General features: G+C 46.5%; 58 protein-coding genes and 1 tRNA gene (2 of these 59 cut by a window edge). 31 read left to right on the top strand and 28 right to left on the bottom strand.

The genetic code is table 11. From position 1 onward, the window contains the following. The 4 genes from MF542_RS01920 to MF542_RS01905 all read right to left on the bottom strand — a co-directional run. Positions 1–200 carry the beginning of an aromatic ring-hydroxylating oxygenase subunit alpha gene (locus MF542_RS01920; RefSeq protein WP_247015371.1) on the bottom strand. Its footprint begins 958 nt before the window's first position, so the window shows 200 of its 1,158 coding nt (coding positions 1–200); it begins with the start codon at positions 198–200; the stop codon falls past the left edge of the window. Between the two features lie 95 nt (positions 201–295). Then, positions 296–856: a TadE/TadG family type IV pilus assembly protein gene (locus tag MF542_RS01915; RefSeq protein ID WP_247015369.1), complete on the bottom strand. Its 561-nt coding sequence runs from the start codon at positions 854–856 to the stop codon at positions 296–298. Then, a complete protein-coding gene (locus MF542_RS01910; RefSeq protein WP_247015367.1) occupies positions 843–1,415 on the bottom strand; it encodes a TadE/TadG family type IV pilus assembly protein in 573 nt (190 codons plus the stop codon). The genes MF542_RS01915 and MF542_RS01910 overlap by 14 nt, the downstream gene beginning before the upstream one ends. Positions 1,416–1,423: 8 nt before the next feature. Beyond that, positions 1,424–2,893: a TadE/TadG family type IV pilus assembly protein gene (locus MF542_RS01905; protein WP_247015365.1), complete on the bottom strand. Its 1,470-nt coding sequence runs from the start codon at positions 2,891–2,893 to the stop codon at positions 1,424–1,426. Positions 2,894–3,375: 482 nt separating this feature from the next. On the opposite strand from MF542_RS01905, the gene MF542_RS01900 reads away from it, so the two are divergent. After that, on the top strand, positions 3,376–4,368 hold the full coding sequence (locus MF542_RS01900) for an alpha/beta fold hydrolase (protein WP_247015363.1): 993 nt from the start codon (positions 3,376–3,378) through the stop codon (positions 4,366–4,368). Between the two features lie 86 nt (positions 4,369–4,454). Here MF542_RS01900 and MF542_RS01895 read toward each other — a convergent pair whose 3' ends face one another. Both MF542_RS01895 and hisN read right to left on the bottom strand, forming a co-directional pair. Continuing rightward, a complete protein-coding gene (locus tag MF542_RS01895; protein ID WP_247015361.1) occupies positions 4,455–5,075 on the bottom strand; it encodes a TetR/AcrR family transcriptional regulator in 621 nt (206 codons plus the stop codon). A gap of 120 nt (positions 5,076–5,195) precedes the next feature. Next, entirely contained in the window at positions 5,196–6,011 is an 816-nt protein-coding gene (hisN, locus tag MF542_RS01890; RefSeq protein WP_247015359.1) for a histidinol-phosphatase, read from the bottom strand. Between the two features lie 94 nt (positions 6,012–6,105). Between hisN and MF542_RS01885 the strand changes: the two genes are divergently transcribed. Then, positions 6,106–7,233, top strand: coding sequence for an NAD(P)/FAD-dependent oxidoreductase (locus tag MF542_RS01885; protein WP_247015358.1), 1,128 nt, complete (start codon positions 6,106–6,108; stop codon positions 7,231–7,233). Positions 7,234–7,244: 11 nt separating this feature from the next. On the opposite strand, the gene MF542_RS01880 is transcribed toward MF542_RS01885, so the two are convergent. Together MF542_RS01880 and MF542_RS01875 are read right to left on the bottom strand one after the other, a co-directional pair. Further along, complete coding sequence (locus MF542_RS01880; protein ID WP_247015357.1) at positions 7,245–7,496, bottom strand: GlsB/YeaQ/YmgE family stress response membrane protein; 252 nt, start codon at positions 7,494–7,496, stop codon at positions 7,245–7,247. Positions 7,497–7,508: 12 nt separating this feature from the next. Next, entirely contained in the window at positions 7,509–7,736 is a 228-nt protein-coding gene (locus MF542_RS01875; protein ID WP_247015356.1) for a YqaE/Pmp3 family membrane protein, read from the bottom strand. Positions 7,737–7,940: 204 nt separating this feature from the next. On the opposite strand from MF542_RS01875, the gene MF542_RS17755 reads away from it, so the two are divergent. Continuing rightward, complete coding sequence (locus tag MF542_RS17755; RefSeq protein WP_247015355.1) at positions 7,941–9,305, top strand: methyl-accepting chemotaxis protein; 1,365 nt, start codon at positions 7,941–7,943, stop codon at positions 9,303–9,305. A 38-nt stretch (positions 9,306–9,343) separates the two neighbouring features. Here MF542_RS17755 and MF542_RS01865 read toward each other — a convergent pair whose 3' ends face one another. Both MF542_RS01865 and MF542_RS01860 read right to left on the bottom strand, forming a co-directional pair. After that, entirely contained in the window at positions 9,344–10,120 is a 777-nt protein-coding gene (locus MF542_RS01865) for a transporter substrate-binding domain-containing protein (RefSeq protein WP_247015354.1), read from the bottom strand. A 154-nt stretch (positions 10,121–10,274) separates the two neighbouring features. Continuing rightward, positions 10,275–11,039 (bottom strand): hypothetical protein, encoded by a 765-nt coding sequence (locus MF542_RS01860; protein ID WP_247015353.1) that lies wholly within the window; start codon positions 11,037–11,039, stop codon positions 10,275–10,277. 204 nt (positions 11,040–11,243) lie between these two features. On the opposite strand from MF542_RS01860, the gene MF542_RS01855 reads away from it, so the two are divergent. The 10 genes from MF542_RS01855 (at position 11,244) to MF542_RS01810 (ending at position 22,443) form a co-directional block, all read left to right on the top strand. Beyond that, positions 11,244–13,352: a methyl-accepting chemotaxis protein gene (locus MF542_RS01855; protein WP_247015352.1), complete on the top strand. Its 2,109-nt coding sequence runs from the start codon at positions 11,244–11,246 to the stop codon at positions 13,350–13,352. 90 nt (positions 13,353–13,442) lie between these two features. Then, positions 13,443–14,270, top strand: a complete 828-nt coding sequence (locus MF542_RS01850; RefSeq protein ID WP_247015351.1) for a mechanosensitive ion channel family protein — start codon at positions 13,443–13,445, stop codon at positions 14,268–14,270. A gap of 304 nt (positions 14,271–14,574) precedes the next feature. Then, on the top strand, positions 14,575–15,231 hold the full coding sequence (locus tag MF542_RS01845) for a penicillin-binding protein activator LpoB (RefSeq protein ID WP_247015350.1): 657 nt from the start codon (positions 14,575–14,577) through the stop codon (positions 15,229–15,231). Positions 15,232–15,288: 57 nt separating this feature from the next. Further along, positions 15,289–16,914, top strand: a complete 1,626-nt coding sequence (locus MF542_RS01840) for a COG3014 family protein (RefSeq protein WP_247015349.1) — start codon at positions 15,289–15,291, stop codon at positions 16,912–16,914. Continuing rightward, positions 16,911–17,381 carry a putative periplasmic lipoprotein gene (locus MF542_RS01835; protein ID WP_247015348.1) on the top strand — a complete coding sequence of 157 codons (471 nt, stop codon included), beginning with the start codon at positions 16,911–16,913 and terminating at the stop codon, positions 17,379–17,381. The genes MF542_RS01840 and MF542_RS01835 overlap by 4 nt, the downstream gene beginning before the upstream one ends. A gap of 2 nt (positions 17,382–17,383) precedes the next feature. Next, entirely contained in the window at positions 17,384–18,232 is an 849-nt protein-coding gene (locus tag MF542_RS01830; RefSeq protein WP_247015346.1) for a hypothetical protein, read from the top strand. A gap of 196 nt (positions 18,233–18,428) precedes the next feature. Continuing rightward, positions 18,429–20,540, top strand: a complete 2,112-nt coding sequence (locus tag MF542_RS01825) for a methyl-accepting chemotaxis protein (RefSeq protein WP_247015344.1) — start codon at positions 18,429–18,431, stop codon at positions 20,538–20,540. Between the two features lie 97 nt (positions 20,541–20,637). After that, a complete protein-coding gene (locus MF542_RS01820; protein WP_247015342.1) occupies positions 20,638–21,216 on the top strand; it encodes a hypothetical protein in 579 nt (192 codons plus the stop codon). A 3-nt stretch (positions 21,217–21,219) separates the two neighbouring features. Further along, positions 21,220–21,912: a hypothetical protein gene (locus tag MF542_RS01815; RefSeq protein ID WP_247015340.1), complete on the top strand. Its 693-nt coding sequence runs from the start codon at positions 21,220–21,222 to the stop codon at positions 21,910–21,912. Positions 21,913–22,002: 90 nt separating this feature from the next. Then, positions 22,003–22,443, top strand: a complete 441-nt coding sequence (locus tag MF542_RS01810; RefSeq protein WP_247015338.1) for a MarR family winged helix-turn-helix transcriptional regulator — start codon at positions 22,003–22,005, stop codon at positions 22,441–22,443. Between the two features lie 55 nt (positions 22,444–22,498). Here the strand turns inward: MF542_RS01810 and MF542_RS01805 are convergent, their stop codons facing one another. Both MF542_RS01805 and MF542_RS01800 read right to left on the bottom strand, forming a co-directional pair. Then, positions 22,499–22,915 (bottom strand): hypothetical protein, encoded by a 417-nt coding sequence (locus tag MF542_RS01805; protein WP_247015336.1) that lies wholly within the window; start codon positions 22,913–22,915, stop codon positions 22,499–22,501. A gap of 25 nt (positions 22,916–22,940) precedes the next feature. Beyond that, the gene (locus MF542_RS01800; protein WP_247015335.1) at positions 22,941–23,429 is read right to left on the bottom strand and encodes an SRPBCC family protein; all 489 of its coding nucleotides are present in this window, start codon (positions 23,427–23,429) and stop codon (positions 22,941–22,943) included. Positions 23,430–23,660: 231 nt separating this feature from the next. Here MF542_RS01800 and MF542_RS01795 point away from each other — a divergent pair, with 231 nt between their 5' ends. Together MF542_RS01795 and MF542_RS01790 are read left to right on the top strand one after the other, a co-directional pair. Next, on the top strand, positions 23,661–24,011 hold the full coding sequence (locus MF542_RS01795; RefSeq protein ID WP_247015333.1) for a YciI family protein: 351 nt from the start codon (positions 23,661–23,663) through the stop codon (positions 24,009–24,011). Positions 24,012–24,023: 12 nt separating this feature from the next. Continuing rightward, on the top strand, positions 24,024–25,256 hold the full coding sequence (locus MF542_RS01790; protein ID WP_247015331.1) for an RNA polymerase sigma factor: 1,233 nt from the start codon (positions 24,024–24,026) through the stop codon (positions 25,254–25,256). A 61-nt stretch (positions 25,257–25,317) separates the two neighbouring features. Here the strand turns inward: MF542_RS01790 and MF542_RS01785 are convergent, their stop codons facing one another. Beyond that, the gene (locus tag MF542_RS01785; protein ID WP_247015329.1) at positions 25,318–26,358 is read right to left on the bottom strand and encodes a proline racemase family protein; all 1,041 of its coding nucleotides are present in this window, start codon (positions 26,356–26,358) and stop codon (positions 25,318–25,320) included. Between the two features lie 113 nt (positions 26,359–26,471). Between MF542_RS01785 and lhpI the strand changes: the two genes are divergently transcribed. Beyond that, positions 26,472–27,410: a bifunctional Delta(1)-pyrroline-2-carboxylate/Delta(1)-piperideine-2-carboxylate reductase gene (gene lhpI / locus MF542_RS01780; RefSeq protein WP_247015327.1), complete on the top strand. Its 939-nt coding sequence runs from the start codon at positions 26,472–26,474 to the stop codon at positions 27,408–27,410. Positions 27,411–27,467: 57 nt separating this feature from the next. Here the strand turns inward: lhpI and MF542_RS01775 are convergent, their stop codons facing one another. Then, positions 27,468–27,614 carry a hypothetical protein gene (locus MF542_RS01775; RefSeq protein WP_247015325.1) on the bottom strand — a complete coding sequence of 49 codons (147 nt, stop codon included), beginning with the start codon at positions 27,612–27,614 and terminating at the stop codon, positions 27,468–27,470. 172 nt (positions 27,615–27,786) lie between these two features. After that, on the bottom strand, positions 27,787–29,625 hold the full coding sequence (typA, locus tag MF542_RS01770; protein WP_247015323.1) for a translational GTPase TypA: 1,839 nt from the start codon (positions 29,623–29,625) through the stop codon (positions 27,787–27,789). 280 nt (positions 29,626–29,905) lie between these two features. On the opposite strand from typA, the gene MF542_RS01765 reads away from it, so the two are divergent. The 3 genes from MF542_RS01765 (at position 29,906) to MF542_RS01755 (ending at position 32,761) form a co-directional block, all read left to right on the top strand. Further along, positions 29,906–30,787 (top strand): hypothetical protein, encoded by an 882-nt coding sequence (locus tag MF542_RS01765; RefSeq protein WP_247015321.1) that lies wholly within the window; start codon positions 29,906–29,908, stop codon positions 30,785–30,787. 149 nt (positions 30,788–30,936) lie between these two features. After that, positions 30,937–31,752, top strand: coding sequence for a hypothetical protein (locus MF542_RS01760; protein ID WP_247015319.1), 816 nt, complete (start codon positions 30,937–30,939; stop codon positions 31,750–31,752). A gap of 103 nt (positions 31,753–31,855) precedes the next feature. After that, positions 31,856–32,761 carry a hypothetical protein gene (locus tag MF542_RS01755; RefSeq protein WP_247015316.1) on the top strand — a complete coding sequence of 302 codons (906 nt, stop codon included), beginning with the start codon at positions 31,856–31,858 and terminating at the stop codon, positions 32,759–32,761. On the opposite strand, the gene yjjX is transcribed toward MF542_RS01755, so the two are convergent. The 5 genes from yjjX to MF542_RS01730 all read right to left on the bottom strand — a co-directional run bounded on the left by yjjX (position 32,758) and on the right by MF542_RS01730 (position 37,699). Then, a complete protein-coding gene (gene yjjX, locus MF542_RS01750) occupies positions 32,758–33,282 on the bottom strand; it encodes an inosine/xanthosine triphosphatase (protein ID WP_247015314.1) in 525 nt (174 codons plus the stop codon). The two genes, MF542_RS01755 and yjjX, sit on opposite strands and share 4 nt — an antisense overlap. Before the next feature lie 24 nt (positions 33,283–33,306). Continuing rightward, complete coding sequence (locus MF542_RS01745; RefSeq protein WP_247015311.1) at positions 33,307–34,035, bottom strand: hypothetical protein; 729 nt, start codon at positions 34,033–34,035, stop codon at positions 33,307–33,309. Positions 34,036–34,196: 161 nt separating this feature from the next. Beyond that, positions 34,197–35,240, bottom strand: coding sequence for a glycosyltransferase family 4 protein (locus tag MF542_RS01740; RefSeq protein ID WP_247015309.1), 1,044 nt, complete (start codon positions 35,238–35,240; stop codon positions 34,197–34,199). Between the two features lie 22 nt (positions 35,241–35,262). Continuing rightward, positions 35,263–36,309, bottom strand: a complete 1,047-nt coding sequence (locus MF542_RS01735; RefSeq protein ID WP_247015308.1) for a UDP-2,3-diacylglucosamine diphosphatase — start codon at positions 36,307–36,309, stop codon at positions 35,263–35,265. Positions 36,310–36,799: 490 nt separating this feature from the next. After that, positions 36,800–37,699 carry an N-formylglutamate amidohydrolase gene (locus tag MF542_RS01730; protein ID WP_247015306.1) on the bottom strand — a complete coding sequence of 300 codons (900 nt, stop codon included), beginning with the start codon at positions 37,697–37,699 and terminating at the stop codon, positions 36,800–36,802. A 141-nt stretch (positions 37,700–37,840) separates the two neighbouring features. On the opposite strand from MF542_RS01730, the gene MF542_RS01725 reads away from it, so the two are divergent. Next, positions 37,841–37,916, top strand: a tRNA-Val gene (locus MF542_RS01725). Between the two features lie 455 nt (positions 37,917–38,371). Beyond that, a complete protein-coding gene (locus MF542_RS01720) occupies positions 38,372–39,553 on the top strand; it encodes a hypothetical protein (protein ID WP_247015303.1) in 1,182 nt (393 codons plus the stop codon). Positions 39,554–39,737: 184 nt separating this feature from the next. Here MF542_RS01720 and MF542_RS01715 read toward each other — a convergent pair whose 3' ends face one another. Beyond that, on the bottom strand, positions 39,738–40,619 hold the full coding sequence (locus MF542_RS01715; protein ID WP_247015301.1) for a dienelactone hydrolase family protein: 882 nt from the start codon (positions 40,617–40,619) through the stop codon (positions 39,738–39,740). 264 nt (positions 40,620–40,883) lie between these two features. Between MF542_RS01715 and MF542_RS01710 the strand changes: the two genes are divergently transcribed. Continuing rightward, complete coding sequence (locus MF542_RS01710) at positions 40,884–41,849, top strand: endonuclease/exonuclease/phosphatase family protein (RefSeq protein WP_247015299.1); 966 nt, start codon at positions 40,884–40,886, stop codon at positions 41,847–41,849. 92 nt (positions 41,850–41,941) lie between these two features. On the opposite strand, the gene MF542_RS01705 is transcribed toward MF542_RS01710, so the two are convergent. Continuing rightward, positions 41,942–42,322, bottom strand: coding sequence for a VOC family protein (locus tag MF542_RS01705; protein WP_247015297.1), 381 nt, complete (start codon positions 42,320–42,322; stop codon positions 41,942–41,944). A gap of 190 nt (positions 42,323–42,512) precedes the next feature. Between MF542_RS01705 and MF542_RS01700 the strand changes: the two genes are divergently transcribed. Continuing rightward, positions 42,513–43,457, top strand: coding sequence for a CPBP family intramembrane glutamic endopeptidase (locus tag MF542_RS01700; RefSeq protein WP_247015295.1), 945 nt, complete (start codon positions 42,513–42,515; stop codon positions 43,455–43,457). Here the strand turns inward: MF542_RS01700 and MF542_RS01695 are convergent. Beyond that, positions 43,454–44,317: a helix-turn-helix domain-containing protein gene (locus MF542_RS01695; protein ID WP_247015292.1), complete on the bottom strand. Its 864-nt coding sequence runs from the start codon at positions 44,315–44,317 to the stop codon at positions 43,454–43,456. The two genes, MF542_RS01700 and MF542_RS01695, sit on opposite strands and share 4 nt — an antisense overlap. A 152-nt stretch (positions 44,318–44,469) precedes the next feature. On the opposite strand from MF542_RS01695, the gene MF542_RS01690 reads away from it, so the two are divergent. Next, positions 44,470–46,824, top strand: coding sequence for a serine hydrolase domain-containing protein (locus MF542_RS01690; protein WP_247015290.1), 2,355 nt, complete (start codon positions 44,470–44,472; stop codon positions 46,822–46,824). A 55-nt stretch (positions 46,825–46,879) separates the two neighbouring features. On the opposite strand, the gene MF542_RS01685 is transcribed toward MF542_RS01690, so the two are convergent. Beyond that, complete coding sequence (locus MF542_RS01685; protein WP_247015288.1) at positions 46,880–47,470, bottom strand: NADPH-dependent F420 reductase; 591 nt, start codon at positions 47,468–47,470, stop codon at positions 46,880–46,882. An 82-nt stretch (positions 47,471–47,552) separates the two neighbouring features. On the opposite strand from MF542_RS01685, the gene MF542_RS01680 reads away from it, so the two are divergent. Next, entirely contained in the window at positions 47,553–47,912 is a 360-nt protein-coding gene (locus MF542_RS01680) for a winged helix-turn-helix transcriptional regulator (protein WP_247015286.1), read from the top strand. A 49-nt stretch (positions 47,913–47,961) separates the two neighbouring features. On the opposite strand, the gene yghU is transcribed toward MF542_RS01680, so the two are convergent. Next, positions 47,962–48,834, bottom strand: coding sequence for a glutathione-dependent disulfide-bond oxidoreductase (gene yghU / locus MF542_RS01675; protein WP_247015284.1), 873 nt, complete (start codon positions 48,832–48,834; stop codon positions 47,962–47,964). Positions 48,835–49,051: 217 nt separating this feature from the next. Here yghU and MF542_RS01670 point away from each other — a divergent pair, with 217 nt between their 5' ends. The 4 genes from MF542_RS01670 to MF542_RS01655 all read left to right on the top strand — a co-directional run bounded on the left by MF542_RS01670 (position 49,052) and on the right by MF542_RS01655 (position 51,139). Continuing rightward, positions 49,052–49,405 (top strand): hypothetical protein, encoded by a 354-nt coding sequence (locus MF542_RS01670; protein ID WP_247015282.1) that lies wholly within the window; start codon positions 49,052–49,054, stop codon positions 49,403–49,405. 182 nt (positions 49,406–49,587) lie between these two features. After that, the gene (locus MF542_RS01665) at positions 49,588–50,259 is read left to right on the top strand and encodes a HupE/UreJ family protein (protein WP_343264826.1); all 672 of its coding nucleotides are present in this window, start codon (positions 49,588–49,590) and stop codon (positions 50,257–50,259) included. Between the two features lie 10 nt (positions 50,260–50,269). Next, a complete protein-coding gene (locus MF542_RS01660) occupies positions 50,270–50,788 on the top strand; it encodes a hypothetical protein (protein WP_247015278.1) in 519 nt (172 codons plus the stop codon). A 21-nt stretch (positions 50,789–50,809) separates the two neighbouring features. Next, entirely contained in the window at positions 50,810–51,139 is a 330-nt protein-coding gene (locus MF542_RS01655; protein ID WP_247015276.1) for a DUF6488 family protein, read from the top strand. Between the two features lie 46 nt (positions 51,140–51,185). Here the strand turns inward: MF542_RS01655 and MF542_RS01650 are convergent, their stop codons facing one another. Together MF542_RS01650 and MF542_RS01645 are read right to left on the bottom strand one after the other, a co-directional pair. Further along, a complete protein-coding gene (locus MF542_RS01650) occupies positions 51,186–51,815 on the bottom strand; it encodes a LysE family translocator (protein WP_247015274.1) in 630 nt (209 codons plus the stop codon). Positions 51,816–52,007: 192 nt separating this feature from the next. Beyond that, positions 52,008–53,360 (bottom strand): hypothetical protein, encoded by a 1,353-nt coding sequence (locus MF542_RS01645; RefSeq protein WP_247015272.1) that lies wholly within the window; start codon positions 53,358–53,360, stop codon positions 52,008–52,010. A gap of 211 nt (positions 53,361–53,571) precedes the next feature. Between MF542_RS01645 and MF542_RS01640 the strand changes: the two genes are divergently transcribed. Both MF542_RS01640 and MF542_RS01635 read left to right on the top strand, forming a co-directional pair. Next, positions 53,572–54,426 (top strand): hypothetical protein, encoded by an 855-nt coding sequence (locus MF542_RS01640; RefSeq protein ID WP_247015270.1) that lies wholly within the window; start codon positions 53,572–53,574, stop codon positions 54,424–54,426. A gap of 82 nt (positions 54,427–54,508) precedes the next feature. Further along, a complete protein-coding gene (locus tag MF542_RS01635; protein WP_247015268.1) occupies positions 54,509–55,357 on the top strand; it encodes a hypothetical protein in 849 nt (282 codons plus the stop codon). Between the two features lie 69 nt (positions 55,358–55,426). Here MF542_RS01635 and MF542_RS01630 read toward each other — a convergent pair whose 3' ends face one another. Next, positions 55,427–56,123: the 3' portion of an alpha/beta hydrolase gene (locus tag MF542_RS01630; protein WP_247015266.1), read on the bottom strand. It continues 689 nt past the right edge of the window; the window shows 697 of its 1,386 coding nt (coding positions 690–1,386); the start codon falls outside the window, past its right edge — the gene reads right to left on this strand; the stop codon is at positions 55,427–55,429.

Here is a 56,123-nt window from a genome sequence, read left to right as displayed (position 1 = left end):
TCCGCAACAGTGAGTGCGAAATAATCACCAGGATTGGGGAGAAGCTGTTCAGCACATACGAAAACCCAGTCACCCCTGAATATATGATCCATCTCCAGATCGTAGATTTTCTTGTCGTGATAAACCTCAAAAGGCAGAGATGCAGCCTCGGAAAGGGAATGGGAAGCCGAGGCTGCATAGGCTTGAGGGAGGTTGGGCATGTTGTCATTCCTGGTGTTTGTCTGATTTGGGTATAGACAGAATATGGGAATGAATTATTTATTGTCAATATTGACAATTTACAGAGAAAGCTCCTTTAGCTGGTGATTTCCTGCAAAGCTCCAAGGCGCGGCCGGAAATAAGATACTTTCCGGATTGTGCGAGATGGCAAAAAATTAAACATGATAGGCTCGTAGGAATAGAAAATTTCTGTCGCGATAATAGTTTCATTATCTCGCATCGTGAATTCAGAAGGTAAACTTGCAGGATCTCCTTCTTCGCCAAAGCGGCTGGTTTTAACTAATCTGCCCCCACCAATACGTTGCCAGAAAACACTTGCAGGAATAGCACTTGTTTGGCTTACGGAGCTTACAATTGCCACCACATCAGCAGGGTCGTTGTAAGGGGCAATAATTTGGGGAACAGCAGAGAAAATATCCTGCATGGTTGCTTCAGAAATTTCTTCATCCCGCGTTACCAGATCAGCAATCGCAACAACTGTATGTTGGGCTTTCAGGTTCAACAGCAGGTAATGACCAGCTTCGACGATACCAATGAAAAGGGTAAGATAAAGTGGAATAGAAAGTGCGATTTCCGTTAGTACACTTCCTTCTTCATTGCTTTTTAAGCGTTTCAGGAATTTTCTAATATGGCTCATTGCGTACCGCCACTGTTGCTGAAACGGAAACGTTTCGGTAAGCCCAATCCGCGAAGCCTGTAAGACTGCTGATATCATAATTAACGCGGTAAAGAACAATATCCCCACCACCACCAAGGCCAGATATAGCCATATCGGCATCCCACTGACCATTGCCGTTTACATCTGTGTAATCTTCACCTTCGTCATAACTGCCGCTGGCATTGTCATCGATAAAAGGTTCAGGTTCGCCGATATCTGCAAAGTTTTCATAGACCAGTGTTTCGATATTCACTGTATCCATGTTTACCTGACCAAACGTTTGCTCGCGGATGATATCGCGCACTTGTTGTTCGCGGGTTGTGCCTTCTTCATTAGAGCCGGTAATACCAAAGCGAGATGCTTGCAGAACGGCATTTTCAATCGCTGCCGCTACGAAGAAGTAATGGGCGATTTCCAACACGCCAATTATGGTGGTTAACAATACAGGAAGGCCGATTGCAGTTTCCACAACAATGGCGCCTTCTTCATCATGCCGAAGACGTTTTTTAAAGGACCATATGTGAGACAAGAACGACATAGTCACCTTTATTTGGACAGTCGGAGGTTGGAAAGCTGACGGCCGATTTTATCAAACACATCCTGAAGTTCGTCATTGTTGGGGGCATGGAAATAAAAACCGGGGTTCGTTGCACACGCTTCAAAGGCGGAACGTGTGGAAGAATCCGGGGTGCTTCCAAAAGTGATCCCGTAAATCAAAATGTCATCATCTTTGATGTTTGTGCAAATTTCATCAAAACGATCATCCACATCATCACGGGCATCATAGATGGAGCTGTGGCCCATATCCTGAATAGTGCCGTAAGCAGTGTAATCAGAACCACCGAGCTGGCTGATACGAGAGATAAACTCATTTTTGCCATCGGTGAGGATGACGATCACTTTGTCCATGAAAGCTGCATCATGAGCAAGCGGCAGATTACTTGGCGTGTCACCGCCCCACAGGCCTTGCCAGCGAGGGCTGATAACACGCCAACCCCAAGCGAGACCTGTGGGTGTAGCGGTCCCGCCAAAGCTCCAGGGTTCCATTTCCTCAATTGCATCCAACACCTTGGTTTTGCTGGCAACGAGGGGTAATATTTCTTGGCCGCAGCCGCGGTTAGGACCCTTGGCCAATGAACGGCTATTTGCTTCGTAAATTGATACGACACCGTTATGAATCCAGTTGTTGGGCCTGTAGTATGAATTGTAAGCAGGTTCATCCGGCCAGAACCAGGGCTCAAATGGTTCTATGCTGGGTGGAGTATCTGTAAGGTCTTCACCATCGTCCCGCGCAAACAGGCAGCCCGACCATTCAGTTGTTCGGTATTCGCCATTATCAATTTTCTGCAGGCCAGCTTCTGAAAGCCAGCTTTCATGCCCGTCACCAACATTCACATGAGCTACATAGGGTACGACCCCAACCCAAAGGTTGTTGTTGGTATCATTTTCGCCGTACACGGCTTCCACCAGAAGTTCAGCTGCTTCCTTCGCTGCATCAATCTTGCCGTTATTGCGCATAGAGCCTGTATTATCCATTACAATAACAAGTTCCATGCCGCGGGTTTCGCGGGTGATCTCGGTATCGGCAGAAACGGTCACTTCATTCACACCGAAGATACGGCTGAAGTATGTATCTACTGATGCTGTAGCTGTTAGTGTAATAAGCTTGTTATCATTGCTGAAGTTGATAACCATTTCGCTGGATTTGACCACGTCACCGATGGCAGCAATATTTGCATCGAAAAATTCCTGCGCGTCGGATTCCATATCATTGATATCAAGAGCATGGCCTGCGGCCAGACCAGCGCTATCAAGCGATTTCTGTAAAACATCTTTCACATAGAACATGCGTGCGCCGTCTACGGTTAGCCCAGCTGCGCTTGTGAGCACTAGAATACTGGTGGCAACAGCGGGCATAAGACTGCCTCTGTCATCCTGCCATAGGTTCTTTGCGAAATTCATCAACTTGCGGCCTAAGCAAGTGGAGAGTTTATGCGTATGGTTCTTTTTCATCATGATATTTGCCTGATCACTTACGCCTAAAGTGAACTATGCAAATGGAAATTCTGTAAATCTTTGCAGACAATTTTAACTAAACTGCACCCACTTTTTGTCTTGGTTATTTTTTTAAAAAATGGCGCATGATATTGATATTTAAAGAGTTTATTGGGCGTTGTTGCAGGGCGCATGACAGCTTGGTGAGCGATAAATCCGTATTTTGTGATTAGGAAAAATACGAGGAAAATATATGAAACCACTCAGCGGGAGGTTGGGCTGTTTTCTCTGGATGGATGATTCGACGTCGGATTAATGGTGGAGCTAACGCGATTATTGAGACTGAAATTTTCTAAAACTATGGTTTTCCTACGGAAATTTTACTGGAAATTAACCATAAGACTGTGCATGCTGAGGTATATATAGGCCTAAGTGGCTGAAATATTTAGGCATACTGCATATTTAGTAAGGGGAATAATATGCAAATTATGGCGGAGGCGTGTGTGAGTAACGATAAGCTACCAACACAAGAGACGTTGGATTTTGCGAAGGCTAACCGGAGAGAGCCACCTAAAGATACGGTGTTCGACTATTTCAAGTCCGCCGATGGGGAACAAATCCGGTTCGCCAGATTTCCTGCCAGTAATGTGCTTGATATTAAAGGTACAGTTATCTTTATTCCAGGCCGCACTGAATTTATCGAAAAATTCATAGAGGATGTTCATATCTTCAATGCGCTGGGTTTTGCCTGTGCTGCAATGGATTTGCGGGGGCAAGGTATGTCTCACCGTCCGCACCCAGACCGTGAAAAGCATTTTGTCCGCAGCTTTGATCTTCATCTTGAAGATCTGAAAACCTTTTTTGATAAGGTGCTGACCAACAAGATGGAAAAGCCATATATCTTGATGGGCCATTCAGCTGGCTCACATGTAATTCTCCGGTTCCTGAAAGAACATCCGGGATACGCGGATGCTGCTATTACGGTAGCGCCAATGGTGAAGGTTAATGGCGGTGGTGTGCCAGAATTTATATTAAGCGGTTTACCGTGGGTAATGCGTCATCTGGGGCTTGGTGGTAGTTATATTCCTGGGCATACCGCCTTTAAAACAGGCCGCTGGGGTTGGCGGAAAAAGCTAACTCACGATGATGACCGGTTCGAAGATGAAGATTATTTCATTCATAATAAAGATCGTCGTCTGGCAGTAGGCGGTGCCACTCATAAATGGCTGTGGGAAGCGGTTAAATCTACCAAAAAACTAAATGCACCTGGTTATGCGGAAGCCATTGAAACACCAGTATTGATGCTTCAGGCGGGTGAAGATCAGATTGTGGATAATGACGCCCAAGATAAATTGGTCGCGCGTATGCCAAATGCTCGTTTGGTGAAGATTGAAGGCGCCATGCATGAAATCCTGAAAGAAACGGATGATCATCGAGCTGATGTCTGGAACGCTATCAGAGAGTTTATGAGCCTAAGAGAGCGACCCGAGTTTTAAAGCATGCTTCAAATTTTGGGCACTAGAATTAAAAAGACCGCCGATCATAGTTCGGCGGCCTTTTTATTTAGAATCTAGATTGAGTGTCAGGCAACGTTTTGCGCGTTGATGCTTGCTGGTACTTCGGCAAGACCCAAGCCTCTTAAAATCGTCTCTGCCATAGCATACAGTTGTTGGCGATCACGGATTACCTTACTCATCATATTGATGCCGACCATCTGGGATACAAAAGTTGCTGCAGTGGTGCGTGGGTTATCTAATCCGGCTAGTTCTCCGCTATCTATGGCGTGTTCAAGAAGTTCCGTATAGCGGTCAACACGGGTGCCCATAATATCCCGGAAAACATGTGCTACTTCACAACTTTTTTCATTGTTGGCCATGCCGTTTGTGACAAGACAGCCTTTGGCGTCCTCATCATCCATTCTTGCATCAATCAAGTTTTCTAAAACTTTTCTGAAGGCGGGCAAAATGGGATCGCCTTCCTTAAGGTCGTTCATGAAACGATCACAAGATTGTTTGCCGTACAAAGCAAGAACTTCACTGAACAGTGCTTCACGCGAAACGAAGCTATTATAGAAACTGGAGCGAGTGATGGACATACGCGAAGAGAGCTCGCTTACGGACGTAGGTTCATACCCCTGTTCCCAGAAAGCGTCGAGCGCAATTGCTATTGCATCATCTCTGTTAAATTTTGCAGGTCTTCCCATGGCTACCCCTCCTTAGGTTTACTGCGGTTTCAATATCTGTTGAATATATAGTCCTTGAGGTTTGTTTTGCCAAAACAATCTTATGAAATGTTTCACTTTGTCGCTTTTAGCTAGGAAATTTTACTCATTTATGGTGTGTAGTGCGTCTTTAAGGAGACCTTTGTCACCCACTACAAGTAATTTTCCGCAATCTCCGGGAGCTTGACCTTGCCAATTTGTTGCGCTGCCTCCGGCTCCGCGTACAATCGGAATCAGTGCCATCATGTCGTAAGGTTTCAAGCCACTTTCTATAACGAGATCCATAAACCCCGCCGCGACAATACCATAAGCGTAGCAATCCATGCCATACCTTATCAGTTTGCTCTGGTTCAAAATCGCGTTAAAGCATGTACGTTCGTTGTCTTTGAATAGATCAGGGTCGGTTGTAGAAATAGTTGCATCTGATAACGAGGCACATGACCGTGTTGAGATAGCCTCTCCATTTAGAGTTGCTCCTTCTGTCCACCCAAGATAGCGTTCTTTGATGTAAGGCTGATCCAAAACACCAATCACAGGTACGCCTTCGTGTTTCAGGGCAATAAGAGTTCCCCATGTTGGTAAGCCTGAAATAAAAGCACGTGTACCGTCTACGGGATCAAGCACCCATTCAAATGGGCTGTCTGTTTTCTTTATGCCGTATTCTTCCCCGTGAATACTGTGATCAGGAAAGCGTTCATCAATCAGGGCTCTGATAGCTCGTTCGGCTCCTTGATCCGCTTCGGTTACGGGGTCAAAACCGCTATCACCCAGTTTATTATCAATATCCACTTTCTGCCTGAAGTACTTAAGTGTCACTTCGGCTGCTGCATCAGCAAGCTCACAGGCAAAGCTTTTTAGTGTTTCCACTGAAACACCACTTAAACTTTCAGGAAGAGTAGATGGTTGGATATAGCTCATGATCAGCCCCTTTTTCATGAAACAATGTGATGGATGCTTGCCAAACTGCCGACTTTAGACCACATATGACCCAGTAAAAGCAACGGGTACTGTTATGTTGGATACTGAATTTTTAGTTATTGGTGGTGGGATTGCGGGAGCAGGTATCGCTTATTTCCTCGCACCACATGCAAAGGTTATGCTTCTGGATATGGAAGCACAAGCCGGCTATCACACAACAGGTAGATCCGCAGCATTTTATGCTGAAACATATGGTGGGCCACTGCTTCAACCACTAACAACGGCCTCTAAAGCATTTTTACTATCTCCTCCCGCTGAAGTATCTGAAATTCCGATCCTTAGCCAAATGGGGGCGATTCATGTAATGAAAGATCATCAGCGCAGTGCGGCAGAAAGTCTCTTAGACGAAATGAGCGAACTGCCTGGCGTGCGTGAATTAACGGTAGATGAGGTTCTGGAGCGAGCGCCTCACCTTGATAGAACCCAATTTGTCGCCGGAGTGAATGATCCGGATTGTGGTAACCTTGATGTTGCGGCCCTTCATCAGGGGTATTTACGAGCGGCGAAAAAAATGGGTTTAGCAGTCCGTCTGGAAGATGGCTTTGAAAGTGCTGAATTTAAAGCGGATCACTGGTTGGTAAAAACCCGAAAAGGGCAAATAACAACTAGAACACTTATTAACGCATCGGGTGCCTGGGCAGATGACGTTGCTATAAAAGCGCAGGTTCAGCCACTTAAGCTTAAACCACAGCGCCGTACTATTGTAACAATACCAAGCCCGGAAGGGTTACCGTTTGAGAAAAATAGCCCGGTTGTGATTGATGTGGAGGAAAGCTTCTATTTCAAACCTGAAGGTGCAGGTTATCTTGTGTCTCCGGCGGATGAAACACTAAGTCCTGCATGTGATGCACAGCCAGAACTTGAAGATATTGCGATGGCTGTAGAGCATTTTCAGAATGCAACGGGCAGTACGGTTGAGAAGATTGAAGCGAAATGGGCTGGCCTTAGAACTTTTGCAAAAGATAAAGCGCCCGTTATCGGATATGATGAAAACCAGCCAAATTTCTTCTGGAATGTTGGGCAGGGTGGATACGGTATTCAAACATCCCCAGCATGGTCAGAGCTTGCAGCTAATCTGGCAATGGGTAATGCTGTGCCGGAGCATCTTAGAAAACATGGTGTGAAGGCCGAACCTTACCGTCCGGCCCGCTTGCTTGATTAGAGTTGGTAGTTCTAGTCTCTGCTACGGCGTTTCTTTACGCCAATATCAAACATAAGCATGAGAAGAACGGCACCCGCTGTGCCTGCAATAATGTCAGCTATCAGACCGTTTACATGGAAACCGATAACTCCGAACAGGAATTTGCCGAGAATACCACCTGCAATACCAATTAGAATGTTCCAGAAGGCCCCCATGCCTTCGCCGCGCAGGATTTTACCCGCGATAAAACCAACAAGTGCACCAATAAGAATTGAATAGATCATTATTTGCTCCCCTTAGTAACGACTATATCTATCATAGCGTCCATAACGAGCTCTGTCATAATCCATTTCACGACGCAACTCATCATTTCTGTATTGGCTAAGGGAATATACTGCCCAAATAGCTGCTACCGGCCACCCGATAACGGTTAGCCATAAAAGTGCACAGAAAATTCCTTGAATGGGCCGCCAGATTGTAAAGAAAACTAACGGCGGGAAAATGATCGCCAACAAAAGGCGCATTCGTTCCTCCTATATCCTCGCAATGTGTGTCGTTCATGCCCTCTTACGGGGCCTATAAAAAAATATGTAAGAATTAATCATGATTTTACAAGGGGTAGGGATTCCTTAAGGATTTAGAGCCATTTTTTGTGATGCAATTGAGGCACCTTATGGTAACAATTGCGCGGGGGCAGAATGATTGTTTTGGGTCAAGGGGATTATTGAGTGACCAACTTCTTGCGTAACTTTAAAGTTAATGTACGTATCTGGACATTAACTGGCCTAGCCTTTCTGGGCATGCTGTTTATTGTTTTTGAGTTTAATACGCTTATCGAAGAATTGCGCAGCGGTACTGTGAGCGATGCCCAGTTCGAAGATGATGAGTTTATGGTCTATGTTTGGACCGCTGTTTTCATGGCACTTATCCTGTTTTTGTCATGGTCTATCACTAACAGTGTGATGAAACCTCTTCGGCGCTTGCAGCAAGAGCTCGAAATTCTTTCTAATGGTAGTTATGAAACGGCCGTTTCTGACCTGAATCATAGAGATGGTATCGCGGCAATGGCACGCGCTGCGGAACATCTCCGTGAAGGTGCGCTGGAAACTGAAAAATTACGTGAAGAGGCTGAAGAATCCCGACTTGCGCGAGAAAATGAAGAGCGCGAACAGGAACGTCGCCGTATAGAGGAAGAAAGCCGTCAGCGTGAGGAAGAAATCCAGCGTCAGCAACAGATGCAGGATGAGCGCGCCCGTATGCAATCGGAAATGGCTGATAGTTTCGAAAGTGAAGTATCTGGTGTTATTCAGTCTCTTTCAAGTTCAGTTGCTGAACTGCAGATGGCGGCTGATACTATGACAGATGCGATCGAGCAAACTGGCGTGGAAGTGAATTCTGCGGCAGGCGCAACCAATGCGACTGGACAGGATATGGTTTCCGTTGCAGAGGCAACTGAAGGCCTGACAGGTGCCATTGGTGAAATCCGGACGCAGGTAGAGCAGGCGAATACTATTACCACTAACGCAATGAATGTGGCGAAGGACGCCGAGGGTCGAGTTACGTCTCTTACAGCTGCTTCTGACCGTATTTCAGAGGTGGTGCACCTTATTAACGATATTGCCGAGCAAACCAACCTGCTGGCACTTAACGCGACGATTGAGGCAGCGCGTGCCGGTGAGGCAGGTAAAGGTTTTGCGGTTGTGGCATCCGAGGTGAAAAACCTTGCGAACCAAACGGCAAGTGCAACGCAGGAAATTGAAGAGCAAGTAAGTGCGATGCAGTCAGCTACGCACCAGACAGTGGATGCAGTGAAAACTATCCATAAAACCATTGATCAGGTGAGCGAGATTTCAGGCATGATTGCTGCAGCGGTTGTGGAACAGGAAGCCTCTACGGGTGAGATTAGCCGCAGTGTTCAAAACGCAAGTCAGGGCACTGCTAACCTGAGCCACAATGTAGGGCGTGTACAGGAAATGGCTGAGCGTAGTTCCGGCGCTGCAAAAGTGGTGAATGAAAGTTCCGGTGGCCTTACTGAGCAAACAAGTGTGCTTGAACAATCAGTAAACCGTTTCTTACAGCGGCTTCACGGTTAAAGGGTTACATTTCTAAACGATTAGAAAAGCACGCTAATTCAGCGTGCTTTTTTTTGTGCATGAACACCCTGGCTTTTGAAAAATTTATCAAACTCTGCATCCAGCCAACCGCTTTCAGTGATTTCTTTCAAGCGTGACTGTAGGTGAGCTAGAAAAGGTGCTGTTTTTTCATTTTTGAAACAAATGATACCGTCTACGAGTTTATCCAGCTTTATATCAGTTTTAGTGATTTTATCGCTCACACCAAGGCGCGGGGCAAGTGTATCCAGATCAAAATCAAACCCAACTAGCGCTTCGATACGGCCGATGGATAACAGGTTCAGCATTTGTACCTGGCTTTGCAGGGAAAAATCTTCCTTCAGGCCATATTTCCGGATAACGCGCAGCAGGTTAACATCAGAAGCTAGGCGTAAATTACGTAGTTCTTCGATACTCATTGGAACAGGGCTGCTGGCTGGTACATAAACGGTTACAAACAGCTCCCTGATAGGGCCAACGAAGGCAAGTTCATCAGCAGTAATGCCGTTATTTTCCCAAGCATCAAGCGCTCCGGTGGAAATATAGTTGCAGTCCAGATCACGGTTAATCATTAACCGTGTAAGCCGTGCTGAAGGGTAAAAGGTGATATTATAGTTACCGTCATACCCTTTAGTAAGTTCTTCCAGCACCTTATGATAAACGCCAACGCCGTTTTCCTCATAGGCGTATGGAATTTCAAGACTGGCTATGTTGATAGTAGCAGATGTATCGTCTGCGCTTGTTTCCCCTGATAAACTTAAGAATAGAAGTGCTAATAAGCTATTCCTAAAATTCATTCACTTCCCCTGTTTCCCTCGCCCCCCTTAGGCTTGGATGGATACTATCTGTGCCTTTTCATTTTTCAGACAGGTTTTTGATAGCATTACTGTGATGAAGGTGTATTTCGCCCGCATCAATTGGGTACTCTAAAACTCTTGTAATAAACGGTCGTTATTGTTGGCTTTGGCTTGCGAAAAATTTCTCAAACTCAGCATCCAACCAACCGTTTTCGGTGATTTCTTTCAATTTGTTACGCAGGTGTGCCCGAAACGGTGCCGTTTTTTCGTTTTTGAAGCACACAACGCCGTCTACAAGCTTATCCAGTTTGATATCTGTCTTTACGATTTTATCAGTTACACCGAGGCGTGGCGCTAGAGTATCGAGGTCAAAATCATATCCAACAAGGGCTTCAATACGTGCAATAGAAAGAAGGTTCAGCATTTGTACCTGGCTTTGAAGGGCAAATGATTCCTTTAATCCGTATCGGCGCACTGTATGGACAAGGTTCACATCCGATGCCAAGCGCATGGTTTTCAGATCTTCAATAGTATGGGGCACTTTACCGCCAGTGGGTACATATACTGTTACAAACAGCTCCCTGATAGGGCCAATAAACTCTAATTCGTCAGGACTGATGCCGTCTTTTTCCCAGCGTTCAATTTTTTCCGTGCCGATAAAATCACAGTCCACTTCCCGGTTTGTCACCAAGCGGTTGAAGCGGGCGGACGGCATGAAGGAGACTGTTACGTCACCTTTATAACCTTCAGTCAGCTTTTTAAACACGGTGTTATAAACGCCGTCGCCTGTTTCTGTGTAGGCATAGGGAATTTCCATGCTGGCGACGGTAATATCATCGTCGGCGGCATTTACTTCAAAAATTGAAGCAAAGAAAAATGTAGAAAGCAGGGTGCTCACAAGATTTGTTTTCGCACGCATCACTTTGTGGCCTCTAGTATTCTCGGTTTAGGGGAATAAATCCCCGTGTGGTATTATTAGTTATAAGCATAAACCAATATCCGTTAATTTTTCTATACCATTACAATTGTTAATGAATTCACCCACGGAAAGGTGAATAAATTTGTAACATATTGTCCATATAGCTAATCCAAAGGTATCAAGTGTACGATTGGGGTCGGCAAAATGGCATTCAAGTTTTCTAATATCTCCCTGCGGTGGAGAATTGGGGCAATTGTTCTCACGGCGTCTGTGGGTTTCCTTATCATTGCGGCAACGGTTTTTGTTACCAGCCGTGAGCGAAACGCGGTCGATCAGGTAGCTTTGAAGCTAGAGCGGATGACCGGAGAAGCAAATACGCTTAACCTCGCGGTTCTGAAAATGCGTCAGCATGAGAAGGATTTCCTGTTGAACAGGGATATGGGATTTGTAACGGCTTATAAGTCGGAACTTCGGATGGCTCTGGCACTGGAAAGTAGCCTGCAGAGTGAAATTGGTGATGCTGAAACCAAACAGGAACTCCAATTTATTCGGCAAGCTATAACTTTCCACGGCAGGCGTTTTGAAGCGCTTGTCAAAACCATGCAACAGCTTGGTTTAACGGAAAACGAAGGGCTTGAAGGCGCACTTCGTTCTTCCGTTCACAATGCGGAAGCACAGCTCAAAGCCTACAGTGCTGATGCTCTTACGGTAAAAATGCTGATGATGCGCCGCCATGAGAAAGATTTCATCATGCGGAAGGCCGATAAATATATTGGCCGTCATGCAACGAGGCTTGCGGAGTTCGAAGAATTACTACCAGCCTCTACGGTGCCAGAGGGCGAGCGCGGTGCTTTGATGGAACTGATGAAGACTTATCACGGTACCTTTAAAGATTTCGCAGATATCACCCTTAATCGGGAGGCTACTGTCACCGACCTTGCGGCATTATTTGAACCAGTGCCGGAACTGCTGGACGGTGTGGTACAGTATCTTGAAATTTCCGCAAGTGAGGCAGAGGCTGAGCGTACCCGGGTGCAAGATGGCGCCGAACAGCTTATTGTGATTGCCATCACCCTCACCACAATCATTGCTGCGCTGTTCAGTATTTTCGTGGGCTTTTCCATTAGTCGCCCAATGGAGCGTGTACGCCTGAGTGTGCAGGATATCGCGGGTGGCGCGCTTGATACTGATGTGCCGTGTGTAAGCCAAACCAATTCCATTGGTGCTCTCGCACGCGCTGTGGATGAAATGCGTGAAGCGATCAAAGCAGGGGAAATTATTAAAGCCAAAGCTGCCGAGCGCGAACGTGAGGAAGGTCGCAGGCGCGAGGAAGAAATCCGCCGCCAGGCAGAAATGGAACGCAGGCAGCAGGAACGTGAAGCTACAGAGGCCGTGCGCCGCATGGAAGCCGCACAGAAAATTGATGGTCTGATTGAAAACTTCAGGCGCGATAGCAATGCCATGAGCACTGTGCTTGTGCGGTCTGTTGAAGCGCTTCAGGCTACAGCAAGCCGCATGGCCGAAATTGCTGAAGATGCAACAAAAAGCTCATGTCACGTACAAAACACCACAGAAGAAACGGCTGATAGCGTGCGGGTGGTTTCCAGCGTTACCGATGAAGTTTCCCAAGCTATCAGCGATATGAATGCGCAGGTAAAATCAGCGAGTGATACATCCGCAAATACAGTAAATCGCACAGAAGAGGGCAGCGAGGCTATTCGGAAGCTTGAAGAAAACTCAGGCAAGATTGGTGAAATCCTCAACCTTATTGATGATATTGCCGATCAAACCAATCTTCTGGCGCTGAATGCTACCATTGAAGCCGCGCGTGCGGGTGATGCGGGTAAAGGGTTTGCGGTTGTTGCCTCAGAGGTGAAAAGTCTTGCAGGTCAAACAGCAGGCGCGACCGGGGAAATCGCAACCCAAATTGAAAACATGCGCGCCGCAACAGAGCAGGCGGTAAAGGCCAATAAGGAAACGGTGGAAGGGATTACAGCCCTGAACCAGACACTGGTTTCTATCTCTGGCGCGGTAGCCCAGCAGGATGCATCCACCCACACTGTGCAAGCAAATGTAGAAACTGCGGCTCGCAGTACAGAAGATGTAAGCCGGGAAATTTTGAATGTGGTTTCCCGTTCTTCTGAAACCAGCGCAGAAGCTAACAGCGTGATGCAGGCTGCTGAGGATATGAGCGGCGCAGCAGAAAAGCTCACGGTTTTGATCAGTTCCTTCCTTGATAATGTGCAGCAAGTGAAAGGCATGCTTGGGGATGACGTTACGCATCCGCCAGAAATCATGCTTAAAAGTGCATAGATCAAAGGTTTAAAGACACCTGTTCCCTTTGCGCCTGAAATTCGCTATTGTAACCAAGGGTTTCAGGTGCACCGTTATTGAGGAAAAATGATGGATTTTTTTAAAACAGACTCTGCGCTCTATGATGAGTGGATTTCAAAGGGCATTGATATGGGCCTCGCCATTCTTGGCGCCCTCCTTATTTTATTTATTGGTCTCCGTATTGCAGGCTTCACAGAGAAGCACCTGCGGAAACTTTTAGGCAAAAGCAAAAAGATGGATGAAACGGTTTCCCAGTTCCTTGCGAGCCTGGCGAAATATACCATTATCATCATCACCTTCATTGCTATTCTCGGCCAGTTCGGCATTGAAACAACCAGCCTTGTGGCCGTTGTTGGTGCAGCCGGTCTTGCCATTGGTCTTGCGATGCAGGGCACGCTTTCAAATGTTGCTGCTGGTGTAATGCTTCTTATCTTCCGCCCGTTCAAGGTGGGTCAGTTTGTTGAAGTGGCAGGCCATTCTGGCGTTGTGAAAGCGATCACTCTCTTTGTTACTGAGATGGATACTGGCGATAATGTACGTATTGTTATCCCGAACGGCAGCGTGTGGGGCAGCAGTATCCGCAACTTTAACCACCATGATATCCGCCGCCTTGATCAGGTTTACGGTATTGGTTACGGCGATGATATCGATAAAGCGATGGACGTAATCAAAGGCGTGTTGGCATCTGATGACCGCTGTAAGACTGACCCTGAAGCACTTGTTGCAGTAGTGGGCCTTGGTGAAAGCAGCGTGGATATTGTTGTGCGTGTTTGGTGTAACGCCAGCGATTACTGGCCGCTTAACTTTGCGCTGCTTAAAGCAGTGAAAGAAGCGTTCGATAAAGAAGGTATCAGCATCCCATACCCATGCCGCTCGCTTTACATGGAAAAAAGCTGATTCATGACCTGTAGATAAACTTATGGGTGTTAATTAAGGGCGTTTTCTTAACGCTCTTTTTTTTAAACTTATGTTCTTTTTCGAAAACCTCCAAGATCATATTATAGGTGTATTTTCAATGTTTTAAGATTTTTTTAAAATCTATACAATAATAAAGCACGCAATAGGAGAAACTATTTTCTTGACTCTAAACTATTAAACTAATCTTATTTTCCATGCAGAGGGGGTTATGTTTGGATGAACTATAAGTTCGTTCCCCCTTTATCTATGTCTATACAATCAATGATTAGGTCGGGGAATTCTCATGCGCCAAATTAGTTCATTTTCTAAGTTCATTAAAAAATCAGTAATGTTAACAGCAGTATGTGGTGTTTTGGCAGCATGTGGCGGGCAGGCAGTTCATAATTCTGCGGGGGTAGCAACTGTTTCGCAAGATCCATCACGTACAGGCGCTGTTGCTGGGGTTGGCATTGAAGGCCAAGACATTCAGGCGATGACTGATCAGATGATGAGAGACATGCTGACAAACCCAATGCTGGCTAATGCAGCAAACCCCCCGGCAATTATTGTTGATAGTGGTTTCTTCGTGAATGATAGCACCCAGCGTATGAACAAAGACCTGATTACCAATCGCCTTCGCGTGAACCTAAACCGTGCTTCTATGGGGCGGATGGTTTTTGTTGGCCGTAATTATGCAGGCATGGTGCAGCAAGAACGTTCATTAAAGCGTGAAGGTGTGGTTGATACCGCAACACGCGGCACTACACAGGCACAGGCTGGTGCTGATTACCGCCTTGGTGGCACAATTGCTTCATCAGATAGCCGCGATGCACGCACAGGCATGATGCAGCGTTACACCCAAATTACCTTTGAAATGGTTGATCTGGAACGTGGTGTTATTGTCTGGAGTGGCATTTATGAGCTTTCAAAAGCTGCCGCAGATGATGTTGTTTACCGCTAACACTATTTTCAAGCCAACCTTTCAATAAGGTTGGCTTTTTCTTTTGGGGGTTAAAAGATGCAGAAATCAACTTTATTAGCGACTGTCGCCATTTGCGGCTTGGTTGCATTTACACCTGTGGTCGCTGACGATAGTGCCGCTCTTCTGGCGCTGAGAAGCCAACCTGCTGTTAGCCAGGATGCACTTGCGCATGAACAGCAATTACAGGCACGCCATGACTATTTGAAAACAACCCTTAAAGCTGGTGGGCTTTCCAAAGCTGAAAAAAAGCAAATGAAGGCTGATTTGAAGGTTGTAAAAAAAGAACTGAAAGCAGTTAAAAAGGCTAATAAAAAAGCGCAGAAAGCTTATGATAAACGATTGGCTTCCTTAACGAAAAATCTTCGCAAACAATATGGTATGGGGCCATATCCAGCAGAAATTTCGAACTTTGTCGCAGATAAACCTGAAGTGTTAAAGCCGTTTTATTCAAGCTTGTTCATTGAAGGTGAACGGAACGCCACGTTGAATTTGAACCGTCTTGGTTTGGCCGCAATGGAAGCAGGTTATTATGGGCATGCTGAATGGGCGTTTGATCGTGCGATTGATAAAATCGAAGCAATTTATGCTGATAACCCACAGGCGAAAGCCGCGAAATCCAAGTTTAAAGAGGAATCTGTAAAAGATTTTAAAGGCGAGCCATATGAACGCGCTATGGCATATTATTATCGTGGGCTGCTTTATCTTCGGATTGGAGATTATGAAAACGCCCGGGCCGTTTTTCGTGCTGGCGAATATCAGGATTCGGTCTCTGATCTGGAAGAATTCCAAGCTGATTTTGCGGTTTTGAATTATCTGGACGGTTGGGCACTTCAGTGCCAAGGTAGAAGTGGGGAAGAACCCTTCCGTCGGGCCAACGAAGTGCGCCCTAACTTAGCGGCGCCAGCGCCAGAAAATAATACATTAATGATTTCAGAATTGGGTGCAGGGCCACAAAAAATTGGCGAAGGTAAATATAACGAAATTCTGAAATTTGAGAAAGATGAACGCTTTGGTGAAACCAATGCCAGGTTCATCGTGGAGAACCGCACAGGCGCGACAACAGAATTTACGAATGAAATTGCTTCAAGCGTTTATTGGCAATCTTCCACGCGCGGTGGCCGCCCTATTGATGGCTTACTTGAAGGGAAAGCTTCCTTTAAGGAAACAACGGATGCCATTGGCGATGGACTGGCAACTGTAGGAACAGGCGTGGCGCTCGCAGGCCTCGCATCGGGAGATTCTGATGCCGCTCTTATCGGGGCTGGGGTTGCTATTATTGGCGGTATTTTCTCTGCTGTATCTGCCAGTTCAAAGCCGCAAGCTGATACACGTATGTGGGATAACTTGCCTGATTTGGTAACAGTAAGCACGGGCGCGTTCCGCAGTGTTGGGGAGTATCGCTATTCAACCGTTTATTCTGGCCCACACGGTGATATTGCATCGCCATCAGAAGTTTACATGATGGGTGCGGGTGATACCTGCGGCATTATATGGACCAGATCGCGTAGCGCATTAAATGTTCCGGAATCAAGCCCCGGCGCTCGTATGACATGGAAGAAAATGCGCAAACAGAAAAAGCGTGTCCAGCAGAAGGATATGAACTTCCGAAATTGGCTGCTTGTTGAAGCACCAATAGATACTTTACAGGCTGAATTAAGATGAAAAAAATATTAACGCTTGCTGCGGTTCTTGCAGCAGGGGCTTCTGTTGCAGAAGCCTCAACTGCTGTTGGTCCAACAGTGAAATGTGATTTTCGCCCCTATAAAAATGTAGTAGGCGCGGGCCCGGCTCTTATTTCGGATGTGCCAACAACCATGGCAGCAATTCCCCTGAATGCTGTGCAAATTGTTGATAAAAACATTCGTAAGAAAATTCTTCCACAGGCTGTGTTTTCGAAACGCACAGCGACAGGTACGGTTGAAGTTATGACACGGCTTGTTAACTGTACGGATTATAATCAAGAAGTGCTGGTAAGAACCTCGTTTATGGATATGAACCAGATGCCGCTTGAACCAACAACCGTTTGGAAGCGAGTGTTTTTATCACCAAAAGCCACGCAGGTTTATTCCGAAAAATCTATTTCTACTGGCGTGGGGTATTTTCTTATTGAAGTAGACGAAGGGGATTAAGCATGAAGCTATTTATGAAAGCCTGTGTTTTTGCGCTGGCCTGTTCCGCGTTTTATGTGCCTTCGGTTTCCGCACAGCAACGCCCGAATGTACCGCCGGTGATGAAAAAAGCACCTGAGCCCAAACTGCCTGATCAGAAAGAATTTATCAAAGCCTTCTATCGGGAAAATAAAAAGAAGAGCAGGCCCCGTTTTATACTATTCTGGAACCGGGAATTTTCTGATGAAGTTGTCACATATTATATTGATTATGTAGCTGCCAGTTCAAGCGCTTATGCTAGCGCCAGCCACAACCCCTATACAGGGCGGACAACGGCCAATGTTTCACCAGGAACGACTGAAGTTACATCTGGTACCCGTCGTTTGAACAAAGATCAGGCCCGAGAAAATCTAAGGGAATTGTTGAATATGAAGCTGGAAAGCAGCTTCAAAAAAACCATGATCCGGGGTGGTACGCGAGTGATTAACCGGGAAATGGCAATTCGGACGACTGGGGCTGATGCAGCCAGCAATGAAGAGGTGAACACACACTCGTTGGAAACCAAAGCCATGGTTGGTAAGGCGGATTTGATGATTGAAATCCTCCTAACCCCAAGTATGGAAACAGAATCTGGTTTTGCCTTTCAGATGAATGTGATTGAGATTGAAACAGGTGAGAATATCGCCAGCTTGTTTACGGATGGTATGCCTCCTGTGATTAACCGACAGGAATTTATTGCCACTAACCGTGGTTTTGAACGCCACACTTTCCTTGAAGGTTTTAGTGATGAAGCTGTCGGCCGCCAATTAGCCATTGAAACCATGAAGGAATTAACCAGTTATTGGCAGATGATTGCGGAAATGGAAGGTTAATAGAGAAACGCAAGGTTACTTCACCTTTATAGCAGATGCATAGAAAAGGCGTTTATGGCGCCTTTTCTTTTGTAGTTATATGGACTGTCTTAAAAATTCTATAAAAGCGTAACAAACCCCTGCCAAAACTACCCTAAGTAGGGACGCTTGGGGGCTTGGGTGATGAACCGTATCACCCGGAGCTGTGGGGTTTGGTATGATTAAGTTTACGGATGTATCGCTCAGGGCGCGTATTGCGGCCACGGTGGCGACTGCGCTGATTGGTTTTCTGGTTATTGGCTACACTATTTTTTCGGCTGGCCAGAAGCTCGATGCAGCAAGCGATACCTTTTCAGAAAATGAGTATTATACCACGGAAGCTAAATCCCTGAATTTATCGGCGCTGCAGATGCGCCGGCATGAGAAGGATTTCCTTCTCCGGAAAGATCCAAAATATATCAGTTCTTATCGGACTGAGGCTGCGAATGCGCTCGCGCGTGCTGATGCACTTATCGCCCAGCTCCCCGCTGGCGCGCTAAGGGACAGTGTTCAGACAGCGAAGGAAGCACTGGTTGAGCACGGTAAAGTGTTTAAGGAAGTATCTTCGCTTATCACTGCTATCGGGCTGAATGAAACCTCAGGCATGGAAGGGGAACTACGTGCCGCCGTGCACGCGGTGGAAGAAAAGCTTAAAGGATACGGGGCGAAAGACCTGACCATCCTTATGCTGATGATGCGCCGCCACGAGAAAGATTTTATTCTCCGACAGCAGGAAAAATATATCACGCGCCATGATGCGCGTGTGGAAGAATTTAAAACCGCACTTGAACGGTCAACTGTACCAGTGGGTGAACGCGCTGAGCTTTTGGCGCTTATCCAAACGTACAGCGCTACATTTAATCAGTTTGCAGATATGAATTTGCAGAAAACTGCGCTTACTGGGCAGCTATCAGCGCTTTATAAAAATATCCCTGAGGAACTGCGGACAATCTCATCAGAAACAGAAGCTGCGAGAGATGAAGCGCAGGCGGTGTGGATAGAAACCCAGCGTTCTACCGAAAACCAAGCGCTCGTTACCATTGCCTTCACCAGTGTGGTGGCTGTTGTGTTCAGCATTCTTGTAGGGCGTTCGATCACAGGCCCTCTTACCGAGGTGCGAAATGCAGTGATGGCAATTGCGGGCGGTAACAGGACAACGCCTGTCGCTTGCCGGGAGCAGGGCGATGCAATTGGTGAACTTGCGCGTTCGGTGGAAGATATGCGGCTTTCGATTATTGAAGGTGAGGAGGCGCAGTCTGCCCTCTCTGATAGCCGTCGCCGAGAGGAAGAACAGCGCTTGGCGCAAGAACAGGCCGAAGAAGAAGCGCGCAGAATTGAAACCCAGAAACAGCGGGACTCTGAAGAAGCGCAGCGCAGGGCAGTTGCTGCTGGTCAAATTAGCCACTTGATTACCAGTTTCCGTTCCACAAGCACTGAAACAACATCAAAGCTGCAAACCTGTGTTGGAGAATTGAAACAAGCGGCGGAAAAAATGGTGCATATCGCCAGCAGTGTTTCTGAAAGCTCCAATAGCGTGATGGCAGCAACCCACCAGACATCTTCAAATGTGCAGTCGCTCGCAGTAGCATCAGATGAGATGGCGGCCTCTATCAGGCAGGTAAGTGATCAGGTGCAAACTGCGGGCACTATGTCTGGCCATGCGGTTGAAGCGACAGAAGAAGGTAATGCAGCCATCAGTAGGCTGGTGGGGAACAGCAGCAAGATTTCCCAAGTCCTGAACCTGATTAAGGATATTGCCGACCAAACCAATTTGCTGGCGCTGAACGCCACTATTGAAGCAGCGCGTGCAGGTGAGGCTGGGAAAGGTTTCGCTGTGGTGGCGAGCGAGGTGAAAAATTTGGCAACTCAAACTTCGGATGCCACAGGTGAAATCTCCCAGCAGATAGAAGAAATTCAGGCAGCGACCAAAAGTGCTGTTGAAGCCAATGAAAAAACCGCTGGCGGTATTGGTGAACTGAACGCGACCCTAGGTGAGATTTCTTCCGCTGTTGCAAGGCAGGATGAAACTACTATCAGTGTGGGCAGGAACGTGCAGGAGGCGGCCAGAGGGACGCAGTCTGTCGCCGATGAAATCACAGGTGTTGCTGGTAAGGCTGATGAAGCAAGCCTTGAAGCTGGTGACGTGATGGAGGTCTCCCAGCGCCTTGCAGCTGCGGCAGATGAAATGGCGTCTACTATTTCTTCTTTCCTTGAAACTGTCCAGAATGTGCAGGCGATGCTTGATGATGGACATGAAGGTGAAGACGAAGACGCGCTTCTGTTCGCTTAAAGAGCATCAATACAGCGATTTCCTTAATATCTTTCCATTGCTTGTGTTTGCCGTCATACTGCCTACATAAAATAAAAGACGACAGGCGAGGAATATCATGGAATTCAGAGGCAATAATGCCCTGCGCTGGCTTTCTTTCTGGGGCCAGTTTTTAGCTTTAATAGTGTTAGTGGTTGTGGTGCTTGAAGTGCCAGAATGGTCAGGTGTTCTTAAATATTTTGTGCCTTATATTATGCTCCCGTTTATGGCTTACAGCGCGTTTCGGGGGTTTCTTTGGGTGCGGGAAGATAACCCGACACTTCATATTTCTGATGCGGGTATAATCTATAGCGGCCTTGGGAATATTCTTATCCCGTGGGATGATGTGCTTGAAGTGAATGAGAAGCTTAACATCCACCTGAAAGACGAGAAAAAATACCGCCAACATATGAATTTGGCCCACAGGCTTTCGCTGGTAGAGCGTGGTTTTCTTCATGGTTTGCTGCAATTGCCGCGTGCTTCGTTCCTTATGGAAACAGGGGCGATTTATGAAGCTATAGAAAAACATATCCCTGACCGTATGGTGGATGCGGAAGACGATGAATTTGAAGAGCTTACATATAATTGGGGTCTGAAAGAAGATACAGAGCATCCCCGCCCAACATCCGGCTACGGCGCGAAAAAGAATAAAGGTTGATATATGACAGTAAACGATGGGGGTGGGGTAACTTTTACGCAGCCAAGACGGATACTTTGGAGACAATTAATTGTCTCAATCGGTTTCGTATTGTTTTCTGGTTATGCAGCATATGAGTGGGGTGGTATTAGAAATGGCTGGGAGGGAATTGATTTTAGCCGATTGCTTATGCCTGTGATTGCGGGTGTAGTCTGTTTGTTTAATATGATCAGGACCTTATACTATTTTACTCAACCGCCGGCGTATTTCTGTTTTTCTAGGGGGGGGCTGGTCTATAGCCGCCACAGTTTACGGCCAATACCATGGGAAAGCCTCCATATTGGCTGGACTTATACATCACATCTATACTTCATAAAGCAGCAGAGTAGATTTTTATTATATCTCCATAAAGGGACAGCGCATGAAATAAGAATACGCTGTAATATTGCTGATTTCTTGGGGATGTGGAATGAAGTTGTTCCTGTAATGGTGGAATATGCTGAGCAATATGGGGCTACTATAGATGTGAAGCTGAAAGAGTATCTTATTGACGAATACGACTTGGATACCAAAGAGAGCCCAGCGGAAAAAGTTGAAGTCGTGACCCAGAAAGCCTCTGTTCGAGAATACGGATATAAAAAACATTATAAAACGAATTATCGATCATCATCAGTGAATGCAGAAGCGCTTGAGTATGGTAGGAAGCGTGTGAGATAGCTATTAAGTGCAACACTGAATATAGTTGATGCTCGTCAACAATATATGTAGCAATCAATCATCATCGTTGTTTATGCCGAGGACAGAGCTTTGAAGAAAACACGGACAGTGCATGAAGTGGCTTTTCGCCTAAGCCATGATATGGGCCAGCAAATTGCACCGCGCCTTGGTGCTTTGGGGGCTGATCTTGCGCCGCAGCAGTTGAGGACTATGCGGCTGATCTGGTCTGGTGAAAATGTAACGCTGGTGGATGTGGCAGATACCCTCAAGCGAGATAAGGCGCAGGTTGTGCGGCTTATAGATAAGCTTGTGGAAGCGGGTATGGTAACGCGTGAACCAAACCCTGATGATGGCCGGAGTAAAATCCTGAAGCTCACACCAAAAGGCCTTGCGTTTTTTGAAGGAATTGAAGCTCTCGAAGCTGAGTTTTCGGGAAAGCTCACTGAAGGCATTGCCCGGAAGGATTTGGAAACATTCTTCAGGGTTTCAGACATACTGTCCAAGAACCTGCGCGACATAGATGTTCCTTAAAACCCTACCGGGGCTTGCTGGCGGCTGGTGCGGGGGGAGCAGCCACTAGGTCGTGCTAGGCCTGTGCCATTGTGGCATCTTTTGTTTGTATCTTTTTCGTAGCGCGGCGGAAGATTTGCAGTGCCAATTGGGAAAGCGCAAATAAGCCGAAGGTCAACAGCAGCCCACGCAGCATTACAGGGTCATATTGCTCATTAAAGAGCGATACCACTCTCGCACTTCCATTAAAGAGAAAATAAAGTGATGCCGGTAGAAGCAGTATCCAGTCTTTCTTCAAAGCACCGATAGCAGTGATCAGTGCAATACTCAGGAGCGGTGCACCCAGCGTACGCATGTTAGTGAAGCCGTAATCTGTATTGGCATTAAAACCAGCAGCCAGATTTACAGCATCAGGGGCGAAGATAAGGGTTAGGGCTGATGTGCCTAAAACAAGCACAAACAAGCCGGACAAAAGTTGGGCAAAGCGTAGCATGGTTGGGTCTTTCATATATGGGGAGTTAAGCGGCAGCTGCAGCTGGTGTTTTGTTGGCATAGGTCTGAAGGTCAGCCAGAACCTGCCCGAATTGTTTGGAAAGGCCAAACTTCAGGAAGGGATAGAGGATATAACCAAAGGCGGTTAGCTCTATATTAGATGTCCAGCTGACTTCAGCTTTATCGTTACCGAGCGCTGTTACAGACATAGTTACAATGTTTTTGTGTACTGGGAAAATACGTGGAGCATTCACAGGCACTACATCAAATACAAATTGCTTATTCTCTGGCGAATAACTCAGGATTTTTTCAATGGCTTTAAGCCCATCTGGATTATCTGTGAATTCGCAAACTCTGCCCGCTACTGGGGCACCATTAGCGGTATCGTCGCTATCAACCTTGTGGGAATGATGCACAAAGCTCATCCATTTATAAGCTTGGTCGAATTCTTCGGCGACGATGTGCCAGGCTTCATCCGCTGTGCGGTCTATGACCACTGTTTTAATAATCTCCATCATTTCTCTCCAGAATATAGTTGATTTTTATCAAATATGTTATTTGATTGATAATTGTCAAGTATGTACGAGTGGCAGAGGAATCGATTAGTGAGCCGGGCATTGGTTAAGCCTATAGAATTCATAGCCTTTCATTTTTTTAAAAAAATATGTCAATATTGCCTTTCGCCGTTCGACATAGGGGTAAGCAAGCGCGCTGGGCGCTCGCTTTGTCAACGAGGAAACAGAGACATGAAATCATTTGCACTGCTGCTTAATCACGCGCCTGATCGTTATCAGGGCCTTTCCGAAGCAGATTATATGGATATCATCAAAGACTATGTGGGTTGGGTTGAGGAAATGACCGAGCGCGGCATCTATAAAGGCGGGCATAAGTTGATGGATGAAGCTGGTAAAACCGTTACCCGCGTAAACGGCAACACAGAAGTACATGATAGCCCGTTCGCGGAGCTCGCAGAGGTACTTGGTGGCCTGATGATTATTGAAGCGGAAAATTATGATGCGGCGCTCGAGATCGCAAAAAGCCATCCGCACATGAAACATAATATCTCCATGGATATCCGCGAAATCCATGATGTTTAAGCCCGAGCAAACATGACAGCGTTTGATCCAAACAGGCTTGATCAGTTAGCGAGGCGGGAACGGGGGCGGTTGATAGCCAACCTCGTTCACCGGCTTGGTCCGCACAGGTTGGAACTGGCAGAAGATATGGTGCAAGAAGCGGTACTGGCTGCAATCAGTAGCTGGCCTTATAGCGGCATGCCGGATAAACCAGCCGCATGGCTCGCCCGTGTTGCCCAAAATAAAGCTATTGATCGCCTGAGGAGAGAAGGGCGGGAAGGTCTCTTTGAAGAAGATAATGACCCTCGTGAACAAACGGGCGTAGCCGATAATATTTCCGATCCCCGACTTTCTGACCCAGAACTGAAATTGATATTTCTATGCTGCCATCCTGTGCTTTCCGAACAAGACAGGCTTATGCTGACGCTCAAGATCGTGAGTGGTTTCACAGCAAGTGAGATAGCAAGTATTTTTCTGATAAGTGAAAGTGCTGCAGCACAGCGGCTGGCGCGGGCAAAAAGAAAATTAAGATTGGATGAGCAACAGCTGCTTTCTGGTATTTCCCGTTTTGAAGTGAAAGCCCGTCTGGAGACAGTATTGAAAGTAATTTACCTGATGTTCAGCGCAGGATATGCCCCGCGGTTCGGGGACAGGTTGATTTTGAAGGATGTTGCGTTTGAAGCGCTCAGGCTTGCTGAAGTTATTGTGGCGGATGAAGAGACAACGACACCAGAAGCCCATGCACTGGTGGCGCTTCTAGCCTTTCAAAGCAGTAGGTTTAATGCCCGGATGGATGAAGACGGCAAATTACTCTTGCTTAAAGAACAGAACCGAAAGCTGTGGGACCATAAATTAACGGAAAAGGCGCTCTGTCATATGCCGCTTTCCCAAAATGGGCACGCCCTCAGTCGTTATCATATCGAAGCCTCAATAGCTGCTGTACATGCTCTGGCGCCAACGTGGAAGCAAACAGACTGGGCCGCCATATGCGCGCTCTATAATGCGCTTGAGCAGGTGGCTGATAGCCCCGTTGTGCAAATTAGTTACAGCGTGGCTGAAGCCTTTGGTGGTGAGCCTAAGGCTGGCCTTAAAAGGCTTAAAGACATCCCTGAAGTAGAAGGGTATACTCCCTACTATCTTGCCCACGCAGAAATATACAGGCAATTGAATAATTATATGGAAGCAGAAAACATGCTCGAAAAAGCAAGGGGATGTGATGCTTCAATGGTTACGGCTGATTTCCTGATGGGATTGACATACAGCTGATATTCTTTGGTAATGAGAGTATCATCTGTATCTGTTTAGCCAGATTTAATACCTTTTAAGATTAGGCGCGCCAAATGGCCCCAGCGGTTTCCGGGATTGGTAATCCGTTTGGCAAGGGATCATGTTCTTCCACGGTAAAAGTGGCTGTGCCGCTATAATGCGCGCTGCCACCAATTTCTGTAATAACAGCTGTCTGATCGCCCAGAGTGGTTTCACGCACGATGCGGCCTTTGAACGGAATGCCGCTGATACCGCAGAACTTATAAGAAGCGCCCGGGTCCATCTGTCCTTTTGCGTGCGCAAGCGCTAGCCGCGCTGTTACACCGCTTCCTGTTGGGCTGCGATCAAGCTGACCTTCCGCGAAATAACAGAGATGCGGGTTAACTTCACCGTCTTTCAGTGGTCCATCATCTGTTATGATCGTGCCGTAAAGAAAGCCAAGATCAGGTTCTTTCGGGTGCGTAATGGCGTGATTTTCACGAATGGTGTTGGTAAGGTTAACTGCCGCGCGGCGCAGATCCTCAAGCGGGCTGTTCGAAAGATCAAGCCCAAGGCGGGATGCTGGTACGAAGGCATAGTAAGCACCGCCGTAGGCGATATCAACGGTAACGGTTTCACCGTTTTTAAGTGTTACTTCCAAATCGCGTTCCGCCAGATAGCCTTCAACACTTTCAAAACTTACATGGCTTACTTTACCCTCAGATGTTGCGGATTTTACATGCACTGGCCCGCACGGGCATTCCAATACAAATTCTGTAAGGCCTTCTTTGGCTTCTACAATGCCGCTTTCGATAGCATAACGGCCCATGGCAATGGTGGCGTGCCCACACATGGTGCTGTAGCCAGAATTGTGGGTGAATAGAACCGCTAAAGCAGCATCCGGGTGGGAAGGGGCTGTTGGGATAACGCCGTACATATCCGCGTGTCCGCGCGGTTCAAGCATGGTGATTTCCCGCAAGCGATCATGGTTCTTAAGAGCATCCCGGCGTTTTTCCAGAATGGTGTTTCCTTTCAGTTCAGGATAACCGCCTGTAATGATACGAACAGGTTCGCCAGCCGTGTGCATATCCTGCACATGAAGTTCGGAAATTTCTTTCGCCATTTGATGTATCCCTCCCCATATTTTCAAGGAAGCCTACATTAGAAAAAGGGATAGGCAAGCCTTATTTCATGCGGTATGCAGGATAAAAGAGGGTTATTTCTTAAGGGGGTAAGATGAAGTTTATCGAAGCAAAAGAAATTGCTGATTATACGCCATATTCTGCGCTTGTTGATGCGCTCGAATGTGCTTTTTCTTCTTCGTTTGAAAGCCCTAAACGTGCTCACTATGAAGTTGGTGAAGGTGGTTCCACCATGCTTGTTATGCCGTGCTGGGTAGATGATGATTGCTTTGGCCTTAAGACAGTGAGCGTGGTGCCCTTGAATGCCGAACGAGGGTTGCCGACTGTAAGCGGTATTTACCAACTATTTGATGCGAAGGATGGCAGGTTGCTGGCGTTGATGGATGCAGCTGAGCTAACAGCGCGCCGAACGGCTGCGGCTTCCGCTCTCGCGAGCCGGTATCTCTCTCGCGCTGACAGCAAGCGCCTGTTGATGGTGGGCACTGGTAAGCTGGCACCGTATTTTATCGAAGCTCATGCAGTGGTACGTGAGCTTGAAGAAGTTTATGTTTACGGCAGAGATCAAGTGAAAATGAAGACAGTGTGTGAAGCGGTGCAGCATCTTGGGCTTGATGCACAGCCTGTGGGTAATCTTCCAGATGCTGCAGCAAATGCAGATATAATCAGTAGTGCCACAACCAGTAAAACACCTATCGTGCTGGGTGAATGGCTCAAGAAAGGTGTTCATCTTGATCTTGTGGGGGCATACAAGCCTGATATGCGGGAGGTGGATGGTGCTGCCGTTTCAAAAGCCAGTGTTTTTGTGGATACCCATAATGGCGTAATGGGTGAAGGCGGAGATATTCTTCAGGCAATTGGTGAGGGTGTGTTCACCGAGGCAGATATAAAAGCTGACTTGGCTTCGCTATGTATGGGTAAGCATGAAGGGCGATCATCTGCCGGTGAGATCACGCTCTTTAAATCCGTAGGGGCTGCTGTTGAAGATTTCGCAGCGGCAAAGCTGGTTTACAGTAGGTTCCAGGCAGCACGATAGGAAACGCGAGCAGCGGTGGCTCGCATTCCGTGACATATTCTTTATTGAGAGTAATTTCTAGCGGAACAGTTTTGTTAGCCGCTTGATAATACCTTGGCGTGGTCCTCTGTTCGCTGCTGCGATAGCTGCGTTATGCTCTGCAACCTGGCGTGCATATTCAGATTTCGTTACGCCGTAGTGGCACGGAATAGGTGATGTTTGCATTTTTTTTCTCGCGTTTGTCGTCGTGTCGGCTATGCCGTTTTTTCTTTATACTTGCTATGTAGGTAGGCTGGATTTGTATTTCAACCGTCCAACTGCAATTTTCTTATTTCATGAGAATAAGGCAAAAAAAAGCCGACCGCAAGGGGCCGGCTTTTTTCAAAACTTCAAAGGCTTAACCTTCAATTGATTTCGCGTGTTTCTTACGCTCGTGCGGCAGAAGGTAGCGTTTGCGAAGGCGAATGCTTTCTGGTGTTACTTCCACAAGCTCGTCATCATTGATATAGGCTAGAGCTTCTTCAAGCGGCAGGATTTTTGGTGGTGTCAGCTTCACTGCATCATCTTTACCAGCGGCACGGATGTTTGTTAGCTGCTTGGCTTTCTGTACGTTCACATCAAGGTCGTTGTCACGGCTGTTTTCGCCAATGATCATACCTTCGTATGTATCAGAACCCGCGTCCACCATAATGATACCGCGTTCTTGCAGGTTAAAGAGCGCGTAGGCAACTGCTTTACCGGCACCGTTCGCTACAAGTACACCGCGCTGGCGACCAGCGATTGCGCCTTTATAAACGTCATAGCGATCAAATGAGCGGCTCATGATACCTGTACCGCGTGTATCAGTTAGGAATTCACCGTGGTAACCGATAAGACCACGCGCAGGCGCATCAAACGTGAGACGAACCTTGCCGCCACCAGATGGAACCATGCCAGATAGCTCAGCTTTACGGAGAGACATTTTCTCAACCACAATACCCTGATACGCTTCGTCCACATCAACCTGAACTGTTTCATATGGCTCAAGGCGCTGGCCGTTATCATCTTTCTGGAACAGAACGCGTGGGCGGCTGATAGCAAGCTCAAAACCTTCACGGCGCATTGTTTCAATAAGAACACCAAGCTGAAGCTCACCGCGGCCAGCTACTTCGAACGCATCCTTGCTTTCAGTTTCAGTGATTTTAATCGCAACGTTACCTTCAGCTTCTTTAAGAAGGCGATCACGGATAACGCGGCTTGTTACAAGCTTACCTTCGCGGCCAGCAAGCGGGCTATCGTTCACTGAGAATGTCATCGCAAGGGTTGGTGGATCAACCGGAATAGAAGAAAGAGGCTCTGATACTTCTGTTGTTGAAAGTGTATCAGCCACTGTTGCTGTTTGTAGGCCGGCGATGGCTACGATATCACCAGCTTCTGCTTCTTCAACTGGCACACGCTCAAGCCCACGGAACGATAGAAGTTTGGATACACGGCCAACTTCAATCACTTCGCCTGCAGCGTTCAGGGCGTGGATTGGGTCTGTTACCTTCACACGACCAGTTTCAATACGGCCTGTAAGGATACGGCCAAGGAAGTTGTCACGGTCAAGCATGGAAACAAGCATGGAGAATGGTTTCTCTACATTGCCGTCCTGTACCACTTTTGGCAGCTCAACATGTTCAATGATTTTATCTAGAAGCGGGTGAAGGTTTTCGCGTGGACCGTCGAGGCTTTCATCACACCAGCCATCACGGCCTGATGCGTAAAGCACAGGGAAATCGAGCTGGTCATCGTTCGCGTCAAGGTTCACAAACAGATCGAAACATAGGTCTGTTGCAGCGTCCGGGTTGCCGTCTGGTTTATCAACTTTGTTCACAACAACAATTGGCTTCAGGCCAAGGGCCAGGGCTTTGCTTGTTACAAACTTAGTTTGAGGCATCGGGCCTTCTGCGGCATCAACTAGCAATACCACGCCATCAACCATCGAAAGGATACGCTCAACCTCGCCACCGAAATCGGCGTGGCCTGGTGTATCAACGATGTTAATGCGTGTATCGCCCCACATTACAGAAGTACATTTTGCCAGAATAGTGATGCCGCGCTCACGCTCAAGATCACCGCTATCCATCGCACGTTCTTCAACGCGCTGGTTTTCCCGCACAGTACCAGACTGTTTAAAAAGGTTATCCACAAGCGTTGTTTTGCCGTGGTCAACGTGCGCAATAATAGCAATATTGCGGATTTTCTTTGTGCTCATGACACAGACTTTCACGAATAAGGGGCGGCTTTTACTTCAAGGGAGGGCCAGCCCGGAAACTAAAAAAGCCTTCCCGGATATGACAATTACATGACAAGGGGGAAAGCCTGAAACCTAACATTTGCGCGCCTTATACGCGGAAAGCCGCGCTGCGGCAAGTGAGAAAGTGATAGGGGGAATTATGTGAGGATTGATTGCATTGTTTAACTTGCAATTGTACATGTTATGGTGTTAATAATCGGGTGGAACAAATAGGGTACATAATTGATTGGGGGATATTATGACATTCGAAGCAAGTGAGAAATCCATTTCAGCTGGTAAGTTGATTGAGCATGTCTTTAAAGGGCTTTTAAGCGGACAGTTCGGGATCACTCAAGTTATAATAATGCCATTACTACTGATGTTCGGGCTATATTATCTCTTCTTTTATTTGCTGGCTGAAGTGGCACAAGGACAAATCTCTGTTGCTGTTGCCAGTTTAGGTTTTATTGCGAGTATGGTGGGCATGTTTATTGTGCTTTCTCGCCTGTATTTTAACCTGATACGTATTTTTCTGCTGGGGCGAGATTATGCCACATTCTGGGATGGTGTACCCATTTTCTATAACCAGCAAACTTTGAAGCAAAAACAGCTCAATACTAAAGGATTTGGCTGGCGCTTCTTTGTGTTTTTGCTCGTCACTAATTTGCTTGTCACTCAAATCTCCAATGCTATTTATGTCTTCGGGCAAGGAAGTGGCGGAAGTCCGAACTTATTAGTAATTATGCTGGGGTATTGGTTTTCAGGAATGCTGTTTCTCACTTTGGCGGGTGTTTTTGCATTGCCCTTAGCTGCAAAGGTGACAAATTTAAAAGACAGCCCGTTTTGGGGGGGGGCATATACGAAATCAGGCGCGCAGCGTATTGGTGTGCTGCAAGGTGCTTTTTTCCTTGGTTTGGTTTTGATGCTGCCGACCTTGGTATATGAATTGATGTATGAGCGAATGCTTTCCTCTGTTTCCGCGTTTTCTCCATTGCTTCTTGAGGCTTTATTTGTGTCGCTTGGTGGTATTTGGCGTGCAGTGTTTGCGGCATTAATTGGTGCCAGCGTTTACACACAGCTGTTTCCCGATTTGAAAGATGAGGCGCTCGAGGATGAAGAAAGTGACAAGATGGCAGCATAAGAGAATAATTCTGGCAAGCTAAGCTGATTAGCTTGCTACTTCTTTTCACTCACTAAAAGTTGAGCCTTTCAACATAGGGAGCGTAATTTTACGCTTTAACTCAACACTCAACTGATTATTGTTTATAAATCAACTTTAGTGAGAAATTTATGTCGTTCAGAGTGATGCATTCTACTATTGGCGGTGTTCGCTATTTTTACCGTACACTGCCTTTTACTCTTCTTCTGGTATTAGGCTATGCACTTTTCCAGACGTGGTATGGCTTGTTTATTAATGCATTCCTTGGTGGTCCAATGAATATCAGTATTGCGGACGGTGTGTTGCTCACACCGGTTTCCTGGGGTGATATGATGCTGGCGCTGGGAGGTTCTTCGGTAGGATTGTTGATGGGTGGATATCTTGCCAGAATTTGGTGGGGTAAGTATTTAAGATATGATGAAGATAGTAGTGTACAGCCCAATGGTTTTTCTAAAGCTATTGTATTTCTTATCTGCATTTTTCTTATATTTTGGGGCGCAATGGCAGGCGCCGCCAAATTAGGATTTCCAGATATTTCTATAGGTATTCAGTATGCATTTTTTGGGCTAATATTTCTGTGTTTTGCAGGTTTTCTCAAATTACCGTTCAGTGTGCATGCCGAAACCAAATCGATATGGAAGGAGCTGAATTTGGGTGTTTTGCGCCATTCGATCCCTATGTGTTTTTCGTGCATACTCGGAGGTATAATTGGTGTTCTGCCAATTAGTTTATCTTTGGGCGGGATTGAGTGGTTGCTGAGCAGGCTTTTTGAAAGTGCCTCGCCGAGTATAACGAATTTTATGGACCTATTAACTTCAGGCAGTATTGGGCTGTTGTATGCCGCTATTATTGCCAATTATCTGAGTGATCTTGAGCCACGTTTCTCATTGGTTAAAAAGCTGAGAGAAAATAGGGAAGGTGGACTTTATCCTCAGTACTACGGGTGAATAAAAGCACCCTATGGTGGTTTCGGGGCTTTAAGAAAACCAAGTTATCCCCATATGTAAGATTGCATAAAAAATAGTGCGACAGATTTTCGGGGGATGATCAATGAAAGTAAGTATGTGGGCTGCTGCGAAAGACGGAATGAGTTTCGCGTGGCAGGTGAAGGATACAGTACTCGGATTTGCCACAGTCTATGGTCTTCTGTTTGTCGGGCTTGTATGGGCCTTACAGTCCGTCGGACTCAGTTATACTGATCCAGCAGCGATAATACAGACAGCTGCAACTGATACTGTGATTTCATGGGATGCTCAGACACTGAATATAGTTCTTCAGGTATTCGGCCTTTTTGCAACCATTGCTGGCGGCTATTATTTTTTGACCTCGTTCATTCGGCGGGCAGATAAGCCAACGGTGCCGCTTGCAGGTTCGTTTGGTTCCTATGCACTACAGGCGCTTGTGGTGAAAAGCGGGCCAGCCCTATTGCTGGCAGGGCTCTCTATGATTGGGCTGCCCACAGGGGTGATGGCGGCGTTAATAGTGGGTTTTATTGTCGTGCAGGTAGCGTTGATGCGGCTTGAACTTTCTGTAGTTTCTACTGCTGTGAATGGGCCTGACCAAGCATTTGCCAGTGGTATGCAGCTTGGAACGGGCTACGCCTTCAAAATGTTCTTGTCCCTTATTGCTACAATCATCATCGTTTTTCTTGTCTTTATCCCGGTTGATTTTGCCGTAGGCACTATGTTCAAAGGGTTAATTGCCGGAGACGGCATTTTCCTTTTCTATGTGCTTATGTTTCTACAAGCTTTTAAAGCCGGAACGGTTATTGCTGTTTCAGCGCTGGTTTTGGGTGCGTACTATTGTGCATTGCGTCCAGAATACGGGTTTGTGGATGATGATATGTTTTATGCCATAGGCGTTGAAGAAGATGATATCGCTGATAATGAAAAAATAGACGAACAGTCAGATGTCAAGGCTACTGCTGTATCTTCAGGGTATAGTAAGAAAAGTTAAAACAGTTCGTTTTTAATGGCAACTAACGCGAAGCACAGGGCCTGCACGTAGGTGCCTGTGCGGTCATAAAGGCCATCAGTCAGCAGGCCAATTGCACCACCTTTTTGTTTGGTATTATGGGCATTGAAAACTCTGTCCATTGCATCGCCCAGTTCAAACCCTTCGTTCAGTAATTCAGCCACCCGTGGTGGTAGCGGCAGTGTGCTGGTGCGGGCGGTGGCAATCTTACCGTCTTTGGTACGCACAGCCATCCAGGCGAAGGTGAATAATTGACCATCGATGGTATCAATACCACCTTCAAGGCCTACGGTATAATCAGCTTCACTTAGCGCCTGTGCAGCGTTTTCTGCGCGGGTTTTAGCGCCTAGTAAGGTTTCACCGTCACTGGCGGGTTGGTCAGCAACGCCAGAAGGAACATTTATCGGTTCTAATTCAAATTCTTGTTCGGGGAATGTTTTTGCAAAGGCTTCTGCCACAGCATTAATCTTTACCGGATTATGTGAAGCCACAACCAGTTTCATACAGCACTCCCATGAATAGTGTGATTAGCTTTTGCAGCTATTTAAGGCAGCTCTGAAGGCTGAAGTAAAGCCGGGATGACCAAGGTGAGTTGGCTTTGCAATCTGAAAACCAATTGGCATCTTTCTGAAAAGCTCCATCCGAAGATTTTCTTCAACCAGTTTTCTAGTTTCTTCAGGCAGAACACGGCGCATATCCACCGCAAGAAGAGCATCTGCTCTATTTGATAATAACATGGAAATCATGCGCTGTACGTCGGCACTACCTTCCACATAAACATATCTTTCTTTGAGCAAGTGGCGTTCCATTGCTGAGCCTTTATAGGCGGTCAGCCGCGCTTTGCGTTTAAAGTCCCTCGTTCCCGGTTTTAGGGGGTTATCCTTGAGCATAAAGAAATAGAGATTGGTATCACCAGCTGGGCCTACCATACGCGCATCACGTTCATCGGTGGTTTTCATGGATGAAGGGAACCAAACACCGTTTTTGTGATTTGTCATAAGGCTGTTTGCTCGTGAAAGTGGTGCAATGCTAACCTTGAACGGTTGGTTCATCTTTTCCATGGAGCAAGTGAAAAGGTCATAGGCTGGGCCTTTAAGGGTACCATCTGGCTGCAGTTGAGCCATGCGGGTATCACCGTGTGTAAAGAAGATAACAGGGGATTCTTTAATAGTATCTCCACGTGCAACGTGAGCGAGAGAGAAAGATAACAATATAAAGATGGCAAACTGCCAATTCCAACCGAACACCCTGATCATAATGTAACCTTTAAACGCCGAACAACATATGCGGCCTTCTATGCTTGAAGTAGTGTTACACTTCCTGTGTGTTGTGTCTATAACTTATGTACAGCGCGGTATAGAGTGCTACCTTTTTACACACCTAACTTGTTGAAAAAAATGGTGTTCAGCGATTTCCGCTACCTTGGTTGGATCGATAATGCACTGATAAATTGTTCCGCCACCGTTTCCCAGTTGTAGAGCTGGGCAAATTCAGCACAAGCCTTCCGTTCTAGCTTCAGCGCTTCTTTGATTGCAGAATCAAGATTCTCGCTTAAGGCTGCAATTTGCGTATGCCAATCACTGAAGGGGCCTTTGCCGTCTGCGCCAAGAACATCAAGAGGTCCTTGAACCGGATAGGCAGCCACGGGTGTGCCAGATGCAAGAGCTTCAATCATCACCAGGCCGAAAGTATCCGTTTTACTGGGGAAGACAAAAACATCAGCAGATGCATAGGCTTTGGCTAATTCATCACCAAACTTGGCACCTAAAAATTCAACGGCCGGATATTGTTCTTTGAGCTTATCAATAGCGGGGCCATCACCCACTACAATTTTCTTACCGGGAGTTTTACAAGCAAGGAAGGCCTCAATATTTTTTTCAACCGCCACACGGCCAACATAAAGCTGTACGGGGGCACCGACCTTTTCAGCTGGCTTGTGCGGATGGAACACATTGGTATCTACGCCCCGTGTCCAGGGAACGATGTTTTTAAATCCCTTGTCTCTCAATAGTTGCCTTACCGTTGGCGTGGCTACAAGCACGCCAGCGCTTGGTGCATGAAAACGGCGGAACATAGGGTAGAACAGGTTTTCGGAAAAGATGGTGCGCGCCGCAATATATTCAGGGAAAGCTGTATGGTAAGCGGTGGTGAAAGCTTGATTGTTCTTAATGCACCACTTGCGAGCTGCCCAACCAAGCGGGCCTTCTGTTGCGATATGTACGGCATCCACCTGCCAGCGCTTCATGATAGCAGGTAATCTGCCCACTGTATTCCACGCTAGTCTGATTTCCGGATAAGTGGGGCAGGGCATGGTTTTAAACATCTTGGGGGTTAGCATATAAACCCGGTGCCCCATGGATTTCAGTTCTTTTCTGAGGCTATCGAGGGTGCGAACAACACCGTTTACCTGTGGGTGCCACGCATCAGTTACGATGCAAATGCGTAAAGGGCGGTCTGTCATAATGAGCTCAATTCTTCCAGAGTTATTCGGCAGGAACTGGTGTGGGGGAAGAGCCTTTATCTTTGTTTTTATCTCGGCGTTTTCGCTTGGGTTTATTTTCGTCCCGGGCGGCAACAATATCGGCCCAGTAGAGTATTTCGAACTTACCGTTTTCGTGTTCCACAAGCGCTGTGCAGCTTTCCACCCAGTCGCCATCATTCATATATTCGATGCCATCAAAATTCTGGATTTCCGCGTGGTGGATATGGCCGCAAATTACACCGTCCAAACCACGTCTGCGGGTTTCTGCAGCAACGGCTTCTTCATATTGGCCGATATATTCAACGGCGTTTTTTACTTTATGTTTCAGGTAGGCAGAGAGAGACCAATAATCATAACCCAGCTTTTTCCTGATCCAGTTTACTGTAGTGTTGAGCTTGAGAAGCAGTACATAGGCATGATCACCAAGATGGGCGAGCCATTTGGCATATTTCATCACGCCGTCAAACTGGTCACCATGCAGTACCCAGTACCGCTTGCCGTTAGCACCTTCGAAAATTATTTCCGGCTCCAATGAAACCCCAGCCAGATCATGGCCTTCAAAACCCCGCAGGCCTTCATCATGGTTGCCGGGGATATACACCACCTTTGTACCATGTTTGGCCATTTTCAACACGCGGCGGATTACATCATTATGGGTGGTATCCCAGAACCAGGAACGTTTGATTTGCCAACCATCTACAATATCCCCCACCAGATAGAGCTGATCACAGGTGATGTTCTTCAGAAAATCAAGAAGCAGATCCACTCTCGCCGCACGAGTGCCTAAGTGAGTATCGGAAATAAAGACCGCTCGATAATGACGGCTTTTTTTCTTATCCTGTTGGTAACTAGATGTATCGGCGCTATGGGAGCTGCGATTGCTTTCGGAGCCTCCGTGATCAGGGCCAGTATGTAAGTCTCTGGCGATCACTGGAGAGGTTTCTAATGAAGCAGCGGGTGCGCTGTTCATCTCGCTTGCAACAGCGGCGAATGCCATAGGTGCATTCTTAAAGGCCGTGTGCATCAAATTGCTCAGGTCTTTCTTCATGTCTGCCTTTTTATGGCCGCAGAGTGACAGACTTGTGTCGGAGGTATGACGGTTTTTTGAAGGGATAGAAGGGTTTAGGTGCGTGATTTGTGGGTGGTGGAAGTGATTCGGATCGCATTTTCGTGATTGAAAAGCCTCTTTTGCAGGAAAAATAGAGATGTACAAAAAAAATATTCAAAAACTGTGTTCAAAAAAACACATGTAAAACAGGTGCTTGCCTTATGTTAACGAAAAATCAAGCTTCTGTGACATATCCTCTACTTGGAATTAAGGTTTAAAGACATTACCTTAGTAGTCAGCGGGTAATACCGCTAATGCCCTCCGTGGGCGTTTCCTCCCTGAGCCTGGGCCACGCATTGCGTGGCCTTTTTTTTGCGCGTGTATTTATTTTTGGTGGAAAACATACACTAAAAAAGTGTGATAGGGTGCACGGTGTCGCTAGAGCACTAATTGTTTATTGCTTTTTGGGTGAAACTTAGGGTGGCGCAGCTTATTCCGCGGCATTTTTCAGGTTGGGTCCTGACGCTGAAGAAATGGAAGCTGAAAAGGCTGTTACCACCTGCGACATTGCTTTTTCAAGCGCTGCTTTTACCCCTTCAAACTGAGGTAATTTTTCATAGGTACGCTCATTCATGTAAAGGGAGCGGTTGATTTCAATCTGCAGCGCATGGAGCCGCGCGTTCGGGTTACCGTAATGCTGGGTGGAATACCCGCCTGAATAGGGCACATTGCGCCGCACATGGAAACCGGCATCCAGAAGGGCTTCTTCTGCTGTTGCTGTAAGCTGTGCCGCACAGGCACTTCCCCAGCTGTCCCCCAGAATAATATCCGGGTGTTTTGATTTGCCTGTAATCGCGCTCGTTTCCGAAGGCATTGAATGACAATCAATCAGAAACGCACTGCCAAACCGCTTGCGCCTGTTATCCAGAAGTTCGTGAAGTTTGCCGTGATAGGGCGCGTGGATTTCTTTCACACGCTTTTCTGCCTCGCGGGCTGGCAGTGGTTCCTTATAAATATAAGCACCTTCTGCCACGATGGAGGGAATGATCCCTAATCCTGAGCGTACCCGGTGGCTGATATCCAGCCTACTGGGGTCAAGCGGAGGCGAAAACAGATTTGGGTCCAGCTCACCTGCCGCGCGGTTCAAATCCAGATAAGCACGCGCATGTGTGGCCGCGAGAAGGCAAGCGCCTTTCTTTGGCACCCAACTGAACAGTTCATCAACAAACGCATCTTCTGATTGCCTCAGTTCTGCATCAGAAAGAATGGACCGTGCACGAAAGCTTTCAGGATACAGCCGCCCACTGTGGGGCGCTGCGAACACAAAAGCCGTGTGCTGGTCTTCAGGCGGTATAAGAACAAAGGCCGGATGTTGCGGTGAAACTGTCATGGCTTCAGGCTACTTGTTTTTCCCTGTTCTGTCATCCCCAAGCTAAGCATGTGAAAAATAAAAGAGACTTGCGCCCAAAGTGACTGGGAATTATACAAAAAGAAAGCCGCGCTATCAGATGCGGCTCTCACCATGATATCAGGTCGGTTAGCTCAGTTGGTAGAGCGTTTCGTTGACATCGAAGAGGTCGCTGGTTCGAGCCCAGTACCGACCACCATTTAAACCATTGAAAAATAAGTATTTTATTATTTTTATGTTGCTTTATTGGATTTTAAATCCGGGCGCAAATCGGTGATTTTAGTAGGCTAAATGGCCACTTGACTACTGTTGATGTAAAACACCTCACTAGCTTGTGATAATCGCGTTAAAGTATCATCTTTACATCTGCAATTATAGATTGTTATTGGTTGTTTTGCATAAACTTTTTTATGCATTAAGGGAAGGAATAAGACATGGGTTACTTAGAAAAAAACCACATAAATTCGTTCTGCTTAGTTCTGATTTTATTTTTTGTTGTGGGATTGATTTTGTTTTTATATCTGACCTTTTTTCCATCAGATTTATCACGCTATTCTTCCTATATTGTGTTTATCACCGTTCTTTTATCGCTTGCTATTAACATCAGTATGATCCGTGAAAGAAGGAAGAAAGAAAAGGAAAAGGGAAGTAATAATGCCTGAAAATCCCTGTCATGAAGAAGAAGTTGCCTTTGCCTTAGCTGCCGCAAGTTTAGCAACGGCCGAAGTTGGAGTGTTTGCATCAGGTAGCGCTGGTCCTATTGGTGTTGGTGTAGCAGTAATAGGTTTAGGTCTCGCTGGTTATTCATATTTTGATACTAGGGGCGCCTTAATGCAGTGTGAAAGAGAAGTAGCACGTAGGCAACAAGAAGAACAGGAACAGCAAGAGCAAAATAATAGTGGTGCGGAAGGTGGCGATCAGGATGCGGGAGTTGATATAGGTTCCAGCAGTGAAAGCGGCGGGGTTATTGGCGGCGGTTTTGCTGGTAATAATAGACCAGGAAGCAGTACCAGCGTTGAAGAAATTATATTTGAACGACCCATAGCCTTGGACTTGGACGGTGATGGTGTGGAATTGGTATCAATTTTCAATTCTACCGCGCGATTTGATTTTGATGGCGATGGTGATCCGGATCTTACTGGATGGGTAGCCCCTGATGATGGCTTATTAGCGTATGATGTCAATGGTGATGGGATTATCTCAGAATTAAGTGAAATCTCCTTCGTATCATACCTTGAAGGCGCTAGAACTGACCTCGAAGGACTACGAGCATTTGACACTAACGATGATGGTGTATTTGGTGTCGGTGATGATGAATATGGATCGTTCTATGTCTGGCAAGATTTAAATCAAGATGGAGTATCTGATGAAGGTGAATTGGTTACATTAGAGGAAGCCGGTATAACTTCAATTGACCTAACCCTGACTTCTACCGAACAGGAAGTAGAAGGTAACATAGTTCATAATGTTAGCACTTACACAACAACTGGGGGCGTTGTGCATGACGTTGCAGATGTATCTTTCGCATATGCTGCTAATCAAGTAGCGACAATTACTGTTGATATTGATAGTTCTAGCACCAATTATCAAGGCAATGATTTAGTTGATATATTTATTTTCTCAGGAAATCACGGAGACGATACCATTACCAATTTCGATGTTGAAACTGATATTCTTATCTTAAATCAAGTATCTTCAGTATTTGACAATGTAGACGATATCATAAACGCAGCTACAGATAGCGATAATGGCGTTGTTATAGATACAGGTGATGGCTCGATAACATTAGCTGGATTAGAAATTGCTGATCTAGATTCAGTACAATACTTAATTTAATGAATAAAGCCTCACTGTTTGTTCGCAAGGATGGTGAGGCTACATCATAATGTCAGGTTATTTGACTATATGGATAAACTTCATATAGCTCGTAAGTGTTCTGTTGACATCGAAGAGGTCGCTGGTTCGAGCCCAGTACCGACCACCGTTTAAGTTTTTTTATTATACCTCTATATGAGGCGCCTCAAGTCAGTGTTTCGCTGAACAGATGCAGAAGACGGGTCCATGCCTTGGCGGCTTGCTCTTTATGGTATCCGTGGAAATCCGGTGTGCACCAACCATGAAGGGTGCCTTCATAGACTTCAATTTCGGCGGGAATACCAGCGGCTTTATAAGCTGCCCTTATGATTTCTTTGGTTTCTGGTGATCTTTCATCATCATTTTCTGCGACCGCGTGAAGGGCGGGTGCTGAGGATTTTGATATGAGGTGGTGAGGGCTGTTTGGCCCCTCTGTTACCATGCTGCGGCTGCCGTGGAATGAAGCGACGGCCCCAACACGGTGCGGCACGGCAGCAGCGGTGAGCACCACAAGTTCACCAGCCATACAGTAACCCATGGTGCCGATCTTACGTTCAGGGTCCACACTGGCCTGCTGATCAAGGAAATCGATATAGGCTTTTGCGTCTGAAGTGACGACTTCGTGGGTGAGTTTCCACGCCAGATCTCTTAAATAATCCAGTATGCCGTCATCGCTAAAGCTGGCGCTTGGGTCCACCACAGGGGCTTTTGCATCGCGGTAATATGGGTTTACCAGCAGTACGGAATATCCGGCTTCTGCCAGTTGTTTGGCCATAGCTTGATAGACGGGACGTAATCCTTTGATATCAGGCCACATAAGAACGCCAGGGTGTTTGCCGCTGGATGGATGCACGAAATAACAATCTGCGATACCATCAGGCATTGTTACCTGGACAGTTGTTTCAGTAACAGCATCAGCGAATGTGGCTTTTGGCACCATTGCGGTAAGGAGTGCCGCTGTGCCCAGTTTGCCAAAATCTCGCCTGTTTATAGTGTCGCGGTTTGCAAGGAAACGCTCTGCATCTTTTTCCGTTAATTCATCACACACGTTCACCCCTCCATCATGCATGTTATATAATTACATATGCTAACCCTGTTTTTTGTTTGAGCGGTAGTAAAGTTCTGGTGATGGTGCATATGGGTATTGAAAAGGCCGTAATCTAAAGCATCATATCAACTGCCATTATTCAGAGTTCAAGCACGATAAAGATTTCACTGGTTCTTTATGGAGAACCGTATATTTTATTAATTGCACTATTCACCTAAAATTAGCATTTGTTCGGAGTTTCCTTTCTATTTGGGGAGATGGGAAATGGACCATTCGAAACTCAGCCTGTCAGAACTTGAAGGTATCAAGCTGCTCAGAAAACGTATTGCCAGAGCTGAAATTCCAAGTTCAAAGCTTGATGAAACACTGAATATCGCCACATGGAATATCCGTCATTGGGGGCAAAAGAAGCGCAAACGCTTTTCGCTCCACTGTATTGCGGAGATATTCAACCAGTTTGATGTTATTGCTGTAACAGAGCTAAGGCGAAATATCTCTGAACTTAAATATGTGCTCGATCTTTTGGGCCCGTTCTGGGATGTGGTTTTCTCTGATTATATAACGGATTGGGGAGGCAATAAGGAACGTATTGCTTTTGTATACGACCGTAGAGCCGCTGATTTCACAGGTCTTGCTGCCGAACCGGATACCCCGCGAAAGAAAAATAGAACAACAGGGGTTTATGAGCCTAAGTTCAACTGGTGGCGTAACCCTTATATGGCTTCTTTTAAGGCAGGAAATTTCGATTTTGTGCTTCTTGCTGTGCACCTGCAGTGGGGCACCAATGCAGGGCGAACAGAAGAGTTAAAGCAGCTGGCAAAATATATCCAGACGTACCAGAAAGATGAATTTAGGGTGGATAGGGATGTGATTGCCATCGGGGATTTCAATATCCCTTCCTTTACCCACGATATGTATAAGGCTGTGGCCCAATATGGTTTGCAGGCGCCTAAAAGTTTGTTGGAAGCCGATTACGGAACAAATCTGGCGGGCAATAAGCGGTATGACCAGATTTTGCATCACCCGAAATATACGAAGAATGTTTTTTCGGAACATGGCGGCGTGCTGGATTTTTATGGCGGCAATCACAAAGCATTTAAACCATACAAAAATATGGATAAGGCTGCTTTTACCTATGAATTGTCTGACCATTTGCCGTTGTGGGTACAAATTAAATTGGATGTGGAAGAGGAACGTCTTGATCAGCTGATTGCGAAGCGAACTGATTAAAGCCCTCAAAGAAAAAGGCGAAAACCTGAGATAGGTTTCGCCTTTCGCGATCTCTGAAACGGGCCTCGCAGTTATGCTAGGCCCGATTTCGTTTACGCCAGTCTGTGTAGCGCGCAGATTTTGTTGCCGCCTGGATCACGAAGGTAAGCAAGATAAAGCTTGCCGCCAGCGCCTTCACGCACACCCGGAGGGTCTTCAAGTGTTGTACCGCCGTTTGCGAGGCCCACTTCGTGCCACTTATCAATTGTTTCAGGGTTTTCTGCAACGAAACCAATCGTGCTGCCGTTACCGCCAGATGCTGGTTCGCCGTTAATTGGTACGCTAAGAGAGAAAATGCCTGTTTTTTCCATATAAAAACAACGACCTTTGTCATCCATCACACCTGGTTTGTGGCCAAGCACTTCCATAATGGCATCATAGAATTTGCGCGATTTTTCCATATCATCCGCGCCGAGCATAATGTGACTGAACATAATTATATCCCACATGATTATTTGAATGCATATGAAACTATGGCCGATTTCGGGGAAGTCAATTCACTCATAGTTTAAGGGCCTATTCAAAAATGTTGGGCAAACCATTTTAGCGCAAGATTATGATATATCTGGATCGGGTATGTCGCCTAGAACAAGGAGAATATAATAAAAAATAAGGTCAACAGCGATGTTTGAAAAATACCCTCTCTTTCCACAGGAATTAAGCTTCAAAAGAAAAAGCTGGCCGTGGATCACACCACTTCTTGCGCTTCTAATTATCGGATTTGGTCAGGCAATTGCTTTTGTACCGGTTATAGAAACTGGTTTGATCCCGAAAGAGCGGCTGGAGAGTTACCCTGAAATTCTTTACATGCTCTTTGCGGGTTTTGGCGCAATGGTGCTGCTCCTTACCCTGTGGGTAAAACTGTTTGAAGGCCGGAGTATGGCCGGCATGGGCTTAAGCCTGAAGGGCAAGCCAGTTGGTGAAGTGTTGAAAGGGCTGTTTTTTGGCGTTTTCATGTCAGGCTCTATTGTGGGGCTTGTATATATATTGGGCGGCTACGAGCTTGAGATTGATAGCCGGATCGGTTTTGAAGGCATCGTTATCGTCACACTGCTGCTCAGCGGTTTTATGATCCAGTCAAGCACAGAGGAATTGATATTCAGAGGGTGGCTGTTTGGCCGTTTGAGCGAACAATACGGCTTGGTAATTGGTATCGCCGTTAACGCCGCGCTTTTTATCCTACTTCATCTGCCGGGGGTAGATTTTGCCAGTATCACAGCATTTGATACGGGCATCTATTTTATCGGAATGTTCCTGTTTTCCCTATATCCAAGCTTGATGGTGATGAATGATGGTTCCGTATGGCGTGCTGGTGCATGGCATGCTGGCTGGAACTGGTTTTTCATTACGGGTTTTGGCCTCGCAACTACGGGGATTGATCTGGGAACGGTGCCGATTGTGGCAGACCTGCAAGCTGTTGAAGGCCAGCCGAGATGGCTAACGGGTGGTGAGTACGGGCCTGAAGCAAGTGCTATGATGATGCTTGTGCTCGCTACAGCGTCTGCATTCGAATGGCGAAAATATAAGGATAAGAGATCTGTTTTGGCTGCGGTGGAAGAGGGGGCTTAGGCTCCCTTACGCCACCTTGCAGGTGTAGTGCCTGTATAGCGTTTGAAACGTTCGGTCATATGGCTTTGCTGAGCAAAGCCAGTGACTGCGCTGATGGATGCGAGACATTTATCTGAATTTACCAGAAGGTCTTTCACTTTTTCCAGGCGGTGGCGCATAACAAAACTGGCGGGCGAAAGACCACAGCTTTTCTTGAACATACGAGCAAAATGAAAGGGGCTTAGACCAACAACTTCAGCCATATCTTCAAGGCTTGGGGTTGCACATGTGCTTTCATCAACAAAAGCCATCACCTTCTTCAACTGTATATAAGAAAGTCCGCCTTTGAGTGTGGAACCCTGAACCGCACCACTGCAGTGGTTGGTGGTAAGCCTATAGAGAATTTCGTTGGTGGCTTCTTCTTTTGCCAGCAAACTAGTAGCTGCTCCTTCATGGTCCAGCTTTAGGCGCTTTAGCATTAAAGTGCGCAGTATTTCGTCTTGCTCATAAACTGTGTCTTTAAGGTTGATCAGCCTGCTATCCCGTTCCAGCGTGCGGCTGGTGAAGAAATCCAACTGTTCATCGGAAATATACAGATGTGCAAAGTTAATAGGCCCGACAATTTCCCAACTGGTTTCCTGCCCTTTTGGCATGATACACAGCCTGCCCACTTGCCCTTTGTTTGAAGCCTGATCGTGGCGGTAACTGTTTTCGCCGCCTTTAAGATAAAGGCTGAGGGTATGATAGCCGTCTTTTTTATAACTGATGCTGTTTCTATCCACTGACCAAAGCGCAGCCTTTGGCAGGTCTGCACCTTTGCCAGTATGTTCGGCTACATTGGTCGCAGCTTCAAGAAAAGCTGTATGGCTATCATGTTTCATGGTGACCTCATTTCAAGACAACCTGTTTCAAACGTTTTGCGCAAGAATCTGATATAAATTCCCTAAACCAATGTGGAAATAGAGGGGCAGGATTTCAAGGATAATAATGGCCTGTAGTTGTTTGTGGGCCTTGAAAGATTGTGAGACAGCTTATGAAGAAAACCAATATAAAACAGCCCATACTCCGTGCATTAACGGGAGTGGCAGTTTCCGCCCTAATGACCGTCGCCTCAGTGGCAGATGATGTAAATTTTGATATACGGCTTGAGAAGCTTGCTGAAGCGCTTGAAGAAAAACGTCAGGAACTGCATATCCCCGGTATGGCAGTGGCCATCATTAAAGATGATAAAATCATCATGGCGCGTGGTTTCGGGAAAAGTGATCTGGAAACTGGCACAGCCGTAACCCCAGAAACGGTGTTTGGCATTGGTTCTACATCTAAAGCATTTACTTCAACTCTTGTCGGCATGCTGGCGGATGAAGGTAAGCTAACGTGGGATGATGCTGCAACCAAGTATATCCCTTGGTTCACACCGCAGCTTAAAGATGCTGAGGGTGACCTGACAATCCGGGATATGCTTTCCCACCGTAGTGGTATTTCAAGGAATGATATCTTGTGGGCTAGCGGTAAAGTTGGTCGTGAAGCTATGATGCGGGAATCCCTTGATGCAGAACCGCTCACACCATTCCGCAAGCAGTTTAATTATAACAACGTAATGTATGTGGCAACTGGCATGGCATCTGCGAAAGCTGTAGGCGCTCATGATTGGGATACACTTCTTGAAACCCGTATTCTTGAACCGCTTGATATGGATAGCACTACATCGCGGGATGCGCGTGTTGATGAAGTAGGGACCCATGCCAAGGGATACCGCTGGAATGAAGATACGGGCAGTTACACTCTGCTTGAGCGCAAAAACACAGATAACATTGGTGCAGCGGGCGGCATTCACTCCAATGTGCTTGATATGGCAAACTGGGTACGTTTCCACCTGAATAAGGGCTCCTTTAAAGGTGAAAAACTGCTGAGCGATGCGCAGTATGGTGAAATGTGGAATACTCAGATACAGGTAGGCGGCGGTGCAACATACGGCCTTGGTTGGTTCCTACGTGAATGGGAAGGCAAGAAGATTGTTGAACACGGCGGCAATATTCTGGGATATGCGGCTCAGGTTGCTTTGATGCCGGAAGAAAATCTGGGTTTTGTACTGCTTGCAAACGTAACCGCAAGCCCTTTGCAGCAAGGTTCTATGCCGCTTGTATGGGACACGCTTTTAGGCGAGGAAGCAGAGGATGGTGCCAGCGAAAGCTTTGATACTTTCATTGGTGAATATACGGCGAATTTTGGCCCGTTCAATAATGCAACCTTCACGGTGAAGGAACAGAATGGCCGTCTGGCTGTTGATGTTCCGGGCCAACAGGTGTTTGAACTGAAGGCGCCTGATGAAGAAGGTAAACGCTATTTTGTGATTACTAATCAGGTTGCGGTTTCATTTGACGGTGCCGAAAACGGCAAGGCGAACCAACTGAAGATGTACCAGAACGGCATGACCTTTGAGCTGCCGCGTAAGGGTGTGGTTGTTAAGGCGGAAGTGGATATTGAAACACTTCAACCGTTTGTTGGAGATTATGAGGCAGGCCGCCTGCCAGCGCCAATTAAAGCGCAAATCGTGAATAACAGGCTCGCGATCGATGTGCCGGGTGAAATGGTTTATGAACTTCATTTGCCTGATGAAAAAGGCCACCGTCAGTTCCGGGTTAATCCACAGCTTAGTGCAAAGTTTACAGTGGGCGATAGTGGGGCCGTAGAAAAACTGGCTATTTACCGTGGTGAACGGAAAGCGCTGGAAGCAACTCGGGCAAACAAGGCCGAAGCTGGTCCACAGTTACCTACCGTTGATGACATTGCGAAACTCCGTAAAGTTAAGGAGCAGGTTGCGGCTTTCCAAAAAGCTGGTGGGTTCCGTTTCAAGGGAACACTTACCATGAAGCAGGCTGGTGTTTCCGGCACTCTCGAAAATATCGTTCCAAACGAAGATAGCTTCGAACAGCATGTGGATTTTGGGGATTACGGCCAAATTCACACCGTTGTAAATCCTGAAAAGGCATTCATGGATAACCTTGGTGATAAACAAAACCTGACAGGGATTTATGAAACGCAAATAAGACGTGATCACCCACTCGCGGGGCTTGATTGGGCAACATATTATGATCAGGTGTTGGTTGTTGGGCAGCGTGAGCATAAGGGGCGTAAAGTTCTGGCACTTCGCCTGAAGAAAGAAGGTTTGCCTGACGTGCGCATAATGCTGGATGCCCAAACAGGTGATGTTCTAAGGGCAAGAGGCCGGGTTGTTAATCAGCTTACAGGGCCAGTCCCGTTTGAAACCACATTCAGTGATTACCGTGATGTGAATGGTTTGCGTATTCCTTTCAAAGTTAATCAGTTCACACCAATGGCTGGTAATATTTTGATTGAATATGAAAGTGTTGAACCGATCGCAGATTAAAAGAATAAGCACGAGCGAGGGGAGGGGCCAGCTTTGGGGAGCTGGCCCTGTTTATTTACCCGCAGTGGTAAATAAAGGCTGCGTTTGTTCCGCCGCTTTGGCCAACCGCTAGTTCAATGTTCAGATGTGCAACAGCTTCCAGATAACGTGCAGCCGAAAGCTTATTGATGGTAACAGGGGCAAAGCCCATGCTTGCCGCTAGATTTGCCACTTGCTCCATCGCGCCTTGATCATCTGATGCCACAAAAGCAGTGGTAAGATTGCCGTTCCTGTTCTGGTGTTCTGCTGTCATTACATCTGCAAAGATTGTATTGAAGGCTTTCACTACTTTTACGCCCCGCACCAGTTTTGCAGTTTCTTCTGCTGCGGATGATGTTTCACCAAGCAACATGGGGGACCAATCTTCATTCAGTGGATTAGTGGCATCCACCAGAATTTTTCCTTCCAGTTGACCTGCATACTTGGGGAGTACATCTACAGTAGCGGCATAATGAATAGCCACAATGATAATATCGCCGTGTTTTACTGCCGCTTCAATCGGTGTATCACCATTCCGGTTGCCTACAACCACTTCATGTCCTGCTGCGCTGATTAGGGCTGCGAGGCGGGAGCCAACATTACCTGCGCCAATAATACCAATTTTCATAACTCATTCCTTCCGTGTTTGAATTCACGGCTGAAGGTATGTAGTGTAGTTTCTATTATCAATTAGGTACCCAGGAGTAACTATGGAGATTTTTCCAGCTGATGCACAGCCAGATGCTTTTGTCGCGCGCTGCCCATCAAGGCAAGTACTTGTTAGGCTTGCAGAAAAATGGACCATGTTGGCTATTGTTGCTCTGGAAGGAGGACCAGTAAGATTTGGGGAGCTTAAGCGCAGGATTGAAGGTGTTTCGCAGAAAATGCTTACTCAGACGCTAAGGAATCTGGAACAGGATAAATTAATCACCCGCCAAATTTATGACGAAATGCCTTTAAGGGTGGAGTATGAATTAACAGCTTTGGGGCGTGATTTATTGCCACTTATTCAGGCAATCAAAGATTGGACTGAGGTCCATTTTAGAGAGATTGTTGGCGAGGCTGAATAGCCTTGGTAGGACGGTGCCGCACCAGTAGAATTGATGCGGCACGAGGGGGTTATTCTGCGGCTGTTGCCTTCGCAAGCTTTTCAAAATCTTCACGGCTGTGGCGGTTTGGAAGCTGATCCGCTTCATCGCCCCACACACGGTTTACCTTGATACCGCGTTTCACGGCAGGGCGGGCAGCAATTGCCTCTGCCCAGCGCACCACGTTTGTATATTCATGTACAGAAAGGTATTTGGCAGCGTCATAAAGCTTGCCCATTACCAAAATGCCGTACCATGCCCAGATCGCCATATCAGCAATGGAATATTCATCACCAGCCATATAGGTGTTGTCTGCCAAATGCTTATCAAGCACATCAAGCTGGCGCTTCACTTCCATTGAGAAACGATCAACCGCATATTCAATTTTCACAGGCGCATAGGCATAGAAATGACCAAAGCCGCCACCAAGGTACGGTGCGCTACCCATTTGCCACATAAGCCAGTTTATGCATTCTGTGCGGGCTTTATGATCTTCGGGCATAAAGGTACCGAACTTTTCCGCGAGATACATAAGGATGGAACCACTTTCAAACACGCGTGTTGCCGGTGTTGTTGAATGGTCCAGAAGTGCTGGGATTTTGGAATTTGGGTTTACACCTACAAAACCTGAACCGAACTGATCACCTTCAGAGATGTTCACAAGCCATGCGTCATAATCTGCATCCAGCTTGCCAAGCTCCAGTAGTTCTTCAAGAAGCACGGTAACCTTCACACCGTTTGGTGTCGCAAGTGAATAAAGCTGCAAGTCATGCTCACCTTTCGGGAGGTCTTGCTCTTTTGTTGCACCAGAGATGGGGCGATTAATGTTCGCGAATTTACCACCGTTGCCCTGGTTCCATGTCCAGACTTCATCGGGGGTGTAATCAGAAAGTTCCTGTGCCATATCCAAAATCCTTCAGAGTTTTATTCCATACAGGCCAATAACATTGGTGCAGAAACGGGAAGCTGCAATAGGGGAATGTTAATTTTGTAGCGATAATTACAAAAATACGAGCTACCCCCGCAGTTTTAAGCTATATCACATTATTGCGATTGCTGGCATTGCACTGGTTTGCTTTCGGATTATAAATACATGCAGTGATACTTGAACGTAGAGTGTGATGGATAGTTCCCTTTATAAATTGATGAGCCTTCTTGCTTTTAGTCTCATGGTATTCATCCGCTTTGTGGATGTAGCTGTGTTTGATGGCGATCATCAGCATCTGGAACATCACGCCCGCGCTGAGATAGAGCAGGTATCGCATGATCATCACCATCATGATGATATGGGCCACGATACAGAAGAAAGCATAAGTGCACATGCTGGCTTTCACGCGCTTCTCAGTGTGTTTACCTTCCCCCAGTTTGAAGAGTTTATTTCATTGCTCAGGAACGCTTCCGTCTATGAAGCCATACCAGAGGGCAGCATAGTTTCGGTTCATAACGGGCCACCAGTTCCTCCTCCCTTGATATAGCCGCCTTGCGGTTTGCTGGTCCTTTCATGGCTCGGGCTGGCAGTTATGTTTTTGATCGCAGTGTGCGTTGGTACGCTGCATGGATATTTGAATTTCCGTATGCTCAGGGCTTTCCTGTGTGTGTGGATATTTGTGATGGAGTGAGTATGAAATTTATACACTCTTTAAAGCCGTTTGGGCATATGGGGCTGCTTGTTTTGCTTGCTGTTCTTATGGTGCCGGAGATGGCTTTCGCACACGGTGTTGATGATAAAACTCGGGTCTTTCTCGAGAATAACACCGGTGTGCAGTTTATTCCGTTCCTCTATATCGGGGCGAAGCATATGGTCACAGGATATGATCATCTGCTGTTCCTTTTGGGGGTTATCTTCTTTCTGTACAGGCCGAAAGATATTCTCCTTTACGTAAGCATGTTCACCATTGGGCACTCATTAACGTTGCTCTTTGGTGTAATCGCTGATGTAGGCGTGAATGCGCATATCATTGATGCCATAATTGGCCTTTCAGTGGTTTATAAGGGCTTTGATAACCTTGGTGGTTTCAAGCGATTGTTGGGGCATTCGCCTAATCCTAAAATCGCTGTGCTGATCTTTGGCCTGTTCCACGGGTTTGGGCTAGCCACAAAAATTCAGGAATTTTCTCTGCCGCAGGATGGCCTTTTCACCAACCTGATTGCTTTCAATATCGGGGTGGAGTTGGGGCAGTTCACAGCTCTGGCCTTTATATTGCTGATCATCAGCTATTGGCGCAGGCATAAAAGTTTCCTGAAGTTTTCCACCACCACTAATACGCTGCTGATGAGCGCTGGTTTCATGCTTATGGGATACCAGCTTGTCGGCTTTGCTGTCTCTTAAGGAGAAGATCATGCAAGAAAATATGACAACACAGTCACTCATGAAGGCAACCATTTTCTCTGCTTTACTAGCAGCGGTGGCGCTTCTTATTATCATTCTACCTGCAGAATATAATATCGATCCAACCGGAATTGGTGGCAAGCTTGGCTTAACGGTGTTCAGCGAGCCTGCTGAGGTGCCAGTGAGTGCTGACAATGCTTCCACAGGTGAGCGTGAAACAATCCTTATCACAGTGCCCGCTAACAAAGGCATCGAATATAAGTTCATCATGAACCAGTACGCCAAGCTTGAGTATGAATGGCTGACTGATGGCACGGCTCTTTACCATGATCTTCACGGTGAACCGGAGGGCGATACCACAGGCTATTATGAAAGTTTCACCATCACGACCGCCAGCGAGATGAAGGGTAGTTTTACAACGCCTTTTGCTGGTTCCCACGGTTGGTATTTCAAGAATGAAACGGATGCACCTGTTCAGGTGCAGTTGATTGTGAAGGGCGATTATAGCTCTCACGCCCTTAAGCAATAATTCAAAAGAAAGATACAAAAGATGACTAAATTTATCACAGCCCTTTTGGTGGTAATCACTCTCTCATTCACTGCGTTCGCGCATGATGGGCACGGTGAAATTTCGGATAAGAAAGCCAAATCAATCGCGGAAATCACTCTGCGTAAGATGACGTTCAAGGATATGGGTTTTGAAGTGGGTAAACTCGGCAAAGCTTGGAATGCAATTAAATCTGAGAATGCCAGCATCTACCAGAAGCTTGAAAAAGAAATCATTGTACGGGTACGCCACCCTGAAACGGCACAGGTGGTATTTGTGATTATGAGCAAAGAAGGCCGTATTAAAGATGTGAAAGGCGCCCCAACGCCTTAAAACCAAAAGAGGCAGGCTTGGTGTTCCGGGCCAGCTTGTCTTTTTTTTAATCAACAAACGCCAGTCGAATACCGAAATATCCAAAGAGCCCGCTCGCCCCCCAAGTGAGGAACTGGGTGATTTTTTTATTCTGTTTCACTTTTTTCCCTGTGTACGCTGAAACCACTGCAAGGAAGTGGCACCACAGCATGCCGTTGATGTTAAAAATCAGCCCCAGAATGATGAAGGAAAGCGCTTTATCCTCAACAGCGGGGTCAATAAACTGCGGCATGAAAGCAAGGAAAAAGAGCGCGATTTTCGGGTTTAAAATATTGGTTAGAAAACCTTGCCTAAAAATGCGGCCATAGACAACGCTGGTGCTGAATTTCCGCTCTGTTTCCGTATTTTCCCCGCTGGTGCGCAGCATGGAAATCGCTATATAAAGCAGGTAAGCAGCACCGATATATTTGATGATGGTAAATGCGGTCGCTGATGTTGCCAGAATGGCTGAAAGCCCGAAGGCAGCGGCGAAAATATGGATAAGTGTTCCTGTACCAATACCGAGTGCAGCAGCGGAACCTGCCTTAAACCCCTGACTTGCGCTGCGACCGATAATAAGCAGTGAATCTGGCCCCGGCAGCATGTTTAGTAGCAAACCAGATACTATAAAAAGCCACAGATTATGAATGCCGTCCATCCGTTTTTCCTTCAAAAAAAGCAGTTAGGCGCGCCAAGGCTGGCACGTTATTCGGGTGATTTAGGGTGTCCGGATTTTGTTAATTTGGAACGCTGGAAGAACCTGCCTGTTTCCACAAAGTTGGGACTTCCTCCTTTATAGAAACCAGCTTGGCTTTTCCAGTGTTAAATTGAGGGACGTAATTCGCTCTCGTTATTGTTCTGAGATTGAGAAATTCCAAGCGGTGCCGTTTTCACTGCCAGTTAAAATTACTTTCACCTTCTGACCTTTGAAGGGCTTTAATATGCGCGCGTAGCTCCCACCTATCATACCAGAATCGTAAACAACATTTTCCTGCCCGCCATCAATAAAGATAACGATAATTCTGTCAGGTACACTGTTCATATTATAAGATAGATAAAGTTGGCTCCCCGCTCTTGGGCGGCCGTCAAAATCAAACACATGTACCCCGGCACCGCCTGCGGCATAATTAGTGCCAAATTCAGCGTGGGGTTCCTTGGCTAATTCCAGTTTCTTGCATCTGTTATTACCGTAATCCCATGTTGTGTAATAAGATTCTGTACAGTCCTTAATATGCTGCTCTCTTTCGCGTTTGCGGCGCTCTTCTTCTTCCCGCCTGCGGCGTTCCTCCTCAAGGCGTCTGCGCTCTGCTTCCTCGCGGGCTTTGCGTTCTGCTTCCAGCCGGGCTTCCAGTTTCTTTTCTGCGTTTAAAAGCCTGCCAGTGATGCCGTCTGCGCTGCTATCTGGTGCTGGTGCTTTCTTTTCGCCGTTCAGGCGGGCAGCCAAATCTTTAAGTTTGTCTTCTTTTTTCTTTTTCTCTTCTTCGGCTTTTTGCTCTTTTTCTTTTTCGCGTTTGGCATAGGCCGCATCAATAGCCGCAATTTCCCGTTCAGGAATTTCTGCTTTCAGGGTGTTAATTTTATAAAGGGTAAGGGTTGTTGCGCAAACGAAGGTTTTTTTAACCACTTCCGGTGGATATGTATCATCATTCAGCCATGTGGCGAAATCAGCCCACGAACCGCTACCGGGGCTGAGGCTTGATTGCACTTCACCGTTCTTGCCAATAAGCAAATGTTTTGTGCTGTTCACAAACCGTGAGCCTCGGGCAAAGGTAACGGTATCCATAATTGTCGGGCCGCAATTTGGCTTCATGTCTTTCAGTTCAAAATCTATTTCAAACTCAAAGCTCAGAGGCTTCATGGCATCAAAGCGGCGAAGAAGATCAGGGTATTCTGAGAGATCATCCCAAGTGGTGCCACTGGGTAGCTGAAAGTTCGTTCCCCTGTTCCACTTGAGTTTATAATAATTAACTGGTTCGCCAAGAAGCTCCCACCACTGTACTTCAAGGGTAACGCCTTGAATAAATTCAAAGCTCGCATTCCCGGAATGGTTTTTGATGATCGCTTGAAAGCGTTCTTCTTCTTTTTCTACGGTGGTTTCGAACGGATATTGGGCTTGTGCCGGGAGAGCTGTAGAAAGCGCCAACGTCATAAGTGCCACTCGGCGCAAGCCGGAATTCAAAATACCCACAATTTTATTCCCCATAATTGAAGCCCATTTTAAAACGCCACGAAGCTACCATTCTACTGACTGCCTAATGTTGAATAATAAATTCATCTTCTGTTCAAGTTTTATTCCAATAATCGGCTAAACCATAGCCAAAATTAGAAAATATATTGCGCAGTAACGGAAAATGATGCGAATGTTTTTTGGGGATAGGTGAGGTGGATAAAGCTACTAAACGGGGGATATATTTATGCTGCTTCAACGGGCCAAAGCACATTTAAAAAACTATCAATTTTGCGCTCTGATTTTACTTTTCATGCTTGCACCAATGGGTGCCCAAGCACAACTGCCGCCTGAAGTGGAGCTTGATCTGGCGATCAGAGAACTGGAAACCGCGATTGAAAAGGGGGACTGGCAGAAAGCGCAAAAAGTTCTTTACGGCCGGCTTGATAATTTAGGGATAGAACTACCGCCAGTTATGGATTTTTATAAAGCTAAAACCTGGGTGGAAAAGAGTAATGGATTCCCGGCGCTTCTTGCTCTTGAGAGTTATTTTTCCAAGGTCGATAACTCACATGCCAAGTATACCGCTGCGCTTGATCTGTATAGTACCGCAAAGGCCTTCTGGTTGAAAACAAGGGCGAAATTTAAAAAAGATGCGAATGAGTTGAAATGGAAGCTTCAAGATGTTGAAGGAAAGCTACTTAGAGAGATCGAACTTCGCCAAATATACATGAACGTTAATTTCCCGTTCAATACAATTGGCGGTACCACATGGGAAGAAATGGAAACGGGAAATTTAAACCGCTGCATCCGTATTATGAACCAGAGATATCATGAAGCCAATACCAAGCTGGAAGCAAAGCAGTACCCAAAAAGCGAGAAGAAGGCCTGTAAAAAAGGGTGGTATCACTCATGCTCTTTATTGAAGCAAAAGGAAGATGCTGTTTATGGGTATGAAGCCTGTACGGGTGAATTTAAAACCGGGCTTATTGATAGCAATAGAAAGATCAAAGAATTACGGAACAAAAAGGCAAAACTGGAAGGAGCTATGCAACAGACTGTAGAGCTGCTGGAAGGGGAATATAAAGAAGGCCGATTTTGATTGAGATGATTGGGTAATCTATAAAGTAAGCTGAACTGGCAGTGTATAATCCCACGCAGTAACGGGAAATGGGGGAATGAAGATGGTTTTTTTTAAAGGAATGAAAACGTTTGCAGTATCTGCGGTTTTGCTGCTGGGTTTTGTGTGGCCCCCCGTGGTGAAGGCCAACGTTTTCTTGCCGCCGGAAGTGGAGTTGGATTTAGCCTTAAGGAAGCTGGAAACCTCAATCGAAAAAGGGGAGTGGTCTCAAGTACAAAAAGCTATTCTCCGCCTTGAGGGAATGGATATAAAGCTCCCACCGATTATTGAGTTTTATAAAGCGAAAGCAGAGCTTAAAGACGCGGCAACGTATACGGCTCTTGAAGCGCTTGAACGGTATTTTGCGCAGGTTGATAACACTCACAGCAAATATCAGGAAGCGCTTGATCTGTATAGTAAGGCAAAGACCTTTTGGGAACAGTTCAGGGAGGTGCACGTAAATGGTCTTAGATCGATAAGGCAAGAGCTTCAGCGCTTTGAGCGGGAGTTAGAAGCTGTTACCAATGAGCGTTATATATTTCTCAACAAACATGAACCATTTGATACAATTGGTGGTACCACATGGGAAGAAATGGAAACGGGAAACTTAAACCGCTGTGTCCGTATTATGAACCAGAGATATCATGAAGCCAATACCAAGTTGGCAGCAAAGCAATATCCAAAAAGCGAGAAGAAGGCCTGTAAAAAAGGATGGGAAAGTGGGTGCACTTTATTGAGGCAAAAGAACTTCGCTGTTTATGGGCATCAACTTTGTACAGGTGAATATAAATCCCATTTAATCAAGTATAACCAAAAGATCAAAGAATTACGGGCCCAAAAGGCAAAGCGGGAAGAGGCCATTCAAGAGATTGCCGACAAGCTGGCGAATGAATATAAAGAAGGCCGATTTTGATTGAGATGATTAGATAATCTGGTGTGTGAAGGGAAAGATGGTGATCTTTCCCTTTGTGTTTTATGGGGCTTAGCGTGTCTTTGACATATCAGGCAAATCAACCGCAATCGTGGTATCTATTACCGGTTTGTCTTCCATAAACAGGTTGATGGTTTCCTGCACTTTTGGGGAGAGCATAAAGAGATTATGCCCCGCGTTCACCACCGTTACCGCCGTACGGTTTTTCATCTCTTCTGTAGCTTCAAGCTGGCTTTCAATATAGGTGCGACCATCAAGGGTACCTGAAAGCAGAAGAAGGGGGATATCGCTCGCTGGTTTCGCTCGGAAACCATCGCCAAGATCCAGTTCTGGCGCAAGGCCATCCAGGTGATAACTGAAATTCAGATAATCCTTCAGAAGCGATGTTTGTGCTTCCTCGGCAATGGCTGCTTTACGGTCTGCCGTCATGCCAGATGCGATATCCATAAGCGATGACATCACATCATAGGTTACTGGATCTTCAGGGGTTATGAAACGGGCCATCAAGCTTGCAATCGGTTCGGTAACACCGTTATCCAGCGCATTATACATAGCGAGCAGGGCGCGGGTGTGAATGGGGTCCGAAACCATGCCTGAAGCCAGATGCTGCATATCCCTGCGGTGGAACATGTAATCCTTGGTGCTGCCATCCCGCTGCGGAAGTTTTAGAAGCACTGGTTCCTTATCCAGTTTCGCATGTACGCGGGTGATCATGCTTTTGATATCGCCGTACATGGCCTTGGCTGCT

The sequence above is a fragment of the Kordiimonas laminariae genome (assembly GCF_023008165.1).
GTDB classification, from domain to species: domain Bacteria; phylum Pseudomonadota; class Alphaproteobacteria; order Sphingomonadales; family Kordiimonadaceae; genus Kordiimonas; species Kordiimonas laminariae.
The sequence above is the reverse complement of the archived record's forward strand: the minus strand, read 5'-3'. Positions and strand labels throughout refer to the sequence as shown.

What these genes read in the sequence shown, in the direction of transcription:
- MF542_RS01885 (WP_247015358.1), top strand. Translation starts at nt 6,106, where the DNA reads ATGTTGGATACTGAATTTTTAGTTATTGGTGGTGGGATTGCGGGAGCA.
- MF542_RS01895 (WP_247015361.1), bottom strand. Translation starts at nt 5,075, where the DNA reads ATGGGAAGACCTGCAAAATTTAACAGAGATGATGCAATAGCAATTGCG.
- MF542_RS01765 (WP_247015321.1), top strand. Translation starts at nt 29,906, where the DNA reads ATGACATTCGAAGCAAGTGAGAAATCCATTTCAGCTGGTAAGTTGATT.
- MF542_RS01665 (WP_343264826.1), top strand. Translation starts at nt 49,588, where the DNA reads ATGGGGCTGCTTGTTTTGCTTGCTGTTCTTATGGTGCCGGAGATGGCT.
- MF542_RS01705 (WP_247015297.1), bottom strand. Translation starts at nt 42,322, where the DNA reads ATGTTCAGTCACATTATGCTCGGCGCGGATGATATGGAAAAATCGCGC.
- MF542_RS01745 (WP_247015311.1), bottom strand. Translation starts at nt 34,035, where the DNA reads ATGATCAGGGTGTTCGGTTGGAATTGGCAGTTTGCCATCTTTATATTG.
- MF542_RS01730 (WP_247015306.1), bottom strand. Translation starts at nt 37,699, where the DNA reads ATGACAGTTTCACCGCAACATCCGGCCTTTGTTCTTATACCGCCTGAA.
- MF542_RS01875 (WP_247015356.1), bottom strand. Translation starts at nt 7,736, where the DNA reads ATGCGCCTTTTGTTGGCGATCATTTTCCCGCCGTTAGTTTTCTTTACA.
- MF542_RS01775 (WP_247015325.1), bottom strand. Translation starts at nt 27,614, where the DNA reads ATGCAAACATCACCTATTCCGTGCCACTACGGCGTAACGAAATCTGAA.
- MF542_RS01755 (WP_247015316.1), top strand. Translation starts at nt 31,856, where the DNA reads ATGAAAGTAAGTATGTGGGCTGCTGCGAAAGACGGAATGAGTTTCGCG.
- MF542_RS01680 (WP_247015286.1), top strand. Translation starts at nt 47,553, where the DNA reads ATGGAGATTTTTCCAGCTGATGCACAGCCAGATGCTTTTGTCGCGCGC.
- MF542_RS01720 (WP_247015303.1), top strand. Translation starts at nt 38,372, where the DNA reads ATGCCTGAAAATCCCTGTCATGAAGAAGAAGTTGCCTTTGCCTTAGCT.
- MF542_RS01685 (WP_247015288.1), bottom strand. Translation starts at nt 47,470, where the DNA reads ATGAAAATTGGTATTATTGGCGCAGGTAATGTTGGCTCCCGCCTCGCA.
- MF542_RS01815 (WP_247015340.1), top strand. Translation starts at nt 21,220, where the DNA reads ATGACAGTAAACGATGGGGGTGGGGTAACTTTTACGCAGCCAAGACGG.
- MF542_RS01880 (WP_247015357.1), bottom strand. Translation starts at nt 7,496, where the DNA reads ATGATCTATTCAATTCTTATTGGTGCACTTGTTGGTTTTATCGCGGGT.
- MF542_RS01790 (WP_247015331.1), top strand. Translation starts at nt 24,024, where the DNA reads ATGACAGCGTTTGATCCAAACAGGCTTGATCAGTTAGCGAGGCGGGAA.
- MF542_RS01850 (WP_247015351.1), top strand. Translation starts at nt 13,443, where the DNA reads ATGGATTTTTTTAAAACAGACTCTGCGCTCTATGATGAGTGGATTTCA.
- MF542_RS01800 (WP_247015335.1), bottom strand. Translation starts at nt 23,429, where the DNA reads ATGGAGATTATTAAAACAGTGGTCATAGACCGCACAGCGGATGAAGCC.
- MF542_RS01830 (WP_247015346.1), top strand. Translation starts at nt 17,384, where the DNA reads ATGAAGCTATTTATGAAAGCCTGTGTTTTTGCGCTGGCCTGTTCCGCG.
- MF542_RS01710 (WP_247015299.1), top strand. Translation starts at nt 40,884, where the DNA reads ATGGACCATTCGAAACTCAGCCTGTCAGAACTTGAAGGTATCAAGCTG.
- MF542_RS01915 (WP_247015369.1), bottom strand. Translation starts at nt 856, where the DNA reads ATGAGCCATATTAGAAAATTCCTGAAACGCTTAAAAAGCAATGAAGAA.
- MF542_RS01860 (WP_247015353.1), bottom strand. Translation starts at nt 11,039, where the DNA reads ATGCGTGCGAAAACAAATCTTGTGAGCACCCTGCTTTCTACATTTTTC.
- yjjX (WP_247015314.1), bottom strand. Translation starts at nt 33,282, where the DNA reads ATGAAACTGGTTGTGGCTTCACATAATCCGGTAAAGATTAATGCTGTG.
- MF542_RS01820 (WP_247015342.1), top strand. Translation starts at nt 20,638, where the DNA reads ATGGAATTCAGAGGCAATAATGCCCTGCGCTGGCTTTCTTTCTGGGGC.
- MF542_RS01740 (WP_247015309.1), bottom strand. Translation starts at nt 35,240, where the DNA reads ATGACAGACCGCCCTTTACGCATTTGCATCGTAACTGATGCGTGGCAC.
- MF542_RS01735 (WP_247015308.1), bottom strand. Translation starts at nt 36,309, where the DNA reads ATGAAGAAAGACCTGAGCAATTTGATGCACACGGCCTTTAAGAATGCA.
- MF542_RS01640 (WP_247015270.1), top strand. Translation starts at nt 53,572, where the DNA reads ATGCTGCTTCAACGGGCCAAAGCACATTTAAAAAACTATCAATTTTGC.
- MF542_RS01865 (WP_247015354.1), bottom strand. Translation starts at nt 10,120, where the DNA reads ATGAATTTTAGGAATAGCTTATTAGCACTTCTATTCTTAAGTTTATCA.
- MF542_RS01645 (WP_247015272.1), bottom strand. Translation starts at nt 53,360, where the DNA reads ATGGGGAATAAAATTGTGGGTATTTTGAATTCCGGCTTGCGCCGAGTG.
- MF542_RS01840 (WP_247015349.1), top strand. Translation starts at nt 15,289, where the DNA reads ATGCAGAAATCAACTTTATTAGCGACTGTCGCCATTTGCGGCTTGGTT.
- MF542_RS01635 (WP_247015268.1), top strand. Translation starts at nt 54,509, where the DNA reads ATGGTTTTTTTTAAAGGAATGAAAACGTTTGCAGTATCTGCGGTTTTG.
- MF542_RS01905 (WP_247015365.1), bottom strand. Translation starts at nt 2,893, where the DNA reads ATGATGAAAAAGAACCATACGCATAAACTCTCCACTTGCTTAGGCCGC.
- lhpI (WP_247015327.1), top strand. Translation starts at nt 26,472, where the DNA reads ATGAAGTTTATCGAAGCAAAAGAAATTGCTGATTATACGCCATATTCT.
- MF542_RS01690 (WP_247015290.1), top strand. Translation starts at nt 44,470, where the DNA reads ATGAAGAAAACCAATATAAAACAGCCCATACTCCGTGCATTAACGGGA.
- MF542_RS01650 (WP_247015274.1), bottom strand. Translation starts at nt 51,815, where the DNA reads ATGGACGGCATTCATAATCTGTGGCTTTTTATAGTATCTGGTTTGCTA.
- MF542_RS01670 (WP_247015282.1), top strand. Translation starts at nt 49,052, where the DNA reads ATGGATAGTTCCCTTTATAAATTGATGAGCCTTCTTGCTTTTAGTCTC.
- MF542_RS01785 (WP_247015329.1), bottom strand. Translation starts at nt 26,358, where the DNA reads ATGGCGAAAGAAATTTCCGAACTTCATGTGCAGGATATGCACACGGCT.
- MF542_RS01660 (WP_247015278.1), top strand. Translation starts at nt 50,270, where the DNA reads ATGCAAGAAAATATGACAACACAGTCACTCATGAAGGCAACCATTTTC.
- MF542_RS01825 (WP_247015344.1), top strand. Translation starts at nt 18,429, where the DNA reads ATGATTAAGTTTACGGATGTATCGCTCAGGGCGCGTATTGCGGCCACG.
- MF542_RS01910 (WP_247015367.1), bottom strand. Translation starts at nt 1,415, where the DNA reads ATGTCGTTCTTGTCTCACATATGGTCCTTTAAAAAACGTCTTCGGCAT.
- typA (WP_247015323.1), bottom strand. Translation starts at nt 29,625, where the DNA reads ATGAGCACAAAGAAAATCCGCAATATTGCTATTATTGCGCACGTTGAC.
- MF542_RS01655 (WP_247015276.1), top strand. Translation starts at nt 50,810, where the DNA reads ATGACTAAATTTATCACAGCCCTTTTGGTGGTAATCACTCTCTCATTC.
- MF542_RS01700 (WP_247015295.1), top strand. Translation starts at nt 42,513, where the DNA reads ATGTTTGAAAAATACCCTCTCTTTCCACAGGAATTAAGCTTCAAAAGA.
- MF542_RS01845 (WP_247015350.1), top strand. Translation starts at nt 14,575, where the DNA reads ATGCGCCAAATTAGTTCATTTTCTAAGTTCATTAAAAAATCAGTAATG.
- MF542_RS01805 (WP_247015336.1), bottom strand. Translation starts at nt 22,915, where the DNA reads ATGCTACGCTTTGCCCAACTTTTGTCCGGCTTGTTTGTGCTTGTTTTA.
- MF542_RS01695 (WP_247015292.1), bottom strand. Translation starts at nt 44,317, where the DNA reads ATGAAACATGATAGCCATACAGCTTTTCTTGAAGCTGCGACCAATGTA.
- MF542_RS01835 (WP_247015348.1), top strand. Translation starts at nt 16,911, where the DNA reads ATGAAAAAAATATTAACGCTTGCTGCGGTTCTTGCAGCAGGGGCTTCT.
- MF542_RS01855 (WP_247015352.1), top strand. Translation starts at nt 11,244, where the DNA reads ATGGCATTCAAGTTTTCTAATATCTCCCTGCGGTGGAGAATTGGGGCA.
- MF542_RS01795 (WP_247015333.1), top strand. Translation starts at nt 23,661, where the DNA reads ATGAAATCATTTGCACTGCTGCTTAATCACGCGCCTGATCGTTATCAG.
- MF542_RS01760 (WP_247015319.1), top strand. Translation starts at nt 30,937, where the DNA reads ATGTCGTTCAGAGTGATGCATTCTACTATTGGCGGTGTTCGCTATTTT.
- yghU (WP_247015284.1), bottom strand. Translation starts at nt 48,834, where the DNA reads ATGGCACAGGAACTTTCTGATTACACCCCCGATGAAGTCTGGACATGG.
- hisN (WP_247015359.1), bottom strand. Translation starts at nt 6,011, where the DNA reads ATGAGCTATATCCAACCATCTACTCTTCCTGAAAGTTTAAGTGGTGTT.